Source organism: Amycolatopsis sp. FBCC-B4732 (genome assembly GCF_023008405.1).
Classification (GTDB): domain Bacteria; phylum Actinomycetota; class Actinomycetes; order Mycobacteriales; family Pseudonocardiaceae; genus Amycolatopsis; species Amycolatopsis pretoriensis_A.
Map to the genome: position 1 here is coordinate 2,342,615 of NZ_CP095376.1, position 56,686 is coordinate 2,399,300.

53 protein-coding genes (2 of these 53 cut by a window edge) are annotated in these 56,686 nt (G+C 71.0%); 24 read left to right on the forward strand and 29 right to left on the reverse strand.

Annotation, left to right across the window (positions count from 1 at the left end; translation table 11 throughout):
- A protein-coding gene (locus MUY14_RS10060) for an ABC transporter ATP-binding protein (RefSeq protein ID WP_247022684.1) crosses the window boundary here: on the reverse strand, window positions 1-146 show its 5' portion. Its footprint begins 538 nt before the window's first position; 146 of the gene's 684 nt are visible here — the first part of the coding sequence; the start codon lies at window positions 144-146; its stop codon lies beyond the left edge, outside the window.
- A complete protein-coding gene (locus MUY14_RS10065) occupies window positions 143-1,210 on the reverse strand; it encodes an FtsX-like permease family protein (RefSeq protein ID WP_247022685.1) in 1,068 nt (355 codons plus the stop codon). Before MUY14_RS10065 ends, MUY14_RS10060 begins: the two co-directional genes overlap by 4 nt.
- 191 nt (window positions 1,211-1,401) lie before the next feature.
- Between MUY14_RS10065 and MUY14_RS10070 the strand changes: the two genes are divergently transcribed.
- The 3 genes from MUY14_RS10070 (at window position 1,402) to MUY14_RS10075 (ending at window position 3,667) form a co-directional block, all read left to right on the forward strand.
- Window positions 1,402-2,604, forward strand: coding sequence for a sensor histidine kinase (locus MUY14_RS10070; protein WP_247022686.1), 1,203 nt, complete (start codon window positions 1,402-1,404; stop codon window positions 2,602-2,604).
- Window positions 2,605-2,799: 195 nt separating this feature from the next.
- Complete coding sequence (locus MUY14_RS46830) at window positions 2,800-2,922, forward strand: hypothetical protein (protein ID WP_281506276.1); 123 nt, start codon at window positions 2,800-2,802, stop codon at window positions 2,920-2,922.
- Window positions 2,923-3,031: 109 nt separating this feature from the next.
- Entirely contained in the window at window positions 3,032-3,667 is a 636-nt protein-coding gene (locus tag MUY14_RS10075) for a response regulator transcription factor (protein WP_247022687.1), read from the forward strand.
- Here the strand turns inward: MUY14_RS10075 and MUY14_RS10080 are convergent.
- A complete protein-coding gene (locus MUY14_RS10080; protein ID WP_247022688.1) occupies window positions 3,654-4,898 on the reverse strand; it encodes a PHB depolymerase family esterase in 1,245 nt (414 codons plus the stop codon). The genes MUY14_RS10075 and MUY14_RS10080 overlap by 14 nt on opposite strands.
- A 101-nt stretch (window positions 4,899-4,999) precedes the next feature.
- Between MUY14_RS10080 and MUY14_RS10085 the strand changes: the two genes are divergently transcribed.
- From MUY14_RS10085 to MUY14_RS10095, 3 genes are read left to right on the forward strand one after another with little or no spacing between them, the layout of a single operon-like run.
- Window positions 5,000-5,203 carry a heavy-metal-associated domain-containing protein gene (locus tag MUY14_RS10085; RefSeq protein WP_247022689.1) on the forward strand — a complete coding sequence of 68 codons (204 nt, stop codon included), beginning with the start codon at window positions 5,000-5,002 and terminating at the stop codon, window positions 5,201-5,203.
- A gap of 29 nt (window positions 5,204-5,232) precedes the next feature.
- Entirely contained in the window at window positions 5,233-6,096 is an 864-nt protein-coding gene (locus MUY14_RS10090; RefSeq protein ID WP_247022690.1) for a hypothetical protein, read from the forward strand.
- 11 nt (window positions 6,097-6,107) lie between these two features.
- The gene (locus tag MUY14_RS10095) at window positions 6,108-8,327 is read left to right on the forward strand and encodes a cation-translocating P-type ATPase (RefSeq protein WP_247022691.1); all 2,220 of its coding nucleotides are present in this window, start codon (window positions 6,108-6,110) and stop codon (window positions 8,325-8,327) included.
- Here the strand turns inward: MUY14_RS10095 and MUY14_RS10100 are convergent.
- Window positions 8,299-9,216 (reverse strand): LysR family transcriptional regulator, encoded by a 918-nt coding sequence (locus MUY14_RS10100; protein WP_247022692.1) that lies wholly within the window; start codon window positions 9,214-9,216, stop codon window positions 8,299-8,301. The two genes, MUY14_RS10095 and MUY14_RS10100, sit on opposite strands and share 29 nt — an antisense overlap.
- A gap of 88 nt (window positions 9,217-9,304) precedes the next feature.
- Here MUY14_RS10100 and MUY14_RS10105 point away from each other — a divergent pair, with 88 nt between their 5' ends.
- Window positions 9,305-10,426 (forward strand): tartrate dehydrogenase, encoded by a 1,122-nt coding sequence (locus MUY14_RS10105; protein WP_247022693.1) that lies wholly within the window; start codon window positions 9,305-9,307, stop codon window positions 10,424-10,426.
- A gap of 289 nt (window positions 10,427-10,715) precedes the next feature.
- Here the strand turns inward: MUY14_RS10105 and MUY14_RS10110 are convergent, their stop codons facing one another.
- Window positions 10,716-11,417 carry a GntR family transcriptional regulator gene (locus MUY14_RS10110; protein ID WP_247022694.1) on the reverse strand — a complete coding sequence of 234 codons (702 nt, stop codon included), beginning with the start codon at window positions 11,415-11,417 and terminating at the stop codon, window positions 10,716-10,718.
- Window positions 11,418-11,518: 101 nt separating this feature from the next.
- Here MUY14_RS10110 and MUY14_RS10115 point away from each other — a divergent pair, with 101 nt between their 5' ends.
- Genes MUY14_RS10115 through MUY14_RS10130 form a run of 4 tightly spaced genes read left to right on the forward strand, consistent with a single transcriptional unit; the run spans window position 11,519 to window position 15,402 of the window.
- Entirely contained in the window at window positions 11,519-12,787 is a 1,269-nt protein-coding gene (locus MUY14_RS10115; protein WP_247022695.1) for an MFS transporter, read from the forward strand.
- Complete coding sequence (locus tag MUY14_RS10120; protein WP_247022696.1) at window positions 12,784-13,722, forward strand: phosphoglycerate dehydrogenase; 939 nt, start codon at window positions 12,784-12,786, stop codon at window positions 13,720-13,722. The genes MUY14_RS10115 and MUY14_RS10120 overlap by 4 nt, the downstream gene beginning before the upstream one ends.
- A gap of 5 nt (window positions 13,723-13,727) precedes the next feature.
- On the forward strand, window positions 13,728-15,089 hold the full coding sequence (locus tag MUY14_RS10125) for an acyclic terpene utilization AtuA family protein (protein WP_247022697.1): 1,362 nt from the start codon (window positions 13,728-13,730) through the stop codon (window positions 15,087-15,089).
- Window positions 15,082-15,402 (forward strand): DUF4387 domain-containing protein, encoded by a 321-nt coding sequence (locus tag MUY14_RS10130; protein WP_281506277.1) that lies wholly within the window; start codon window positions 15,082-15,084, stop codon window positions 15,400-15,402. Before MUY14_RS10125 ends, MUY14_RS10130 begins: the two co-directional genes overlap by 8 nt.
- A gap of 152 nt (window positions 15,403-15,554) precedes the next feature.
- Here the strand turns inward: MUY14_RS10130 and MUY14_RS10135 are convergent, their stop codons facing one another.
- A complete protein-coding gene (locus MUY14_RS10135) occupies window positions 15,555-16,847 on the reverse strand; it encodes a S9 family peptidase (RefSeq protein WP_247022698.1) in 1,293 nt (430 codons plus the stop codon).
- A gap of 60 nt (window positions 16,848-16,907) precedes the next feature.
- Between MUY14_RS10135 and MUY14_RS10140 the strand changes: the two genes are divergently transcribed.
- Together MUY14_RS10140 and MUY14_RS10145 are read left to right on the forward strand one after the other, a co-directional pair.
- Complete coding sequence (locus tag MUY14_RS10140) at window positions 16,908-17,447, forward strand: helix-turn-helix domain-containing protein (protein WP_247022699.1); 540 nt, start codon at window positions 16,908-16,910, stop codon at window positions 17,445-17,447.
- A 47-nt stretch (window positions 17,448-17,494) separates the two neighbouring features.
- On the forward strand, window positions 17,495-18,715 hold the full coding sequence (locus tag MUY14_RS10145) for an FAD-dependent monooxygenase (RefSeq protein WP_247022700.1): 1,221 nt from the start codon (window positions 17,495-17,497) through the stop codon (window positions 18,713-18,715).
- A 30-nt stretch (window positions 18,716-18,745) separates the two neighbouring features.
- Here the strand turns inward: MUY14_RS10145 and MUY14_RS10150 are convergent, their stop codons facing one another.
- Window positions 18,746-19,024 (reverse strand): hypothetical protein, encoded by a 279-nt coding sequence (locus MUY14_RS10150; RefSeq protein ID WP_247022701.1) that lies wholly within the window; start codon window positions 19,022-19,024, stop codon window positions 18,746-18,748.
- A gap of 234 nt (window positions 19,025-19,258) precedes the next feature.
- Between MUY14_RS10150 and MUY14_RS10155 the strand changes: the two genes are divergently transcribed.
- On the forward strand, window positions 19,259-19,606 hold the full coding sequence (locus MUY14_RS10155; protein WP_247022702.1) for a hypothetical protein: 348 nt from the start codon (window positions 19,259-19,261) through the stop codon (window positions 19,604-19,606).
- 15 nt (window positions 19,607-19,621) lie between these two features.
- Window positions 19,622-19,786 (forward strand): hypothetical protein, encoded by a 165-nt coding sequence (locus tag MUY14_RS10160; RefSeq protein WP_247022703.1) that lies wholly within the window; start codon window positions 19,622-19,624, stop codon window positions 19,784-19,786.
- Between the two features lie 63 nt (window positions 19,787-19,849).
- Here the strand turns inward: MUY14_RS10160 and MUY14_RS10165 are convergent, their stop codons facing one another.
- Entirely contained in the window at window positions 19,850-20,890 is a 1,041-nt protein-coding gene (locus MUY14_RS10165; protein ID WP_247022704.1) for a ketoacyl-ACP synthase III family protein, read from the reverse strand.
- Complete coding sequence (locus MUY14_RS10170) at window positions 20,877-21,173, reverse strand: hypothetical protein (RefSeq protein WP_247022705.1); 297 nt, start codon at window positions 21,171-21,173, stop codon at window positions 20,877-20,879. The genes MUY14_RS10165 and MUY14_RS10170 overlap by 14 nt, the downstream gene beginning before the upstream one ends.
- A 510-nt stretch (window positions 21,174-21,683) precedes the next feature.
- Between MUY14_RS10170 and MUY14_RS10175 the strand changes: the two genes are divergently transcribed.
- Window positions 21,684-23,003 (forward strand): GH25 family lysozyme, encoded by a 1,320-nt coding sequence (locus tag MUY14_RS10175; protein ID WP_247022706.1) that lies wholly within the window; start codon window positions 21,684-21,686, stop codon window positions 23,001-23,003.
- Window positions 23,004-23,049: 46 nt separating this feature from the next.
- Complete coding sequence (locus MUY14_RS10180) at window positions 23,050-23,778, forward strand: D-Ala-D-Ala carboxypeptidase family metallohydrolase (protein WP_247022707.1); 729 nt, start codon at window positions 23,050-23,052, stop codon at window positions 23,776-23,778.
- Window positions 23,779-24,347: 569 nt separating this feature from the next.
- Here MUY14_RS10180 and MUY14_RS10185 read toward each other — a convergent pair.
- The 5 genes from MUY14_RS10185 to MUY14_RS10205 form a co-directional block, all read right to left on the reverse strand.
- Entirely contained in the window at window positions 24,348-25,418 is a 1,071-nt protein-coding gene (locus MUY14_RS10185) for a helix-turn-helix domain-containing protein (protein ID WP_247022708.1), read from the reverse strand.
- 141 nt (window positions 25,419-25,559) lie between these two features.
- Window positions 25,560-26,324 (reverse strand): DUF1206 domain-containing protein, encoded by a 765-nt coding sequence (locus MUY14_RS10190; RefSeq protein WP_247022709.1) that lies wholly within the window; start codon window positions 26,322-26,324, stop codon window positions 25,560-25,562.
- Between the two features lie 73 nt (window positions 26,325-26,397).
- Window positions 26,398-27,615 (reverse strand): RNA polymerase sigma factor, encoded by a 1,218-nt coding sequence (locus MUY14_RS10195; RefSeq protein WP_247022710.1) that lies wholly within the window; start codon window positions 27,613-27,615, stop codon window positions 26,398-26,400.
- Window positions 27,615-27,992 (reverse strand): YciI family protein, encoded by a 378-nt coding sequence (locus MUY14_RS10200; RefSeq protein WP_247022711.1) that lies wholly within the window; start codon window positions 27,990-27,992, stop codon window positions 27,615-27,617. The genes MUY14_RS10195 and MUY14_RS10200 overlap by 1 nt, the downstream gene beginning before the upstream one ends.
- Window positions 27,993-28,116: 124 nt before the next feature.
- Window positions 28,117-29,061, reverse strand: a complete 945-nt coding sequence (locus MUY14_RS10205) for an ABC transporter substrate-binding protein (RefSeq protein ID WP_247022712.1) — start codon at window positions 29,059-29,061, stop codon at window positions 28,117-28,119.
- Between the two features lie 927 nt (window positions 29,062-29,988).
- On the opposite strand from MUY14_RS10205, the gene MUY14_RS10210 reads away from it, so the two are divergent.
- Window positions 29,989-32,820, forward strand: coding sequence for a LuxR family transcriptional regulator (locus tag MUY14_RS10210; RefSeq protein WP_247022713.1), 2,832 nt, complete (start codon window positions 29,989-29,991; stop codon window positions 32,818-32,820).
- A gap of 106 nt (window positions 32,821-32,926) precedes the next feature.
- Here MUY14_RS10210 and MUY14_RS10215 read toward each other — a convergent pair whose 3' ends face one another.
- From MUY14_RS10215 to MUY14_RS10225, 3 genes are all read right to left on the reverse strand, one after another.
- The gene (locus MUY14_RS10215) at window positions 32,927-34,078 is read right to left on the reverse strand and encodes an MFS transporter (RefSeq protein ID WP_247022714.1); all 1,152 of its coding nucleotides are present in this window, start codon (window positions 34,076-34,078) and stop codon (window positions 32,927-32,929) included.
- Window positions 34,079-34,267: 189 nt separating this feature from the next.
- Window positions 34,268-34,552 (reverse strand): hypothetical protein, encoded by a 285-nt coding sequence (locus MUY14_RS10220; RefSeq protein WP_247022715.1) that lies wholly within the window; start codon window positions 34,550-34,552, stop codon window positions 34,268-34,270.
- Window positions 34,549-35,400, reverse strand: coding sequence for a 3-hydroxybutyryl-CoA dehydrogenase (locus MUY14_RS10225; protein WP_247022716.1), 852 nt, complete (start codon window positions 35,398-35,400; stop codon window positions 34,549-34,551). The genes MUY14_RS10220 and MUY14_RS10225 overlap by 4 nt, the downstream gene beginning before the upstream one ends.
- 178 nt (window positions 35,401-35,578) lie before the next feature.
- Between MUY14_RS10225 and MUY14_RS10230 the strand changes: the two genes are divergently transcribed.
- The gene (locus MUY14_RS10230; protein ID WP_247022717.1) at window positions 35,579-36,235 is read left to right on the forward strand and encodes a TetR/AcrR family transcriptional regulator; all 657 of its coding nucleotides are present in this window, start codon (window positions 35,579-35,581) and stop codon (window positions 36,233-36,235) included.
- A 1-nt stretch (window position 36,236) separates the two neighbouring features.
- On the opposite strand, the gene MUY14_RS10235 is transcribed toward MUY14_RS10230, so the two are convergent.
- Window positions 36,237-37,043 (reverse strand): adenylate/guanylate cyclase domain-containing protein, encoded by an 807-nt coding sequence (locus MUY14_RS10235; protein ID WP_315863265.1) that lies wholly within the window; start codon window positions 37,041-37,043, stop codon window positions 36,237-36,239.
- A 27-nt stretch (window positions 37,044-37,070) separates the two neighbouring features.
- Window positions 37,071-38,129, reverse strand: coding sequence for a YeiH family protein (locus MUY14_RS10240; protein WP_247022718.1), 1,059 nt, complete (start codon window positions 38,127-38,129; stop codon window positions 37,071-37,073).
- Between the two features lie 98 nt (window positions 38,130-38,227).
- Here MUY14_RS10240 and MUY14_RS10245 point away from each other — a divergent pair, with 98 nt between their 5' ends.
- On the forward strand, window positions 38,228-38,974 hold the full coding sequence (locus MUY14_RS10245) for a GntR family transcriptional regulator (RefSeq protein ID WP_247022719.1): 747 nt from the start codon (window positions 38,228-38,230) through the stop codon (window positions 38,972-38,974).
- On the opposite strand, the gene MUY14_RS10250 is transcribed toward MUY14_RS10245, so the two are convergent.
- Complete coding sequence (locus MUY14_RS10250) at window positions 38,959-40,509, reverse strand: long-chain-fatty-acid--CoA ligase (RefSeq protein WP_247022720.1); 1,551 nt, start codon at window positions 40,507-40,509, stop codon at window positions 38,959-38,961. The genes MUY14_RS10245 and MUY14_RS10250 overlap by 16 nt on opposite strands.
- Before the next feature lie 953 nt (window positions 40,510-41,462).
- Window positions 41,463-42,032, reverse strand: coding sequence for an ATP-binding protein (locus MUY14_RS10255; protein WP_247022721.1), 570 nt, complete (start codon window positions 42,030-42,032; stop codon window positions 41,463-41,465).
- A 251-nt stretch (window positions 42,033-42,283) separates the two neighbouring features.
- On the opposite strand from MUY14_RS10255, the gene MUY14_RS10260 reads away from it, so the two are divergent.
- A complete protein-coding gene (locus tag MUY14_RS10260) occupies window positions 42,284-46,375 on the forward strand; it encodes a trypsin-like peptidase domain-containing protein (RefSeq protein ID WP_281506278.1) in 4,092 nt (1,363 codons plus the stop codon).
- 1,244 nt (window positions 46,376-47,619) lie between these two features.
- The gene (locus MUY14_RS10265; RefSeq protein WP_247025099.1) at window positions 47,620-48,051 is read left to right on the forward strand and encodes a hypothetical protein; all 432 of its coding nucleotides are present in this window, start codon (window positions 47,620-47,622) and stop codon (window positions 48,049-48,051) included.
- Between the two features lie 366 nt (window positions 48,052-48,417).
- On the opposite strand, the gene MUY14_RS10270 is transcribed toward MUY14_RS10265, so the two are convergent.
- A complete protein-coding gene (locus MUY14_RS10270) occupies window positions 48,418-49,140 on the reverse strand; it encodes a GntR family transcriptional regulator (protein ID WP_281506328.1) in 723 nt (240 codons plus the stop codon).
- Here MUY14_RS10270 and MUY14_RS10275 point away from each other — a divergent pair.
- On the forward strand, window positions 49,023-49,751 hold the full coding sequence (locus tag MUY14_RS10275; RefSeq protein ID WP_281506329.1) for an alpha/beta fold hydrolase: 729 nt from the start codon (window positions 49,023-49,025) through the stop codon (window positions 49,749-49,751). The two genes, MUY14_RS10270 and MUY14_RS10275, sit on opposite strands and share 118 nt — an antisense overlap.
- A gap of 9 nt (window positions 49,752-49,760) precedes the next feature.
- On the opposite strand, the gene MUY14_RS10280 is transcribed toward MUY14_RS10275, so the two are convergent.
- The 5 genes from MUY14_RS10280 to MUY14_RS10295 form a co-directional block, all read right to left on the reverse strand.
- Window positions 49,761-50,237 (reverse strand): hypothetical protein, encoded by a 477-nt coding sequence (locus tag MUY14_RS10280; RefSeq protein ID WP_247022725.1) that lies wholly within the window; start codon window positions 50,235-50,237, stop codon window positions 49,761-49,763.
- Between the two features lie 121 nt (window positions 50,238-50,358).
- Entirely contained in the window at window positions 50,359-50,490 is a 132-nt protein-coding gene (locus MUY14_RS46835; RefSeq protein ID WP_281506279.1) for a hypothetical protein, read from the reverse strand.
- Window positions 50,491-50,592: 102 nt separating this feature from the next.
- Entirely contained in the window at window positions 50,593-52,680 is a 2,088-nt protein-coding gene (locus MUY14_RS10285; RefSeq protein WP_315863266.1) for an iron ABC transporter permease, read from the reverse strand.
- 2 nt (window positions 52,681-52,682) lie between these two features.
- Window positions 52,683-53,660: an iron-siderophore ABC transporter substrate-binding protein gene (locus tag MUY14_RS10290; RefSeq protein WP_247022726.1), complete on the reverse strand. Its 978-nt coding sequence runs from the start codon at window positions 53,658-53,660 to the stop codon at window positions 52,683-52,685.
- Between the two features lie 20 nt (window positions 53,661-53,680).
- A complete protein-coding gene (locus MUY14_RS10295) occupies window positions 53,681-54,520 on the reverse strand; it encodes an ABC transporter ATP-binding protein (RefSeq protein WP_396126779.1) in 840 nt (279 codons plus the stop codon).
- Between the two features lie 167 nt (window positions 54,521-54,687).
- Here MUY14_RS10295 and MUY14_RS10300 point away from each other — a divergent pair, with 167 nt between their 5' ends.
- On the forward strand, window positions 54,688-55,449 hold the full coding sequence (locus MUY14_RS10300) for a maleylpyruvate isomerase family mycothiol-dependent enzyme (protein WP_247022727.1): 762 nt from the start codon (window positions 54,688-54,690) through the stop codon (window positions 55,447-55,449).
- Between the two features lie 49 nt (window positions 55,450-55,498).
- Here MUY14_RS10300 and MUY14_RS10305 read toward each other — a convergent pair whose 3' ends face one another.
- Together MUY14_RS10305 and MUY14_RS10310 are read right to left on the reverse strand one after the other, a co-directional pair.
- Window positions 55,499-56,230 (reverse strand): dienelactone hydrolase family protein, encoded by a 732-nt coding sequence (locus MUY14_RS10305; protein ID WP_247022728.1) that lies wholly within the window; start codon window positions 56,228-56,230, stop codon window positions 55,499-55,501.
- Between the two features lie 198 nt (window positions 56,231-56,428).
- Window positions 56,429-56,686, reverse strand: partial view of a TetR/AcrR family transcriptional regulator gene (locus MUY14_RS10310; RefSeq protein WP_247022729.1) — the 3' end only. 354 nt of this gene lie beyond the right edge of the window; the window shows 258 of its 612 coding nt (coding positions 355-612); its start codon lies beyond the right edge, outside the window — the gene reads right to left on this strand; its stop codon occupies window positions 56,429-56,431.

Genomic DNA, 56,686 nt, shown 5'->3' on the forward strand with positions numbered 1-56,686 from the left:
AGCAGGCTCGACTTGCCGGAGCCGGACGGCCCGACCACCGCGGTCAGGCTGCCCCGCGGGACGGCCAGGCTGACGTCGTCGAGTGCGGTCAGGCGGGTGTCGCCGTCGGGATAGGTGAGGGTGACTCCGGTCAGGGTGAGGCTCATCGGGCACTTCCCAGGGCGGTCAGCGGGTCGACGGCGGTGACCCGGCGGATGGCGAGCGCGGCACCCAGCCCGCCGAGCAGGACCAGCACGGCGGCCGGGACGAGCACGGTGGCGGGGGTCAGGACGAAGGGGATCGCGGAACCGGCCAGCGCGGCACCGGCGGCGACGGCCAGGCCGGTGCCGGCGAGGGTGCCGCCGGCGAGCAGGACGACGGCTTGGCCGAGTGCGTCCTTGAGCAGCCCGGCCGTGGTGGCGCCCAGGGCTTTGAGGATGGCGACGTCGCCGCTGCGCTGGATGGTCCAGACGGTGAAGAAGGCACCGATGACCAAGGCGGAGATGACGAACAGGAAGCCGCGCATCAGTTGCAGGGAACCGTTTTCGGACCGGTAGGAGCCGATCGCGGACAGCGAGTCGTCCCGGGGGACCGTCCGGGTGCCGGCGGCGTGGTCGGTGGCCGCGAGGTCGGCGCCGGACGTGGTGGTCAGGGCGATCACCGTGGCGTCGCCGCCGGTCGGCGGGGCGATCGCCCGCCAGACGTCGAGGGTGGTCCAGACGACGGGGGTGTGGCTGAACGAGGCGTCGCCGGCCACCGCGGCCACCGTCAGCTGCCGTCCGGCCAGCGTGATCCGGGCACCGGGCCCGGTGCCCAGGTCGGCGGCGGCCGCGACGGACAGGACCACGGTGTGCCCGGTGAGCGCGCCGCCGTCCGGGGCGAGCCCGGAGCCGGGCCGGACGCCGAAGGCGGAGACCCCGCTGCTCCGGGCACCGGCGGTGGCCTTGGTGGTGGTGATGCCCAGCGGTTCGGCGCCGGTGATCCCCGGTGCGGCGGCCCACTGACGCCACTGCGCCTCGGTGACGGTGGAGTCGGCGTACGACGGGTCCTGGCCGCCGCCGAAGGCGATCCGGTCGGCGGGCAGGCCGGTGATGGCGGAGACGTTCTGCCTGCCGAGCCCGGCGGTCAGTCCGGACAGCAGGCCGACCAGCAGGGTGATCAGCACGATGACGGTGCCCATCAGGGCGAAGCGCCCCTTGGCGAACTTCAGGTCTCTCCAGGCGACGAACACGGCGTCGGTCTGTCCTTTCGGGAGGGGGGCGGGTACATCCCCACAGTCGTCGCCGGTGCCCCGGTGGGGCATCCGGCCGGGGACGGCACTTCCCGGGCCGGACGGTGGCGCGCCGGTTCCCCCTTTCGATAGAGGTGGTTCCCGCCGCGGCTCCGTAACCTGGACGCACTGTGAACGCCGCCGCTCCTGCCTTGACGCCGACCACCCGGGTGCTGACCTGGTGCCTGCACCTGCTGCTCGTCGCCCTGCTCGTCCTGGCGGCGGCGCGGGCCGTGGCCGGGGGCCAGCCGCGGGCCGGGGCGATCGTCGCGGTGGCGGTGGCCTGCGCCGTCGTGTACGCGGCCGGGCCGCTCCTCCCGCCCGTCCGCACGTCCCGGCGGGCCGCCGCGGCGTGGCTGGGCGTGGTCGGCGCCGGGTGGCTGGCCCTGGTGGTGCTGACCGCCGACGGCGTGTGGGTCGCCTTCCCGCTGTACTTCCTCCAGCTCCACCTGCTGTCCCGCCGGGCGGGCCTGCTCGCGGTGCTCGCCACGGCCCTGACCGCGATCATCGCTTTCGCCGCGCACCAGGGCACCTTCGGCCCGGCCGCCGCGATCGGCCCGGCGCTCGGCGCGGCGGTCGCGGTCGCCGTGGTGTGGGGGTACCAGGCGCTCTACCAGGAGAGCGAACGCCGCCGTCGCCTGATCGAGGAGCTCACCGCGGCCCGGGCGGACCTGGCCGAGGCTCAGCACACCGCCGGGGTGCTGGCCGAGCGGGAACGCCTGGCCCGCGAGATCCACGACACCCTCGCCCAGGGGCTGTCCAGCATCCAGCTGCTGCTGCGCGCCGCCGGTCGGTCCCTGCCCGGAGAACCGCAGGGGAACGCGGCCCGTTACGTGGAGCAGGCCCGGCAGGCCGCCGCGGACAACCTCGCCGAAGCACGCCGCTTCGTCGCCGCCCTCACCCCGCCGGCGCTGGACGGCACCACGCTCGCCGGCGCGCTGGAACGCCTGTGCGCCACCACCAGCGCCCGCCACCGGATCACCGCGCGCTTCCACCGCACCGGCGACCCGGCACCGCTGCCGGCGGCGCACGAGGTCGCGTTGCTGCGCATCGCCCAAGCGGCGCTCGCCAACACGGTCCGCCACGCCGGCGCCACCACCGCCGAGGTCACCCTGAGCTACCTCGGCGACGAGATCGCCCTCGACGTCGTCGACAACGGCGCCGGCTTCGAACCCGGCGAGCTCCCCGCCCCCGACCCCGGCGAGGGCGGCTTCGGGCTGGCGGCCATGCGCGCCCGCACCCACGCACTGGGCGGCTCGTTCACCATCGAGTCGGCCCCCGGCCAGGGCACGGCGCTGGCGGCCCGCCTGCCCCTGCCCCGGCCCGCCGAGGCCCAGCCGGAGGTGCACCGATGACCGGCAGCCTGATCGGGTCGGCGATCGAGCCCGGTGCGCGGTTCGCCGAGATGGAGCGGGAGGCCTGCCGATGACGGAGATGCCGATTCGGTGGTTGCTGGCTGACGACCTCCTGGTGCGGGCGGGGTGGGTGGCCGAGCCCGGTCTCGAGGCCGCGGTGGCCCGGTTCGCTGAGATGGAGCGGGAGGCCCGCCGATGACCGAGATGCCGATTCGGGTGTTGCCGGTCGACGACCTCCTGGTGGTGCGGGCGACCGAGCCCGGTCTCGAGGCCGCGGTGGCCCGGTTCGCTGAGATGGAGCGGGAGGCCCGCCGATGACCGAGATGCCGATCCGATTGTTGCCGGTCGACGACCTCCTGGTGGTGTGGGCGGGGTGGGCGTTCGAGGCCGTGGCCCGGGCCGCCGAAATCCAGCCGGAGGCCCGCCCATGACCGAGACCCCGATCCGCCTGTTGCTGGCCGACGATCACCCCGTCGTCCGGGCCGGGTTGCGGGCCGTGCTCGAGACCGAGCCCGGTCTCGTCGTGGTCGCCGAGGCCGCCACCGCCGAAGCCGCGGTGGCGCGGGCCGCCGGTGGGGACGTCGATGTCGTGCTGATGGATCTGCAGTTCGGTGCCGGGATGACCGGAGCCGAAGCCACCGCGGCGATCACCGCGCGGGCCGGGGCGCCCCGCGTCCTGATCGTCACCACCTACGACACCGACGCCGACACGCTGCCCGCCATCCAGGCCGGTGCCACCGGGTACCTGCTCAAGGACGCGCTGCCCGAGGACCTGGCCGCCGCGGTGCGCACCGCGGCGGCCGGGCGCACCACCCTGGCGCCCACCGTCGCCGACCGGCTGGTGGACCGGATGCGCCGGCCCGGTGCCGCGGTGACCCGGCGGGAGATCGAGGTGCTCGCCCTGGTCGCCGACGGCCTGTCCAACCGCGCCGTCGCCGAGCGCCTCCACCTCACCGAAGGCACGGTGAAATCGCACCTGGCCCGCTGCTACACCAAACTCGGCGTCGACTCGCGCACCGCCGCCGTCGCGGCCGCGACGGACCTCGGCCTCATCCGCCGTTGACCTTGCGCGCCATCCACTGCCACAGGTGGGTTCCGCGCGTGCTCGGGTCGTTGCGGGCCGCGTAGATCCACGACCAGTGCCCCGGGAACTGGTGCCCGTTCCGGATCACGTGGTCGTACAGCGTCAGTTCGGCACGCGGGATGAGGTCGTGCGCGTGGACGGAGTTGGCCAACGGGTCCACCGTGTCGTCGTCGCGCGAGGCGATCAGCCAGGTGGGCGTGGTGATCGCGGTCAGCTCGGGGGCGGGGATCAGCGGTGGGTCGCCCGCTTTCCGGCCGGCGACGACGCCGCAGACCGGCACCGACGAAGCGAACGTGCCGGGGTAGACCGTGGTCATCTTCAGGCTCATGTAGCCGCCGTTGCTGCAGCCGGCGACGTGCACGCGGGCGGGGTCGACGGGGTGCGCGCGGACGACGTCCCGGACGATCTCGCGGATGAGCGGGGCGAAGCGGGGGCCGTCGTCCATCCAGGCCGCGGTGCATTGCGGCGCCACGACGTAAGCGCTTTCAAAGATCGCCTGCGCTTCCCGGGTCGCGAAGCCGAGGGCACCGCGGTTGGCGCGCAGCGTGGTCTCGTTGTCGTAGTAGCCGTCGGGCAGGGAAGCGCCTTCCCCGCCGCCGTGGAGCCAGACGACCAGCGGTCTCCGGCCGTGCCGCTCCGAGGGTGAATACAGCCGGTACTTCATCCCCGAACCCGAGACGTGGTGGGTGAAGGCGTCGACTTCGGGGTTGACCAGCCGGCCCTGGGTGAAGCCGCCGAAGGTGACCGGACGGCCGTGCCGCCGGACGGGAGCGTTCTGCGTGATGGTGTAGACCAGGTCGAGCCGGACGTTGCGGCCCTTGCCGTTGATGTAGCCGAGGGTGCCACCGCCCGTCTGGCCTTCGCCGTGGCTCAGTTCGAGCACGATGTTCCCGCGGTGGTCGAGCCGCGCGGCCGTGACGGGCCGGTCGAGGTCGTAGCCGATGTCCTGGCCGCCGGTGTCGATGGGGCTGGTGGCCCTGACGTGCACGCCGAACGTCGTGGTGGTGAGGCTCGCCGGATCGAGCGGGCCGAGCCGGGCGGTGCCGAGGGTGAGCGAGGTGACCTGCTCGCCGCCGTCGAGGGTTTCGGCGTCGAGGGTGAACCCGACGCGGCCGGTCGAAGAGGCTCGGGCGACGCCGGGGAGCGCGAGCCCGGCGGTGATCCCGGTGCCGGTGAGCAGAACGGTGCGCCGGCTGAACGCTTTGACCATGCGGAACTCCTTTGTCCGATGCAAGCGCTTCCATCGTCACGCAGATCCGGGGTGATCGCCACCACTTGAAACCCATACCCCGTAGGGGTACCTTCGGGTTCATGGAGAGCACCTACACCGTGACCGGCATGACCTGTGCGCACTGCGTGGCTTCCGTCAGCGAGGAGGTCGGCGCGGTCGAGGGCGTCAGCGACGTCGCCGTCGACCTGCCCACCGGAACCGTCACCGTCACCAGCGAGCGGGCGCCCGAAGCCGCGCGGATCCGCGCCGCTGTCGAGGAAGCCGGCTACACCTTCGCCGGCTGAGCCGGACGAACGGATCGAGGGGAGTTGCCATGAACACCGCAGCACGGCTCGCCGCGTTCGGGGGAGCGCTCGCGCTGCTCGCCGCCGGGGGGTTCGCCGTCGGGACCGCGGCCGGGCCGGTCGCCGCCGCGCCGGGGGAAGGCACCGGACACGCGGGCATGGCCGGGGAAAGCGCCGGTCACGCCGAGCCGGCCGCGGCGGGCGAGCTGCCGGGCGGGCTCGCCGCGAGCCAGGACGGCTACACCTTCACCCTCGCCGGCCCGACGCCCGAACCCGGCCGGTTCTCGTTCGCGATCACCGGCCCGGACGGCAAGGCCGTCACCGCGTTCGACGTCGAGCACGAGAAGAAGCTGCACTTGATCGTGGTCCGCCGCGACACCGCGGGCTTCCGGCACGTCCACCCCGAACTGGCCCCGGACGGCACGTGGAGCGTTCCCTTGACGCTGCCCGCCGCGGGTTCCTACCGCGCGTTCGCCGACTTCGCGCCCACCGGCGGCAAGCCGATGACCCTCGGCGCCGACTTTTCGGTCGCGGGGGACTACCAGCCGGTGACCTTCGCGCCCAGCCGCGTCGCGAACGTCGACGGCTACCGCGTGGAGCTCACCGGGGATCTCGTCGCGGGGAAGACGTCGCCCCTGACGCTGACCGTCGGCCGCGGCGGCGGCCCGGTCATCGATCTGCAGCCGTACCTCGGGGCTTACGGGCACCTGGTCGCGTTGCGCGGAGGCGACCTCGCCTACCTGCACGTCCACCCCGAGGGCAACGCCGGTGCCGGGCCCGAGGTGAAGTTCGCCGCCGAGGTACCCAGCGCGGGGACCTACCGGCTGTTCCTCGACTTCCGCCACGGCGGTGTCGTGCGGACCGCCGAATTCACCCTCACGACCGGCCACTGACGGAGGCGACCATGACCGAGATCGAACTCGCGATCGGCGGCATGACCTGCGCGTCCTGCGCCAACCGCATCGAGCGCAAGCTCAACAGGCTCGACGGCGTAACCGCTTCGGTCAATTACGCGACGGAGAAGGCCCGCGTGCGGGCGCCCGGGGGCGTCGATCCGGCCACCCTCGTGGCCACGGTCGAAGCCGCCGGCTACCGCGCGACCCTGCCGGGGCCGGAGCCGGCCGAGCAGCCGGCAGGCGACGCGACCGATCCGCTGCGGCAGCGGCTGATCACCAGTGCCGTGCTCACGGTGCCGGTGATCCTCCTGGCCATGGTGCCCGCGCTGCAGTTCACGTACTGGCAGTGGATTTCGCTGACGCTGGCCGCGCCGGTCGTCACCTGGGGCGCGTGGCCGTTCCACCGGGCGGCGTGGACGAACCTGCGCCACGGCGCCGCGACCATGGACACGCTGGTGTCGATGGGCGTGCTGGCCGCGTTCGCGTGGTCGCTGTGGGCCTTGCTGTTCGGCACGGCCGGGACGCCGGGGATGACCCACCCGTTCGAGCTGACGATCGCGCCGTCCGACGGCGCCGGCGCGATCTACCTCGAGGTCGCCGCGGGCGTCACCACGTTCATCCTGGCCGGCCGGTACTTCGAGGCGCGGTCCAAGCGCCGCGCGGGCGCCGCGCTCCGGGCGCTGCTGGAACTCGGCGCGAAGGAGGTCGCGGTGCTGCGGAGCGGCGCCGAAGTCCGGATCCCGACGGCCGAGCTGGCGGCGGGGGACCGGTTCGTCGTGCGGCCGGGCGAGAAGATCGCGACCGACGGCGTCGTCGAGACCGGCAAGTCCGCCGTCGACGCCTCGATGCTCACCGGCGAATCGGTGCCCGTCGAGGTCGGCGAGGGTGACGTCGTCACCGGCGCGACGGTGAACGCCGGCGGCCGGCTGGTCGTGCGGGCCACCCGCGTCGGCGCGGACACGCAGCTCGCGCGGATGGCCAAGCTGGTCGAGGACGCCCAGAGCGGCAAGGCCGGCGTCCAGCGGCTGGCCGACCGGATCTCCGGGGTGTTTGTCCCGATCGTGATCGGGCTGGCCGTGGCCACGCTCGGCTTCTGGCTCGGCAGCGGCGCCGGGACCGCGGCGGCGTTCACCGCGGCGGTCGCGGTGCTGATCATCGCGTGCCCGTGCGCGCTCGGCCTGGCCACGCCGACGGCGCTGCTCGTCGGCACCGGCCGCGGCGCCCAGCTCGGCGTGCTGATCAAGGGCCCGGAGGTGCTGGAGTCGACCCGCCGCGTCGACACGGTCGTGCTGGACAAGACCGGCACGGTGACCGCGGGCCGCATGACGCTCACCGGCGTGCACGCGGCCGGGGGCGTCGACGAGGGCGAGCTGCTGCGGCTGGCTGGTGCGCTGGAGGACGCGTCGGAGCACCCGATCGCGGCGGCCATCGCCCGCGGTGCCCGTGAGCGCGGCGAGCTGCCCGCCGTCGAGGACTTCACGAACGTGGAAGGCCTTGGCGTGCAGGGGATCGTCGACGGGCACGCGGTCCTCGTCGGCCGCCCGGCGCTGCTCGAAGACTGGAGCCGGCCGTTGCCGGCGGACCTCACGGCGGCGAAGGCGGCGGCCGAGGCGCGCGGGCACACCGCGGTCGCGGTGGCCTGGGACGGCGCGGCCCGCGGCGTGCTGGTGGTCGCCGACACCGTCAAGCCGACATCGGCCGAAGCGATCGCCCGGCTGCGGGCGCTCGGGCTGACCCCGGTGCTGCTGACCGGGGACAACGCCGCGGTCGCGCGCACGGTGGCCGCGGAGGTCGGGATCGACGAGGTGATCGCCGAGGTGCTGCCGGCGGACAAGCTGGACGTCGTCAAGCGGCTGCAGGACGAGGGCAAGGTCGTGGCCATGGTCGGCGACGGCGTGAACGACGCGCCGGCGCTGGCGCAGGCCGATCTCGGGCTCGCTATGGGAACGGGCACGGACGTCGCGATCGAGGCGAGCGACATCACCCTGGTCCGCGGCGACCTGCGCGCGGTCGCCGACGCGATCCGGCTGTCCCGCCGGACGCTGCGGACGATCAAGGGCAACCTGTTCTGGGCGTTCGCCTACAATCTGGCGGCGCTGCCGCTGGCCGCGGCGGGGCTGCTGAACCCGATGATCGCGGGCGCGGCGATGGCGTTCAGCTCGGTGTTCGTGGTCGGCAACAGCCTGCGGCTGCGGGGTTTCACCGGCTCGGGCGCCGCGAAGCCGTGATCGCGTCCGGCAGCCGGGCGGCCAGGTGGGTGACCAGCTCGGCCGTCCGGCGCGGGACGTGGGCGTCGTCGGCCAGCAGGGCGTAGATGTCCGCGGGCGGCGTCGGCACGCCGGGCAGCACCCGCACCAGGGCGCCGCTGTCCAGGTGGGGCCGGACCTGCCATTCGGAGCGCATCACGATCCCGCGGCCTTGCAGCGCCCAGTCCGTGACGATGTCGCCGTCGTTGCTCGCCAGGCTCCCGCGCACCCGCACCTGCCGGGGCTGGGCGGCACCGCCGAAGCGCCACACGGCGAAGTCGCCCTCGTTCTCGCGCAGCACGATGCAGTCGTGCGCGGCGAGGTCCTCGATCCGTTCGGGGGTCCCGCGACGGTCCACATAGGACGGTGCCGCGCACGGCACCCGGCGGTTGCGCGCCAGCCGGCGCATCCGCAACGTCGAGTCCGGCGGCGTCCCGACGTGCACGGCGAGGTCGAACTCGCGCCGGTGCGGCCGCAGCGGCAGCGCCGAGGTGTGGAGCCGGACGCGCACCCGCGGGTGCCGCGCGGTGAACTCGCCGATGAGCGGCGCGACGTGCGCGCGGCCCAGCCCGAGGGTCGCCTGGACGACGATCGGGCCGCGCAGGTCGCCGGCGCGGTGGCCGACCAGGTCGTCGAGCTCGCGCACCTGGTCGAGGATCGCCTCGACGCGGGCCGCGTACAGCTCGCCCTCGGCGGTCAGCGCGAGCCGCCGGGCGCCGCGGTGCACCAGCCGGACGTCGAGCCGTTCTTCCAGTGCCTTCAGGCGCTTGCTGACCACCGGCAGCGAGACGTCCAGCTCGCGCGCGGCGGCGGTGAGCGTCTCGCTGACGGCGACCACGTGGAAGAAACCGAGGTCGTCGAGCCTTTCCATGGGGGAAAGGATAGGTTGCCGCGAGCGATCTTGCCGGGTGCCGGGCGGCCGTCCACAGTGGCGGGACCCCTACTTCGAGGAGCGGCTCGTGCACCACCGCATCGCGGTCATCCCCGGCGACGGCATCGGGCGGGAGGTCGTCCCGGAAGGTTTGCGCTGCCTGCGTGCCGCGGCCGACGTCCACGGCTTCGGGCTCGAGACGACGGAGTTCGATTTCGCCTCCGCGGACTATTGGCTCGAGCACGGCGAAATGCTGCCGCCGGACTGGCAGGAGATCCTTTCCGGCTTCGACGCGATCTTCTTCGGCGCGGTCGGGTGGCCGTCGGTCGTGCCCGACCACGTGTCGCTGTGGGGCAGCCTGCTGAAGTTCCGGCGCGGGTTCGACCAGTACGTCAACCTGCGGCCGGTCCGGCTGCTGCGCGGGGTGCGGGGCCCGCTGCGCGGCCACGAGCCGGGGGACATCGACTTCCTCGTCGTCCGCGAGAACACCGAGGGGGAGTATTCCAGTATCGGCGGCCGGATCTTCGAGGGCACCGACCGCGAGACGGTGCTGCAGGAGACGGTGATGACCCGGACGGGCGTGGACCGCGTGTTGCGCTACGCCTTCGACCTCGCCGCCGCCCGGCCGCGCAAGCACCTGACGTGGGCGACCAAGAGCAACGGGATCTCGATCTCGATGCCGTACTGGGACGAGCGCGCGGCGGCGATGGCCGCGCGGTACCCGGAGGTCACCGCGGACAAGGACCACATCGACATCCTCGCGGCCAAGTTCGTGCTGAACCCGCGGGCCTACGACGTGGTCGTGGCGAGCAACCTCTTCGGCGACATCCTGTCCGACCTCGGCCCGGCGTGCACCGGCACGATCGGGATCGCCCCGAGCGCCAACATCAACCCCGACCGCACACGGCCGAGCCTGTTCGAGCCGGTCCACGGCTCGGCCCCGGACATCGCGGGGCAGGGCATCGCGAACCCGGTCGCCCAGATCTGGAGCGGCGCGATGATGCTGGACCACCTCGGCGAGCCCCAGGCCGCCGCACACGTCGTGGCGGCGATCGAAGGGGTGCTGGCGGAGCGGCCGGAGGTGCTCACTCCTGACCTGGGTGGCTCGGGAACGACCGAGGGTTTGGGAGCGGCGATCGCGGAGCGGATCGGTCAGGAGTCGGCGAGCGGGTCGCGGCAGGCGTCTTCCGATACCCGTGCCTTCGCCTGAACCGCCGGTGCGTAATGCGCGGACCAGTGCGGGTGCTGGAGGTGCTCACTCCGGACCTCGGCGGTTCGGGAACGACCGAGGGTTTGGGAGCGGCGGTCGCGGAGCGGATCGGTCAGGAGTCGGCGAGCGGGTCGCGGCGGGCGTCTTCCGATACCCGTGCCTCCGCCTGAACCGCCGGCGCGCAGTGCGCGGACCTGTGCGGGCGCCGGAGGTGCTCACTCCCGACCTGGGTGGCGAGGGAACGACCGAGGTTCTCGGCGCGGCGATCGCGGAGCGGCTCGTCACCGCGTCATGAGCTCGCGAGCAGGTCGCCGAGGCCGCCCCTGGCGTCTTCCAGTACCAGCGCCTCCGCCTGAACCGAATCGCCCGCCCGCAGCGCGCGGACCAGTGCGCGGTGGGTCTCGTAGCGGTCGAGACCGAACGTCTCGTCCACGCTGACGCGCTCGAGCACCCGCGAGCGCCGCTCCGGGTAGGAGAACACCCGGGTCTGGTCGAGGAGGCGGACGAGCACCGGGTTGCCCGCGCACGACTCGACCAGGCCGTTGAAGCGCTGCAGGGCGTCGAACAGCCGGCCCACGTGCTTCTCGACGTCCTGGCCGGATTCGTGGCGCTGCTGGATGAGGATGAGCAGGTCGTCGGCCTCGTCGAGGACCGCGTCGAGGCCGTCCAGCTGCTCCGGAGTCGCGTGGCGGGCGGCGAAGCGGGCCACCATGCCGCGCAGGCCGACCTCGACCTCGGCGAGGTCCTGGACGGCGACGCCGCCGAACATCGCCACCTTCACCGTGCGCGGGCCGGAGCGTTCGATCAGGCCGTCCTGCTCGAGGCGCCGGATGGCTTCGCGCACCGGCGTCGGGCTGACCGACAGCCGCTCGGCGAAGCCGCGCTCGGTGACCTTCTGGCCCGGGCGCAGCTCGCCGGTGGTGATCGCGTCGCGCAGCGCCCGGTACACGCGGTCGGCGAGCGTGTCGGTCTGCAGTGCCTCACCCATCATGCACCCAGCCTACTGGCCATGGCAAAACTCGTTTGCAACTATTGACCATCTTGCTATAGCAAAAGTACGGTGGCGGCCATGCCCAAGGGAAGGTGCCGACGATGACGTTGACCACCCCGCGCGTCCGGCCGGGACGCATCACGTTCTTCGTGGCTCTGGCGGTCTTCGCGCAGGAGTCGACGTGGAACCTCTACGACTCCCAGGTCCCGCCCCTGCTGCGCGAGCACGTCGGCAGCGCCGCGCTGATCGGCGCCCTGATGGGCATGGACAACCTGCTCGGCATCTTCATCCAGCCGTGGATGGGCAACCGCTCGGACGGCACCCGGACGTCGTGGGGCCGCCGCATCCCGTACCTCGTCGCCGGCATGCCGGTCGCCGCCGTGCTGTTCGTGCTCATCCCGCACGCCGCGGTCTCGCTGCCGCTGCTCGTCCTGGTGATGTTCGGCTACGCCCTCGTCGCGAACTCGTTCAAGCCGATCGCCGAGTCGCTGCTCCCGGACTTCATCGCCCCCGAACGCCGCGGCCGGGCCAACGCGGCGGTCAAGATCGCCTCCAGCATCACCGTGATCGTCGCCGCGCTGATCAGCCTCTTCCTCATCGACGACTTCCCGAAGCTGTCCTTCGCGATCCCGGCGGTCCTGATGCTGGTGTCCATCGGCGTGCTCGCCTGGCGGGTGCGCGACAGCGACTCCCCGGCCTACCGGGCCGCGCTCGAAGAAGACCGCGCCGGCCACACGGAAAACTCCCCGCGGGTGCGGATGCGGGACGTCCTGCTCGACATCCTGCGGGACACCGACCGCAGCCGGCTGCTGGTCATCCTGGCCGTCTTCGCGTTCGGCGGCGCGTGGTTCGCGTCGCGCTCCCTCGTCACCAACTACGGCATCGAGACGCTCGGCGTGTCCCGCGGTGACGCCGGCGGCCTCACCCTGCCCAGCGGCCTGGCGTTCCTCGCGGCCGCCTACCCGGTGGCGCTGTTCGCCGAACGCTTCGGGCGGCTGCGGGTGATCCTGGTCGGGATGGCCGTGTTCGCCGCGGCCATGGTGCTCGGCACCGTCGTGCGGACACCCACCGGCACGATCGTCGCGATGTGCGTGGCGGCCGCGGGCGCGGCGGCGTTCATGGTCAACGCGGCGGTCGTCCTGTGGAACCTCGCGCCCTCGGCCCGCGTGCTCGGGACCTACACCGGGCTCTACACCGTCGGCTGGTCGAGCGGCGGGTTCCTCGGGCCGGCGCTGGTCGGCGGCATGGTCGACGTGACCGGCTGGCCGTTCCTGCTGCTCGACATCGCGCTCGTCACGGCGATCGCGGTGCTCTTGGTCGCCCGCGTCGCCGTGCTGCAGCGGCGCCGCACCGACGGGCGCGTCCTGTGAACCGCGTCCTGGTCACCACCGACTACCTGCGCCCCGGCGACGAGGTCGACGAATACCTGCGCGGCGCCGGGCTGGAAACCGTGCACGCGCCGATGACCGGCAAGCGCGATCCGGACCAGCTGGTCGAGGCGCTCGACGGGATCGACGCGGCGCTGGTCGCCAACGAGCCGCTCTCGGCCGGCGTGCTGGCCCGCGCGCCGAAGCTGCGCGTCATCGTCCGGACCGGCGTCGGCTACGACTCCATCGACGTCGAAGCCGCCGCCCGCCGGGGGATCAGCGTCAGCACCCTGCCCGGTGTCAATGCGAACGCCGTCGCCGAATACACCATGGGGCTGCTGCTCGCCGGTGCACGGCGGCTCGTGCAGTCGGCTTCCGGGGTGGCGGCGGGGAAGTGGCCGCGCGAGGACGGGCGCGAACTGCGCGGGTCGACGCTCGGGCTCATCGGGTACGGCGCTTCCGCACGGGCGGTCGTGCCGCTGGCGCGCGCGTTCGGGATGACCGTCGTCTGCACGTCCGGACTGCGCGGCCCCGACGTCCGGTTCACCGGGCTGCCCGAGCTGCTGTCCACTTCGGACTACGTCTCGGTGCACACGTCGCTGAACGACCGGACGCGGGGACTGCTGGACGCCTCGGCGTTCGAGCTGATGAAGCCGACGGCGGTGCTCGTCAACACCGCCCGCGGCGCGATCGTCGACGAGGCGGCGCTGGTTTCGGCGGTGGTGTCCGGCGAGATCGCCGGCGCGGTGCTCGACGTCGTGTGCGAAGAGCCGTTGCCGCTCGACAGCGCGTTGCGCGGGGTGGCCGGGATCGTCGTCTGTTCGCACCTGGCGGGGCAGACCGCCGAAGCACGCCGGGCCGCGGGTTTGCGTGGTGCCGAAGAACTGGTCGCGGCCCTGGACGGCCGGGCCCGGTACGTGGTGAACGGAGAGGGATGAGGGACATGGACAAGGTGCGCGTACTGGCGCCGAGCGGGATGCTCGGTGCGGGCTGGGACCACGCCACGGTCGAACGCGGCATCGCCCTGGGGGCCGACGTCATCAGCATCGACGGCGGGTCGACGGACTCCGGCCCGTACTACCTGGGTGCCGCGACGGCCAAGACGACCGCCAAGGCCGTGGCGCGCGACCTGCGCAGCCTGTTCACGGCCGCCGCGGGCGCCGGGATCCCGGTGATCGTCGGGTCGTGCGGGACGAGCGGGACCGACGCCGGCGTCGACTGGGTCGCCGGGATCGCCGCCGAGGTGCTCGCGGAGGAGGGCCTGGACCTGAAGGTCGCGAAGATCTACAGCGAGCAGGACGCGGCCGAGCTGAAGGAGCACCTGGACGCGGGCCGCGTGCACCCGTTGCCCCCGTTGGGGGAACTGATCGCCGAGACCCTGGAAAGCTGCACGCACATCGTCGGCGCGATGGGGCACGAGCCGATCGCCGAGGCACTGCGCGCGGGCGCGCAGGTCGTCCTGGCTGGCCGGGCGACCGACACGGCGGTGGCGGCGGCGTTCCCGCTCATGAAGGGCATGCCGGCCGGCCCGACGTGGCACGCGGCCAAGATCGTCGAGTGCGGCGGCCAGTGCACGGACAACCCGCGCGCGGGCGGCGTCCTGGCGACCATCGACGCCGGCGGCTTCACGATCGAGCCGCTCGACCCGGGCGCGGCGTGCACGCCGATCCTGGTGGCGGCGCACATGCTGTACGAGACGGCGAACCCGTTCGAGATGCGCGAACCCGACGGCACGCTCGACGTCCGCGAGGCGGTGTACACCGCCGTCGACGACCGGACCGTTCGCGTCACCGGGTCGCGGTTCCACGTCGCGGACCAGCACACGATCAAGCTGGAGGGTGCGCGGATCACCGGGTACGAGACGATGTCGTTCTCGGCGATCCGCGATCCCCTGGTGCTGGCCGACATCGACGAGTGGGCCACCCTGATGCGTGCGCTGATCACGCAGCGGGTGGGTCAGACGCTGGGCCTCGCCGACGAATACGCGTTCGACCTGCGGCTGTACGGCCACAACGCGGTGCTGGGCTCGTTGGAGCCCGAGGCCGGTCCGCCCCGCGAGGTAGGCGTGATGCTGCTGGTCAACGCGCCGGACCAGGCCACGGCGACCGCGGTGGCGAAGGTGGCCAACCCGCTGATGCTGCACCTGCCGACGCCGTCGATGGACTACCTGCCGAGCTTCGCGTTCCCGTCGTCCCCGGCGGAGGTCGAACGCGGGGCGGCGTACGAATTCGTGCTCAACCACGTCGTCGACTGCGCGCCATCGGACCTGTTCCGGATCGAGTTCGAGGGGAAGACCCATGCCTGAAACCACTTTGGCGGACCTGGCCCACGAGGTCCGCTCCAAGAACGCGGGCCCGTTCTGGGTGACGATGGAGTTGTTCATGCGCGACGCCGACGGCTATCGCGTGGCGGCGGACGAGGAATTCCTGAACGAACGCGTGGTGGCTTCGCTTTACCGAGTCGACGAGGAAACGGTGCAGATCTTCCGCATTCCGTCGTTGAACGTCGTGAAGATTTCGTTCCCCCGGCCGGTGAGCCAGGGTTCGCTGCGGGACCGGGACATGCACGCGGGCCAGCACCACGTACCGCTGGCGGGAATGGTCGTGCGTCACGGTTGACGGCGTTCCGGCCAGACGCCGTGCGGGGAACTCCAGCGCGTCGGATCACCACCGCGCTTCGGTTCGATGAGGTTGAACGCTTCGAGCCCGGTCGGCCGCGGCCCCGTTTTCCGCGTGCCCGGCGCGCGGGGAACCGCCACTCGTCCGGGTGCCTAGCGGTTGCGCCCGAACCAGCGGCGTGAGCCCGGCCGCGCCTGGGCGGCCAGCCACCCGGCGATGTCGGCGACCACCGCCGGGTCGACGTGCTGCGGTACCTCGTACCCCGCGGGCGTCGACGGCCCCTCGCCGCGGAAGAACAGGTGGTCGTCGGCGTCGTGGACGCGGATCGTGACGTCCGGCCGGTGCGCCAGGCCCGCCCGCCAGCGGGCCAGGTCGCCGGCCGCCGTCACCTGGTAGTCGCGGCCGCCCTGCAGGATGAGCATCGGCTTGGCGAGTTCGGCCGCGGTCGCCACCGGGTCGTAGGTGCGGAGGTCCAGCCAGTACGACGCCGGCCAGCCGAAGAGCAGGTCCGCCGCCGGGGTCGAAGGCGTCAAACCGGGGCTTTCGACGAGCGCGGCCTGCCGGGTGACCGCCTCGACGGCCGCCGTCATGGCCGGGCCGGGGTCCAGCTCGGCGAGGTAGCGGACGACCCGGACCGCGGCCCGGGGCAGCGGCAGCGTGTCCCCGGCGAGGCTCACCAGGCCGGCGATCGAGGCGTCGGCGGCCGCGACCCGCGGGGCCGCCTTGCCGCCGCCGCTGTGGCCGAGGACGAACACCCGCTCGGCGGCCACCGTCCGCTGCTCCCGCAGCAGGCGGACGGCGGCGAGCGCGTGCGGCACGTACTCCTCGGCCATCGTGAACCCGGGTTCGGTGCCTACGTGGGGGTGCGTGCCGGTCACCTTGTCGAACCGGGCCACCGCGACGCCCCGGCTCGCCAGCCCCCACGCCAGGTCCTTGAACGGCTTGTTCGGACCGGTCGTCAGGTCGCGGTCGAACGGTCCCGAGCTGAGCAGCACCAGCCCCGGCCACGGGCCGCGCCCGGCCGGGACGGTCAGCGTGCCGGGCACCGCCGGCGGGCCGGAACCGACGGTGACTTCCTGCTCGGTGAACCGTTTCGGGGTGGCGTAGTCCGGTGGCTCCCAGGCGGCGCCGGCGGGCGGCCCCAGCCGCAGGCCGTGCAGCAGGCCGGCGTCGTCGACCGACATGACCACCGTGAGCCCGCCGCGCTCGCAGGTCACCGGGACGCGTACCCGGACCAGCCCCGCCTCGCCCGGCTCGCTCACTGCGCCGCCGACCGCCGAGACCGGCCCGATCTTGGCGATTTCGCCCTCCCAGCCGACCCGCAGCGTCTCGGCCGAGGCCACCGCCCGCAGCCTCGGTGCGAACAACGCCTCGACGTCGGCGAACCGCCGTTCGGTGGCCAGCCCGACCACTGCCGCGGCGACCGCCGCCGGTCCCTCGTCCACGTTCTCCCCCCATCATTCTCGCTTTTTGCGAACGGTAGCACCGTGTGAGATCGTTCGGTAGTGGACACCTTGGAACTGCTGGCGCACCCGGTCCGGCTGCGGATCGTGCACGCCATGCGCGGCGGCCGGACGCATACCACTGCCCAGCTCTGTGCGGTGCTGCCGGACGTCTCGAAGGCCATGGTCTACCGGCACGTCGAGCTGCTCGCCACGGGCGGGATCCTGCGCGTGGCCGATGAACGGCGCGTGCGCGGCGCGGTCGAGCGCCACTACGAGCTGCGCCCGGAACGCGCGTCGATCGATCCCGAGACGGCCGCGGCACTGTCCACCGAGGACCACCGGCGCGGGTTCGCCGTCGCGGTCGCCGCCCTCGTCGCCGAGTTCAACGCCTACCTCGACCGCGAAAACACCGACCCCGCCACGGATCCGGTCGGCTACCGGCAGCACGCGGTCTGGCTCAGCCGCGACGAACTGATCGCGATGAACGACGAACTGCGCGCCGCCATCCTGCCCCGGCTGGCCCACCCGCCTGCCCCCGGCCGCACCCGGTACCTGCTCAGCCCCATCCTCTTCCCCAGCGAGGAGCCCGCTGCAGACTGACGTGCCGCTGTACTATCCCGGCACTGATCCGAACGGCAGGGGGAACGATGAGCGGTATCAGGGTTTTGGTGTCCGGCGCCAGCATCGCGGGACCCGCGCTGGCCCACTGGCTGCGCCGCCGCGGGGCCGAGGTGACCGTGGTGGAGCGGGCGCCCGGGCTGCGTCCCGGCGGGCAGGCGGTCGACGCGCGCGGGGTGACCAAGGAGGTCATCCGGCTGATGGGGCTGGACGAGGCGGTGCGCGCGGCCCGCACGCGGACCGCCGGCGCGCACACCGTGGACGCGGACGGGAACGTGCTGGAGACCTTCAGCGCGGAGGACGACGGCGGCGACGGCTACATCACCGAGATCGAGATCCTGCGCGGCGACCTGTCCCAGGTCCTCTACGACGACACGCGCGACGGCGTCGAGTACGTCTTCGGTGACCGGATCGCCGAGCTCACCCAGGACGGCAGCGGCGTCGACGTGACGTTCGCGAGCGGTGGCTCGCGGCGCTTCGACCTGGTGATCGGGGCCGACGGGCTGCACTCGTCGGTGCGGGGAATGGTCTTCGGGCCGCGCGAGCGGTTCGTCCGCCACCTCGGGCACGTGCTGGCGTTCTACAGCGTGCCCAACGAATTCGGGCTGGACCGCTGGCTGCTGGACTACCAGGAGCCCGGCCGGTCGGCCTGCCTGCGGCCGATCGGGGACGCCACCCGCGCGATGGCCATGTTCTCCTTCACCGCGGCCGACTTCGACGTCGACTACCGCGACATCGAGGCCCAGAAGCAGTTGCTGCGCGAGCGGATGGCGGACTTCGCCTGGCTGACCCCGCGCATCCTCGCGCACGTCGACGACACCCCGGACTTCTACCTCGACCAGGTCGCCCAGGTGGTGATGGACCGCTGGTCGAACGGGCGGGTCGGGCTGCTCGGGGACGCGGCGTTCAGCTCGTCGCCGCTGTCCGGGCAGGGCACCGGGCTGGCCCTGATCGGCGCCTACCTGCTGGCCGGGGAGCTGGCCGCCGCCGGCTGGGACCCGGCGGCCGGGTTCGCCCGGTACGAGGAGCTGATGCGGCCGTTCGTCGAGGCCAACCAGGAGATCGGCCGGTTGCACGCGAAGATGCGCGGCATCCCCGACCCGGACGCCGAGCCGGCCGCGGAGCCGGCCGTGGAGCCGGACACCGAGTGGCTCACCGACCTGGTCCAGCGTGCGGTCAACGGCGTCGAGCTGCCCGATTACGCGGGGGTGCCGGACTCCGGGCCGTCAGTCACCTCGGTGTCGCGGTAGGGCTCCGCCGCGGTCGTCCGATGTGGACCATCAGCGGTCCACATCGGACTTACGCGGCGGGCCGAGTTCCTCGGCGAGCACGGCGTCGACCTTCGCGGCGGCCCGGCGCAAGGCGAGCACGGCCCAGACGACCACCGCGACCGCGATGATCGCGATGGCGGTCGTCCAGGCGTAGCCCTCGTCGGCGGGCACCACCGCGATCGTGGCCGCGGCCAGGAACGGCCAGCGGCCCGCCGGGGTCGTGCGGAGGTGCCATCGGGGGGAGGCGGAATCGTGGGTGGTCAGGAAGACGGGGCCATGAGCGCTCACCGGGCGTCGACCTTTCCTTCGGGGGTGTGGCAACGCACGGATAGTCGACCGGGAGAGCCTTCGGGTTACTGAATGCGACCGCATTGGCCGCGAACGGGTGGAAAATACACTCGAACGAGTGATCCTCGGTTCCAAAGTAGCGGAGGCAGCCTCCGTAACCCGAAGAGGTTACTTCCCGCGCTCGGCCGGCCCGGCCGCTCTACGGTGATTTCAAGATCGACCAGGGGAGCCACCGTGCGTCTTCGTTCCATCACCGCAGTCGTCCTGCTGGCCTGCACCTCCGCCGTCGTGCCCGCCGTGACGAGCGTGGGTGCGCAGGCCCTCGCGCTGTACCCGTGCCCCGAGGTGCGGGACCCGCCCGACTACACGTTCTCCAACCCGTCGCGGTCGTGGCTGCCGACGAACCTGCGCAGCGACTACCTCCGCGGCCCGGGCACGATCACCTACAACAAGACGGCGACGTCGACGGTGAACGCGTCGATCACGGGCACGACCAGCGCGGAAGCGGGCGTGATCTTCGCGAAGGCCAGCGTCTCCCTCGCGGTGAGCGTCGGCGCGAGCTACGCGAAGTCCGACTCGTAGTCGTACGCGGCGACGGTGCCCGCCGGCAAGCTCCTGCGGCTGCAGCAGTACAAGGAGGCGCGGACGTTCACCGTGCGCAAGTACCACATCGTCCCGCCGTGCACGACGAAGTACCTGTGGACGAAGAAGGTCTCGGCGCCGGTCAAGAACGCGAGCTACCTCTGGCAGCTCGTCGGCTGAGCCGGCCCGCTGCCGCGGGCTGACGGCGCCTGCCCGGCGAGGTGGCCTCGCCGGGCAGGCCGGTCAGTGCGCGGTTGCCGGGCCGAGCTGCAGGACCACGGCCGTCCACGTCATGCCGACGCCGATGCCCAGCAGCAGCACGTGGTCGCCCGGGCCGGCTTCGCCCGTGCGGAGCAGGTGGTCGAGCGCCACGATCTGGTCGCTGGCGCCCAGGTGGCCGACCCGCAGTCCCAGCTCGGTCATCGTGCGGTGCTCCGGGATGCCGAGCGGGCGCAGGATCTGCGTGTGGACCAGGCGGCGGCCGTAGTGCGGGGCACAGATCCGGGCGATGTCGGGCAGGTCGACACCCGCGTCGGCCAGTGCGGTCTTCACGACGTTCGTGACGCCGTCGGCGTTGCGGCTGTCGACGTGCGCCGGACCGCCGTGGCGGCCGAGCCACTGGCGCTTGCGGGCGCGGATGTCGAGCGACTGGTGCGCGGTGATGCTGGCTGGGCGGAACGGCTCGTTGCCGCGCTGCAGGCCTTCCAGCGACGGATCGGTGTAGGAGGCGATCGCGCGGATCCGCGCCAGGCCGGGCCGCCGCGACAGCACGACCGCGCTGCCCGCGTCGCCGTAGACGATGCCCGTGTCGGTGGACCAGTGCGGGAAGCCGGGTGCGCCGAACCGGTCGCCCGCGGTGATGAGCGCGGCGTCGTGGTCCGGGCGGCCGCGCAGCACGCTCGCCGCGACGTCCAGGCCGGCCACCAGGCTGTTGCTCATCGCGCCGAGCTCGAGCGTCAGGCCGGGACCGGCACCGACGCCGAGCTGGTCGCGCACGTAGGACGCGGCGTGCCAGAAGTCGATGCCGGAGTGGTAGATCCCGGCGTGCAGGCACAACGTCGGGAACACCGGCCCGCCGCCGGTGCTTTCCGCCTGGCGCAAGGCCTCGCGCCCCGCGCGCACCGCGAGTTCGGGGCCGGGCAGCCCGGCGACGGCGGTGGAGAGCTGGCCGGTCCGGCCGGCGTCGGCGACGGTGAACTCACCGGCCGCCAGCGGGGCGGCGACCGGGGTCAGTGCCCCGACGTCGGTGCCGATCCCGTTGAGGTGCAGGTCATCCACGCGCATCCGTGGTCACCTCCGGCAGTACGGCTTCGATCTCCGACAGGGTGTCGTCGAGGTGGAGCGGGGGAGCGGACACGCAGCCGGCGACGGCGAGCTCGGCGGCGACGGCTGCGGCGCTTCCTCCGGCGAACCGGTGGAAACCCGCGAAGCAGGCCGGTCCGGTGCCCGGAACGGCGATGGCCAGGTGCGCCCAGCCGGTTTCGCGGTCCCAGCGCACGATCAGCCGGGTGGGCCCGGTGATGGTGTGGGTCTCGCGCAGCACCTGTGTCAACGTCGTGGCGGTCAAGCAACTTCCTTTCGGCACGGCGAACAGCACGCACCGAGGGGCGCGCGCTGGCGAAGGATGGACGGGGACGCGTCGTCGGGCCCCTGGGAACACCGGGAAACCTACCGCGATGATCATGCGCGGTCTGCCACACCCCGATACACAGAGTGATCGGGCGAACTGCTACTGGAGCGGATTTTCCCCAAACAGCCCGGAATCCCGTGGAGACGATCATGAGATTCCTTCGGGTGTTGATTACACTCGGTAGTGTTCGAGTGGTCGGCCGACGAAGTCGATGCGCAGCCCGGTGCAGAGGGCGAACATCCTCGACTGCCGGCTGACCGAACTCGGCGTCGGCCGGCGCGGAAGGCGTGTGGACGCAGGACTTCGGCACCCCCACGGGCACAGCCGTCCCAACGCTGTCCCACCGCGCCGGCGTTGTCGCTGGTCCGGTGGGGTGGGACTGTCCCGGCGTCCCGAGCCGGGCGCGGAACCGCCACCGGCGGGCCGGGTGCTGCCAGCCTGCTCGCCATGCAAAGACTCGCTCTGGCCGTCGCGGTGGTGCTGGTGCTGCCCGCCGCGGCCGCCACCACCGCCGCGGCCGCACCCGTCGCGGTGTGCGGGCACACCAGCGCCCAGCCCACCCTCAAGCAAGGGGCGACCGGCACCGAGGTCGCCGAAGCCCAGTGCCAGCTGAACCTCGCCACCAAGGCGAGCCGGTACACGCCCATCGGCGCGGACGGCTCCTTCGGCCCGGCGACCGACGCCCGGGTGCGCGTGTTCCAGGCGTGCGCCGCGCTGAGCGTGGACGGCCAGCTCGGGCCCAACACGTGGGCCGCGCTGAACACCTGGTCCGCGCACCCCCGCAAGTGCGCCACCCAGGGCACTTCGGGCACCGCGCAGAGCGTCGTGTGCGGTCACTCCACCGCCCGGCCGACCCTGCAGAGCGGCTCCACCGGCGTGGCGGTCAAGGAGCTCCAGTGCCGGCTGAACCTCGCCATGGAGCCGGGCCACTACCCGCCGCTGACGATCGACGGCAACTTCGGGGACGGCACCCGCAACCGGGTGATCCAGTTCCAGCACTGCGTCAACGCCAGTGCCGACGGCGTCGCCGGGCCCACCACCTGGGCGAAGGTCGCCGACTGGTCGAGCCGCAACGCCTACTGCGTGCCGCCGAAGCCCGCCGGGCACCCGATCGACGGCGTCGACACGGCGAAGTACCAGCACCCCGGCGGCGCGCCGATCAACTGGGGTGCGGTGAAGGCGTCCGGTGTGGAGTTCGCGACGGTCAAGGCGACCCGCGGCCTCAACGTCACCGACGAGTACCTGGCCACGGACCTGCCCGCGGCCCGCAACGCCGGCCTGGCCGCGGGGCCGTACCACTTCTACACGGGCACCGCGGCCAATACCGGTGGGGCGCAGGCGGACCGGTTCATCGCCGCGGTGAAGGCCACCGGGTACACCGGCAAGCGCGCCGGTGACCTGCCGCCCGTGTTCGACCTGGAGTGGAAGGACGACGGCTCGGGCGGCTGCCCGCCGTATGTGACCGTCGCCGACGCCAAGGCGTGGCTGGACAAGGTGCAGGCGGCGTTCGGCCGGACCCCGATCATCTACACCCAGAAGTCGTTCCTGGACGCGTGCCTCGGCGGCACCACGGCGTTGTCGGGCTACCCGATGCAGCTCGCCGACTACCGCCAGTCCGTCACGCAGCCGGCGCTGCCCGCCGGGTCGAAGACGTGGCTGATGTGGCAGTACACCGACGCGGCCATCCCCGACGGCATCCCCGCGCCGGCGACCGGCGACGTCTTCAACGGCACCCAGGCCGACCTCGACCAGCTCGCCAACCGCTGAACCCCGCCCGAAATCCCGCTAGGAAAGGACGAGAATGAGTCTCCCCATGAGCCGCCGCACGGTGCTGCGCGGCGCGGCGGTCATCGGCACCGCCGCCGTGGTCAGCCCGCTGCTGCTGGCGGGCACGGCCCAGGCGTACCCGTGGTCCCGCACCCTGGTGCAGGGCACCACGGGCGCCGACGTCACCGAGCTCCAGATCCGCGTCGCGGGCTGGGCGGCCGACTCGCCCAGCCACAGCCGCGTCTCGATCGACGGCGAGTTCGGCCCCGGCACGGCAGCGGCGGTCCGCCGCTTCCAGGCGGCGTACGGCCTGGGCGCGGACGGCCAGGCCGGCCCGGCCACGCAGGCGGCGCTCAACGCGCTGGAGCAGAGCGACGGGTCGACGGCGCACTTCAACTTCAGCGAGTTCACCGACCGGATCAGCGGAACGTTCAACGGCGGCAAGGTCAGCGCGGCCACTGCCAAGGAGAACGCCCGCCGCTGCATGTACAAACTGGAGGCGCTGCGCAAGAAGCTGGGGAACAAGCCGATCACGGTGAACTCCGGGTTCCGCAGCATCGCGCACAACGCGGACATCGGCGGCGCGACCGACAGCATGCACCTGTACGGCACGGCGGCCGACCTGAACGTGCCGGGCGTGGCGAACAAGACGGTGTACCAGAAGGCGGAGACCAGCGGGTTTTCCGGGCTGGAGACGTACAACACCGACCACCAGCACGTGGACAGCCGAGCCGACCTCGGCCGCGCGTGGTGGTGGGAGAACGGCACAGTCTGACCGGCCGGCCGGGGGCTGCCGCCGGAACCCGCCGGGACCCTCGGCGTCCCGGCGGGTTCCGGCGGCAGCGAGCGCCGGCCGCGGGCTGGGCTTTGGGGGAGCGGGTCTCGGCGCGGGGCTGGTGTTGCCGGAAGCCGGTTCTGGCCGGTGCCGCGGGCCCGAGCGAGCCGGAAGCTGGCGCTGCCGGGGCCGCGGGGTCGTGTTTTCGGAAGCGATTCCCGGTGCGGGGCTTGTGTTCACCGGAAGGCAGTCCCGGTCCATGCCTCGCGGGCTGAGCTGGCCGGAAGCCGGCGCCGTCGGCGCCGCCGGGGCCGCGCGGCCTGCGGCGTCGGGAAAAGCGGCGGCGGTCCGTGCGGCGGAGCCCGCGCGTTCCGGCGCGCGCCGCGGCGGCTTGTGGTCGCCGGAAGCGAGCCTCGATCCGGCCGCGGGGGGCTGGGCTTTGGGGAGCAAGTCCCGGCGCGGGGCCTGCTCCCGTCGGAAGCCGGCCCGGTCCGTGCCGCGGAGTCCGTGCCCTCCGGGTCCGTTCGCGGGCCGCCCCTCGGGGAGGGCTCGGGCTCCGCCCCGCTCGCTCAGTGCGGCGGGGTGTTCTGGAGCGCCGCCGAGCAGGCGGGCCAGTCGTGGAAGTCGTGGTGGGCGGCCCACAGGCGGTGGGCCGCGCCGATGTTCCACGCCGGGTCGAACGCCTGGCGTGGGGTGCCGCCCAGTTCGAGGAGGCGGGCGTCGGAGATCTGGAAGACGCCCCAGTTGCGGCTGCCGTTCGTGTTCGGCAGCACCCACAGCGGGTCGAGGAACGAGGCGCAGCGGGCGATCGCCACCGCCGTGTCCGGCGCCTCGGTGAACACGGCACGGACCCGCTGCTCCACCATCGCCGTCGACCAGCCCGCCATGCTGGTCCGGTGGTCGTACAGCGCGTTCTTGGTGGCTTCGTCGACGACGCCGCGGGCGGGCAGGCCGGCCAGCACCTGGAACGCCGTGACCCGGCGCAGTGTCTCCGGGCCGAACGAGCCGTCCACCGAAAGCCGGGCCTGGGCCGCGGTCAGCAGGTTCTGCACCTCGGTGACGCACTCGTCGTGCTGACCCATGCTCACCGGCGGCTGGCAGCCGGGGGAGAACAGCACCCGGTCGGCGTACCGGCCCGGTGCGGGCCCGCCCGGCGTCCCGCCGACGGCGGCCCAGGCCAGGCCGCCCGCCAGCAGGGCCACGATCGCGATGGCCACCGCGACGTACCCGCGTCTGCGCGGCGACCGGAACGACGACCGCGCCGGCAGCGACCCGGCTTGCCCGTCAGGCACTTCGCCGGCCTGCGCGGCCGCTGCCTCGCCGGCCTGCGCGGCCGGCACCACATCTGCCTGCTCGGCCGGCGCCCCGGCGACCTGCTCCGACGGCACCTCCTCGACCCGCCCCGCGTCGGCCAGCGCCCACAGCTGGTGCAGCTCGCGCAGCTCCTCCGTGGACGCGCCGCAGACCTTGGCGAACGAGTGGACCACCCGGTAATCGGCGGGCACGCTCTTGCCCGAGCAGTACCGGTGCAAACTGGAACCGCTGACCCCGGCGCGCCGGCCGAGGCGTTCGTAGCCCTGCCCGCTGCGGTCCTTCAGCATGCGCAGGTAGGCGGCGAACTTGTCCATGTGCGGAGTCACGGTGACAGAACCACCTCGCTCGGGCCGCGGATGACCGACGGAAGTTAACACCGTCCCACCGGTTGCCGGGCGAAAACCGACGGATTGGTCCACACGGCCGGTTACGCGCCGCCCAAGTGGTGGCACACCAACGGTTCCGCGTCAGATCTTGCGGTAGCGGCTCTCGAACAGGGCGAACACCCCGAAGACCGCGATGCCGGCGGCCAGCGCCAGCAGCATCGCCTGCCCGTAGGGCTGGACCGCCAACGTCTTCAGCGCCGGGTCCAGGCCGCCGGCTTTGGCGGGGTCGTACTCGACGGCGGCGATGACGAACATCGCGCCGACCGTGCCGTACGCCAGTGCCATCGCGCACCAGCCGACCTGGCCGAGGCGGACCGTCGAACGCTTCACGGCCGGGGATGCCCCGGCGAAATCGAGGTCGTGGACGAACTTCTTGCGGATGCCGCGGTAGGCCAGGAACGCGGCGACCGCGAGCACCGCGCCGCCCGCCGTGATCACCGCCGCGGCTCCCCAGGGCTCGGCCAGGGCCGTGGCCACGATCGAGCCCGCCTTGCCCGAGCCGCCGGTCGCGGTCTTGCCCGCGCTGTAGGCGACCAAGGCGTACAGGACGACCTCGACGCCGCTGGTCACGCGCCGCACCCGGCGTCGGCGCGCGGGTGCGTTGCGGTGGCCCGTGATCGCCTCGGTGAGCTGCCACAGCGCCAGCAGCCCGGTGCCGCCGGCGATCAGCCAGAGCAGCCACGCGCCGCCGCCCGCCGCCACGATCTGCAGCGCGCCGGCCTTGTCGGCCTTTTCGTTGTCGCCGAGCGCCACCTGCGCCGCCAGCCACGCCACGACCAGGTGCACGATGGCGTAGCAGACGAGGCCGATTCGGGCGAACAGGCTGAATCCTCGGATGTCAGGCACCCGCGCATCCTGGTCCATCCCGGCCCGCTTGACCAGGGTTCCGCCGGACAGATGCCGCGAAGCACGTGAGACGTCAGTCCAGCGCGGCCGCCTTCCGCAGCAGCACCGAGCGTTCGCGCTGGTTGGTGCACAGCCGGGCGGCCAGCTCCAGTTCGGCGCGGGCTTCCGGCCGCCGCCCGAGCCGGGCCAGCAGCTCGCCGCGGACGGTCGGGACCAGGTGCGATCCGGGCAACCGGTCCGTGGCGACCAGTTCGTCGACGATGGCCAGTGCGGGCTCCGGACCGGTGGCCATGGCCACCGCGACGGCCCGGTTGAGCTCCACCACCGGCGAGGGCGCGACCCGGCCGAGTGCCTCGTACAGCACCACGATCCGCTCCCAGTCCGTCCCCTCGACCGAGGGCGCCGTCGCGTGGGTCGCGGCGATCGCGGCCTGCAGGCCGTACGGGCCGAGGCCGTGGGGCGCCGCCTTGGCCAGCGCGGCCAGCCCGCGGTGGATCCCCGCGTGGTCCCACGTGCGCCGGTCCTGGTCCTCGAGCAGCACCGGCTCGCCGTCCGGGCCGGTCCGGGCCGGGAAGCGCGCGGCCGTCAGCTCGCACAACGCGAGCAGCCCGTGCACTTCGGGCTCGGCCGGCAGCAGCGCGGCGAGCGTGCGGGCCAGCCGGATCGCCTCGTACGCGACGTCGGGGCGCACCAGCCGGTCTCCCGACGTGGCCGTCGACCCCTCGGTGAAGATCACGTAGAGGACGCTGAGCACGCCGCCCAGCCGCGCCTTGCGCTCCTCGGCCGGCGGCACCTCGAACGGCACCCCGGCCGCGGCGATCGTCTTCTTGCCGCGGGTGATGCGGGCCTGCACGGTCGGCACCGGCACGAGGAACGCGCGGGCGATCTCCTCGCTGGTCAGGCCGCCGACCACGCGCAGGGTCAGCGCCACCCGGGCTTCGGGGGACAGCACCGGGTGGCAGCTGGTGAACACCAGCGCGAGGACGTCGTCGTCGATCCGGTCCGGGTCGGCGTTTTCGACGGCGGGTTCGTCGTCGGCCGCCAGCAGGGCGTAGCGGTCCTGGAGGGCGGCGCGGCGGCGGATCGCGTCGATGGCCCGCCGCCGGGCCGTGGCCCGCAGCCAGCCGGCCGGGTTGGCCGGCGGGCTGAGCGGCCACGACACCAGCGCCTCGGCCACCGCTTCCTGCGCGGCGTCTTCGGCGAGCCCGAAGTCGCCGGTGAACCGGGTCAGCGCGGCGACGATCCGCGCCGACTCGATCCGCCAGACGGCTTCGACGGCGGCGGCGTCCATCAGGACTCGCCGCCGGTCTCGGGGGTCTCGTCGCTACCGGCCACGCGGCGGACCTCGATCTTGGACCCGCGGGCCGCCGGGACCCGCGTGGCCCACTCGACCGCCTCCTGCTTCGTGGCGACTTCGAGCAGGAAGTAGCCGCCGAACAGTTCCTTCGTCTCGCCGTACGGCCCGTCGGTGACCACCGGGGTCTCGCCGCCGAAATCGACCACGACACCGTTGCCCGGCAGGTCGAGACCTTCGGCCGCGAGCAGGACACCGGCCTTGAGCAGCTCCTCGATGAACTTCCGGCTCGCGGCCATCATCTCGTCGATGTCGGCCATCATGGCCGCGTTCGACTCGTCGGTGCCCCGCATGATCAGCATGTACTTCGGCATCGTGCGCTCCTCGTCCGGCGCGGGGCCGCCGCTCGGCCCTCGCCCCCTTTGTCGAACGGGCGGCGCGCGGATCAACACGACCCCGGAAAAACTTCTCGCCCGGCCGAGGATGGCACACCGGGCGTCATCTGCCGGCTTGCGGTCCGATCATCGAGTTCACGTCGATCGGGGACGGAATGGCGCCGAGCTGCAGCAACAGGTCCGGCACCCGCTGCAGCCGCCGCGAGTCCAGCACCGAGCCGTAACCCGGCAAGGTGAGCAGCTTGGCGGTGTCCTCGTCGATCTTGGCGAACCGCACCAGCAGCGGCTCGACCTTGCCGCGGTCGATCAGGGTCTCGTGGGTGGCCTTCTGCAGCGCGCGCTGGAACGCGGCCAGCGACTTCGGGTTCTCCCGCACCCACTTGCGCGTCGCGCCGTAGCCGGTCAGCGGGAAGTCCTGGGTCGCGCCGGTGTTGATGTCGATCACGGGGATCGCGCCGACCGTCTTGGCGGCCTGCGTGATGTAGGGCTCCGGCAGGTAAGCGGCGTCGGCCTGGCCCTGCTGGAGCGCGGCGGCGATGTTCGGCAGGGCGACCAGCGTCCATTTCACCTTGCCGAAATCGACGTTGTGGTCCTGCATCACCGACCGGGTGAGCAGATCGGACGCGGTGTTCTTGGCCGTGATCGCGATCTTCTTGCCCGCCAGGTCGAAGATTGTCTTCACCGGGGAATTCGGGACCGTGACGATCGCATTGGACTTCGGGTTGACCGACGTCGCGTCGGCGACCAGCTGCATGTCGGCGGAGCCGGAGCTGCGCGCGATGAAGAACGGCGGGTAGGTGGAGAACGCGATGTCGGCTTCGCCGGAGATCGCTTTCGACAGCGACGCCTGACCGCTCGAGGCGATCACGGACTCGACGGTGAGGCCCTCGGCCTGGAAGTAGCCGCCCTCCTGGGCCAGCCAGAACGGCCCGAGGTCCGTGGTGGGCAGGATGGAGACCTTCAGCGTGTGCTTTTCCAGGCCGCTGCCGCTCGAGGCGGAGTTCGAGACCTCCGCACCGAGCGCGCCGCAGCCGCCGGCGGCGGCCATGACGGCCGCGACGGCGAGCGCGACGTGACGAGTGCGAACCCGGCTTCTGCTCCTGGATATTCCGAACAAGGCCTTGCTCCTCGACAGGAGATCATGGGTGAGGTACCGAGTCCAAGGGGTGTGTGTGAATCATTCCCCGGAGTCAGGCAGGTCACTGTAGGCACCCGTTCGGCACTTGACAACGCGGCCGTACATCGAAAACGGGAATTCACCACAATGGCCGCACGAATGCTTGATCGAAGATCTTGTTCATGGCCGCGGGGTGTCGTTGTCGGCTACGAATTGTTTCGCCGGAAAGGGGGTGGGCCCGCTGATTCCGGAGAGGTGCGTCCCGCGTTCGGTGATTCGGGACGGTCCGGTTCCGCCGTCCGGCATTTGCCGGGTGAACACGTTCCGTGAACACCTCGGCAGGCGTTCGGCGGTGTCCGGTGGGCCGGCGACCCCGCGGCGGGCGGCCGGGGAGCGGGTGCGGAAAACGTGGTCCGATGCCGTCCGGCGAGGCGGAAAACAACGAATGGACCCCGCCCGGCAACGTCGAGTTCAAACGCTCGCCGGGTGCCGCGGGTACGGATCTTTGGGGGCACCGCGGCCTCGTCGAAATCTTCGAATCGCCGGGCGGGCGGATGCAGGACGACCGGCGGCGCGTCGCGGTCCCTCGGTCGAAGTTCTTGTCGGTGAACGGATCCGTCGGCGGTAACGTCGTTTTCCCGCGTTCCGTCCGGGCGGCCGTCTCGGTGATCTCCGTCGCCGCGCACGGCGGGACAAGCCATTCTTCCGCGCAGCGGAATCACGCTCGGATCACGAAACGGGATTATTATCGAAATGGATGTTTGCCCGGAAGGGAAGCCTTGGTTAACGGCCGGGCGATCCGGGTTCGCCCCACCATACCTCTTGTTGGGCAACAAGTTTTCCTCTTATTATCTCCGTGTGCGACCGCTCACCGACGGTACCGAGCTGCTGGTCGGTCGGGACAGTGAGCTGTCCTGGCTGGTCGCCTGGATCCGTGACGTGGGCACCGGGCGCGGCCACGCCGTGCTGGTGGACGGCGAGCCCGGCATCGGCAAGTCCGCGTTGGTGCGCACGGCTTGCGTGACCGCGACCGACGCGGGCTGCCAGGTGTACTGGGGCGCGGGCGACGAGCTCGGGCAGGCACTGCCGCTGCTGCCGCTGCTGGACGCGTTGCGGATCACCCCGGCCGCGCGGGATCCCCGCCGGGTCGCCATTTCCAAGCTGCTGCGGGGCGGCGCCGTCGCGGGCAAGGGCGCCGACCTCGCCGCCCGGGCCGCCGAGCAGCTGATCGCGCTGGTGGACGAGCTGTGCCAGGACGGCCCGGCGGTGCTGGTCGTCGACGAGCTGCAGTGGGCCGACCGCACGACGGTGGCGGTGTGGAGCAGGCTGGCCCGGTCGGTCCGGCAGCTCCCGCTGCTCCTGGTCGGCGTGCTGCGCCCGATCCCGCGCCGCGACGACCTGCGCACGCTCTTCCGGATCGTCGGGCCCGGCGAGCGGTTGCGGCTGGGCCGGTTGCCGGAACCGGCGGTGCTGGAACTGGTGGCCGAGCTGGCCGGCGGCAAACCGGGCGAAGACCTGGCGCGGCTGGCCGCCGGCGCCGCCGGGAACCCGTTGTACCTCACCGAACTCCTCGACGCGCTGACCAGGAGCTCGTGCCTGGAGGTCGACACCGCGGGCATCGCGGAGCTGACCGGCGCGGCGACACCGGACTCGCTGCCGGAGGCGATCGCGGACCGGCTGGGCTTCCTCCCGGAGCCCGCGCGGGGCGTGCTGCGCGCGGCGGCGCTGCTCGGCGTCGGCTTCTCGGTCGCGGACCTGGTGACGGTGACGAACACCCCGCTCGCCGACCTGCTGCCCGCCCTCGACGACGCCCGCGCCGCCGGGGTGCTGGTGGCCGCGGGAGACGACCTGGAGTTCCGGCACCCGCTGATCCGCACAGCGTTGTACGACGACATGCCGACGGCGGTCCGGGTCGCCTGGCACCAGGGTGCCGCGTGGGCACTGGCCGAGGCGAACGCGCCGGTCGAGCGGGTCGCGCGGCAGCTGCTGCCGATGGTGTCCACAACGGACAGCCGGGTGCCGGTGCCCGCGTGGGCCGTGCGGTGGCTGCTCGACGTCGCCACGCCGCTGATCGGCCAGGCGCCGGTGGTCGCCGTCGCGCTGCTGCGTCGAGCGGTGCGGGACGCGCCGCTCGACGACGCCGTGACCGGCGCGCTGGCCTGCCGGCTGGCCGACGCGTACTTCGGGGTCGGCAACGTCGCGCAGGCCGAGCGGATCGCCGGCCGCGCACTGGATCGCGTGCGCGACCCCGACGTGCGCGTCGACCTGTACACCACGGTCGTCCAGTGCCGCGCGATGACCGGCCGGTCCGCCGAGTTCCTCGTCGAGCTGAACGAAGCCCTGACCCAGCCCGGCTTGCTGGCCCGGCACCGGGCCCGGTTGCTGGTGCTCATCGCGCGCACGCACCGCTACATCGGCGAGGTCGACACCGCGGGCCGGGTCGCGACCGAGGCACTGGCCGAGCTCGGCCCGGTCGAGGACCGCTGGGCGACCGGGTGGGCGCTGCACGTGCTGAGCCTGGTCGCCATGGTGCGCGGCGAATGGACCGAGGCGCTGCCGCTGTTCGAGCGCGCGATGGCCATCGTGCGGGGCGATCCGGCGCTGATCGACCTGACCCTGCAGCTGCGCATCAACCAGTCGGTCACCTTCGGCGCGCTCGACCGCTACACCGAGGCGCACGCCGCCGCCGCGCAGGCGCGGGAACTGGCCGACCGCACCGGCAGCGTCGTGCGGCTGAGCGAGGCCCAGAGCGCGCTCGGGCAGCTGCTGCTCGGGGCCGGCCGGTGGGACGACGCGCTCGCCGAGGTCGACGTCGTCCCGGACGAGCGCAAGGACCCGAGCGTGGTGTGCTGCGACCACGGCGTCGCGGCGATCATCCACTTCCACCGCGGCGAGGCGGCCGCCGCCCGCCAGCACCTCGACGTCGCGGCGGCGTACTGGGAACGCATCGGCGACCGGGTGGTGGAATCCCTGGTGCGGGCCCGCAGTCTCGCCTTCGAGTACGCCGGCGCGCCGGAGCGGGCGCTCGCCGTGCTGACGGCCGTGCTGGCCGGCGTGGACGCGGGGGAGGACCTGCTGGGCGACGCCGCCCGGCTGGCCACGACGATCGGCGACGTCCGCACCGCGACGGAGATCGAGGCCAAGGTGAGCGCGCTCGCCGCCGGATCCGCCGTGCCGCACCTCGGCGCGCTCGCGTTGTACTGCCGCGGGTTGCTCGACGGAGACGCGACGACGTTGCTGCGCGCGGCCGACGGCTACCGCGACGCGGGCCGGCCGCTGTCCCGGGCGAAGGCGCTGGAGGCCGCCGCCATCGCGTTCGCCAGGGCCCGCGAGGAAGACCGCGGTTCGGCACGGGCGGCGTTCACCCACGCGGTCGACCTGTACGCGGAGCTGGACGCGCAGTGGGACGTGGCCCGCCTGCGCGCCCTGTTCCGGGCGTTCGGCATCCGCCGCGGCCCGACGGTGAAGCACCGCCAGACCACCCACGGCTGGGACAGCCTCACCCCGACCGAGGGGAGAATCGCGGCGCTGGTGGTCGAAGGCCTGTCGAACCCGCAGATCGCCGCCCGGTTGTACCTGTCCCCGCGGACGGTGGGCACGCACGTGTCGCACATCCTGAACAAGCTGGGGGTGCATTCGCGCATCGACATCGCGAGGGAAGCGGCCCGGCACCAGTCCGCCTCGGGCTGAGGCGAACCCGGTCAACCCCCGACCTCCGGCGCGCCGCCCTGGTGGCAGGCGCGCCGGAGGTGCCGGAAGTGGCTTCGCGAACGTCCGAACCACCCTCCTCGATCGTTCAGACCCCGACCTCCGGCGCGTCCCCCTGACGGCGCGCGAAGAGCGGACGCGGAACCAGCGAAGCCAAAGTCCGCCGCGTGACGGCGGCGTGCCCGCTCGCGACCTGGCCGGCCAGCACGGCCAGCACCAGCAGCAACGGGGTCCGCCACGTGCCGGTGAAGGTGTGCAGCCAGCCGCAGGCCAGGACGCCGAAGCCGGCGATCACGTACCCCACGCCCTGGACCACCGCGGACAGCGAGAGCGAACGGTCCTTGCTGCGCAACGAGATGGTCGTCAGCGCGAACGCGAGCGACCCCATGCCCGCGCCGGTCGCGGCGGCCCACAGCCAGGGTGCGGCCGCGGGGGCGAGGAGCAGCCCGGTCACCCCGATGACGTTGGGCGTGGCCAGCGCGACGACGAGCAGCGTCTGGTTGCGCCACCGGCGGGTCCAGCCCGGGACCAGCAGCATCATGGGCAGCCCCATGGCCATCGACAGCGCCAGGCAGCCGCCCGCGGTCGTCGCCGGGACCCCGGCGTCGCGCAGGATGCCGGGTAGCCAGCCCATGACCAGGAACGTCACCGTCGAGATCAGTCCGAAGTGGATGGTGAGGGCGAACGCGGGCATCGTCCCGGAGGCCGGTTGCGGTGCCGCGAACTCGCCGGGGACGCGCTGCCACACGTACAGGGCCACCAGCGCCACGCCCGCCCACAGGCCGAGGGCGACCTGCCACGACGACGAGAGCACCACCGCGGGCGTGACCAGCGCGCCGGCCGTGCTGCCGAGCCCGAGCCCGAAGGTGAAGGCGGCGGAACCCCGGGCCAGCAGGGGCAGGATGGTCCCGAGGACGGCGATCGACAGGCAGGTCAGCGCCGTCCCGATCAGCAGCTGCGCCGAGCCCCCGAGTACCCGCCCGCCGAGCGAAAGCACCAGCGCGCCGAGCGCCGCGGCGACCGTCCGGTACGTCCCGACCCGGTTGGCCAGCCACGGCGTCGCCCAGCCGCCGAGACCGATGGCCCACAACGGCAACGCGACGAGCACCGCGGCGACGATGTTCCCGGCGGCCGAGATGTCCGGCAGGGCCGCACCCAGGCTCGTCACGGCCGGCCGCAGGTTGATGGCCAGCAGGAAGATCACCACGGTGGAGACGGTGGTAGTGGTAGCACGCAACATCGCTCCTCCTCGGGTCTCGAGGTCGGAGCGTCGGGGCCCCGTAAAGCAATGCTTCGCGGTACCGGTGGATCAGACATCCGTCACCTGACGGATGTACGAGTTTTCCGGTCCCTCAACGGTTTCGGTGTGCGAATGGCCGTGCATCGGCACGGCCGGACGGCTCACCCGTCGGCTCTTGCACCGATGCCGTCAGCCCGTGGTGGCCGCCTTCGGCCACCGGGCGGACCGCTCACCCGGCCGGGCGAGCGCGGCGGCGTCCCAGTCACGGGCGTCGAGGCGTCGTGGCTGCTCACCGGGCCGCCGGAGCGGGTGGTGACCCCGGTGGGGGTGCGTGGCGCGGTGGCACGGCGGGCACGCGGGGACGAACGTGCCCGGGCTTCCCGGCAGCGGAACCGAGTGCCCGGGTTCGGCGGTGCCGGTGCAGATGTGGTGCTCGTGGCCGGCCGGGGCGCACAGGCAGCAGCACTCGCTCATGGCCGCTCGTAGGTGTAGAAGCCGCGACCGGTCTTGCGGCCGAGCAGGCCCGCGTCGACCATCCGGGCGAGCAGCGGCGGGGGCGCGTAGAGCGGTTCCTTGAACTCCTCGTAGAGGGATTCGGCGACGGCCTTGGTGGTGTCGAGGCCGATCAGGTCGGCCAGCGCCAGCGGTCCCTGCGGGTGCGCGGCGCCGCGGACGAGGCCTTCGTCGATGGCCTCGCGGGTCGCGAAGCCGGACTCGAACATGCGGATCGCGGCGAGGATGAACGGGATCAGCAGCGCGTTGACCACGAACCCCGCGCGGTCCTGGCAGAGGATCGCCTGCTTGCCGAGCGCGTCCTGGGCGAAGGTCCGGGCCCGCTCGACCGTGGCTTCGGCGGTGAGCAGGCTGGGCACGAGCTCGACCAGCGCGAGCACCGGCACGGGGTTGAAGAAGTGCACGCCCACGACCTGGGCGGGCCGCTCGGTGGCGGTGCCCAGCTTCATGATCGGGATGGAGGAGGTGTTGGACGCCAGGACCGCGTCCGGCGCGGTCACGATCTTGTCGAGCCGGCCGAACAGCTCCGTCTTGACGGCTTCGTCTTCGACGATCGCTTCCACGACGAAGGTGCGATCGGCGAGGTCGTCCAGGGATTCGGTGACCCGGATCCGCTGCAGCACCCCGGCGGCGTCGGGGATCTTGCCCTTCTTCTCCGCCCGTGCGAGCGACGTTTCGAGCCGGTGCCGCCCGGCCGCCGCCGCGTCCGGACTCGATTCGACGACCACGACGTCGAGACCGGCCCGGGCGCACACCTCGGCGATCCCGGCACCCATCTGCCCGCACCCGACCACGCCCGCGCGTTCCATCGCCGCCACCTCTCTGGGACTCGGTACCATGCGAACGGTACTGAGTACCGACGAGTAGCTGAAGGCCCTCGGCTATGACGACCGCCACCGAACGCGCCACATCGGGGTGCTCGGCCCGACCGTCGGACGACCCGCGGCGCGCGGCACTAGGCTGGGCCGCGAGCGGGAGGAGCGGCGGATGGCGGCGAAGGAACGCCTGGTCGAGGCGGCGTTCGCGTTGTTCGCCGAGCGCGGCTACGACCACACGACGATCGACGACATCACCGAGCGCGCCGGCGTCGGCCGCACGACGTTCTTCCGCACCTTCCGGGCGAAGGAAGACGTCATCTTCCCCGACCACGAAGTGCTGCTCCAGGCCATCGAGGCCCGCTTGGCCGGTTCGACCGGGCCGACCGCGCTGCTCGCGGTCACCGAAGGCACCCGGCTGGTCCTGCGGCACTACCTCGCCGAGGGGGAGCTGGCGCGCACGCGCTACCGGCTGACGCGCAGCGTGCCGGCGCTGCGGGACCGCGAAATCTCGGGACTGCAGCAGTACCAGCGGCTCTTCCGGGGGTTCCTGCACCACTGGATGGGCGGCGGCGAGGACACGGCGTTGCGCGCGGAGCTGATGGCCGGCGCGGTGGTGACCACGCACAACCACGTGCTGCGCCGGTGGCTGCGCGGGCAGTCGGACGACGCGGAAGCGGAGTTCGACGCGGCGATGGCGGAGACCGTCGACCTGTTCACCCGCCCGGAGGACGACGGCGAAACGTCCATTGTGGTCTTCCGGACGACGAAGGACCTGGCCGCCGTGCTGCCCGAGCTCGACCGGGTGCTGGGCCCGCGCCGCTCCTGAGTCAGGCCTCGTCGTACCGCGGGACGACGGCGAACACCTCGAGGTCGCTGGGTGCGCCCTTCGCGCGGAACCGGCGCCGACGGCGGACGGTGAACCGCTCGGTGCCGAGGCGCGCCAGCACGTCCCCGGTGATGAGGACCTCGCCGCCGGCGGCCGCTTCGGCGATCCGGGCCGCGATGTTGACGTCGACCCCGAAGTAGTCGCGGCCGACCTTGCGCGGCCGTCCGGTGTGCAGGCCGGCCCGCAGCTGCGGGCGGTAGCCGCCGAGGTCGATGGCGCTGACCGCGCCGCACGTCTCGTACGCCGCCTCGACCGCGGCCGCCGGCTCGCCGAAGACGGCCATCAAGCCGTCGCCGAGGCCCTTGACGACCCGGCCGCGGTGGCGCGAGATCGTCGCCTCGCTCGCGGTCGAAACGGCGCGCAGCAGCTCGAGCGCCCGCGCGTCGCCGACGTCGAGGGCCCAGCTGGAGAAGCCGACCAGATCGGTGAACACGATCGTCGCCTCGCCGGTCTCGCCGTGCCGTCCCTGGGCGACGGCCTGCCAGAGCTGGACGGCCGCGAGCCCGAGTTCCCGCACCGCACTGGGTTGCTCGGCCTTCGCCTCGGCGAGCAGCCGGGCGACCCGGTCGGAGGGGTGACCCGCCGTCGTCGACAGCGCGTCCCCGAGTTCGCGGTCGCCGGGCACCAGGCGGCGCACCGCGCGGGCGGACCGGATCAGGCCCGGGCGCCGGTCCGCCTCCCGCAGCAGGTCGGCGAAGCGGGACACCTTCCGGGGCCGGTCCGGCCGGTCGCCGTCGCTGTCGATCACCCGCCGAATGCTACCGGGGGCGGCGGCTCAGAGCGTGCCGGTGAGGGACTGCAGGCCGAGGCTCGTCGCGGCGACGGCGATCCAGAGCAGCCCGCCGAGCAGCAGCGGCCGGGCGCCCGCCCGCCGCATGTCCGCCAGGCGCAGGGAAAGCCCGATCCCGGCCAGCGCCGTCGTGATGAGGAACGTGCCCAGCGCCGAGAGGGCGGGGTGCCACGAGCCGGGGATGACGCCGAGGCTGTTCAGCGCGGCCGCGGCGAGGAAACCGAGCAGGAACAGGGGCACGATCCGGCGCCAGGGCAACGCGGCGACGGTGTCGCCCGGGCCGGCCTGCCGGGCTTCGCGGCGGGCCTTGAGGACGGCCAGCACGATGACGATCGGGATCAGGGTGAGCGTGCGGGTGAGCTTGACGACCAGGCCGTAGGACCCGGCGTCGTCGCCGTAGGCGAAGGAGGCCGCGACGACCGAAGACGTGTCGTTGATCGCGGTGCCCGCCCAGAGGCCGAAGGCGTGCGGGCTCAGGCCGAGCAGGTGCCCGAGCGGCGGGAACAGCAGGACGGCGGCGATGTTGAAGGTGAAGATCGTGCCGAGGGCGTAGGCGACGTCGGCCTGCTTCGGCTTGAGGACCGCGGTGGTCGCGGCGATCGCGGACGCGCCGCAGATCCCGGTGCCGACGCCGATCAGCGTCTGCGTGTCGCCGCGGACGCCGAGCCACCGGCCGAGCAGCCACGCGCCGCCGAGGGCGACCGCCAGCGTGCCGAGCATGACCGGCAGCGAGCCGCCGCCGACCGCCAGCACCTGCCGCAGCGACAAGCCGGTACCCAGCACCACGATCGAAGCCTGCAGCACGGTCTTGGACGCGACTCCGTAGCCCGGCGTCCAGCGCTCGCCGCGCAGCCGCGGCACGACGGCGGCGGCGAGCGCACCGAGCAGGATGCCGAAGACCGGGCCGCCGACGACCGGCACCAGCGTACCCAGCGCCGTCGCGACCGCGGCGACCGCGACGGCCACCAGCAGGCCGGGTGCCACGCCCGGCCGGGGGCGGACGGGCGCCGGCGGTGCGGCGGGGGCGTTCCGGATCGTGGTCACCGTTTTCCTCCGTGCTGAAATGTACGTACATTCAACTTAGATGATGTACGGACATTTGGCCACGGGTAGGGTCGGCCGCGACCAGCCGGGAGGAAGTCATGCCACCGCGGACGCTCAGCCGCGCCGGCTCCGAGCCGCTCTGGCGCCAGCTCCAGCGCGAGCTGCTGACCAGGCTGGATGCCGGCGAATTCACCGATCAGTTCCCGGGCGAGCTGGCGCTCGTCGAGGAGTACGAAGTGAGCCGCAGCACGGTGCGGCAGGCGCTGCGGCAGCTGCGCGCGGACGGGGTCATCGTCGCCGAGCGGGGCCGCCAGCCCCGGGTGGCGCCGCCGGCCGAGATCGCCCAGCCGCTGGGGGCGCTCTACAGCCTGTTCGCCTCGGTGGAGGCGGCCGGGCTTTCGCAGCACAGCGTCGTGCGCACCTTCGACGTCCGGGCGGACGCGCTCGTGGCCGAGCGGCTGGAGCTCGAAGCGTCGACGCCGCTGGTCTACCTCGAGCGGCTGCGCCTGGCCGGGGACGAGCCGCTGGCCCTCGACCGCGTCTGGCTGCCGGCCGCGCTCGCGAAACCGTTGCTGCCGGCCGATTTCACGCACACCGGCCTGTACGCCGAACTCGCGCGGCGCACCGGGGTGCGGCTCGACCACGGCCGTGAAGAGGTGCGCGCGGTGATCCCGACCGCGGCCGAGCGCGTCCAGCTCGCGTGCGCGCACGACGTGGCGGCGTTCGCGATCAACCGGCTCAGCCACGCCCGCGGCCGCCCGGTGGAGTGGCGCCACACGCTGGTGCGCGGCGACCGCTATGCGTTGACCGCGGAGTTTTCGGCCGCGGGCTACCGGCTGGTGTAGTCGAGTCCTGCGCGTTCCCACACGTCGGCGCAGTTCGTGCCTTCCGCGGAGAGCTGCCGCTTGACGACCTTGAACGTCGACGTCCGCGGCAGTTCCCGGACCGTGCGCACGTAGTCGGGTACCTGCTTGGGCCCGAGGTCGGGCTGGCCGGCGAGGAAGCGCCCGAACCCGGCGGGGTCCAGCGGCGTGCCGTCGGTGACGATGGCGGCCATCACCCGGTCGCCGGTCACCGGATCGGGTACCGCGTAGACGGCGGCGTCGGTGATCGCGGGGTGCCGCAGGAGGATCCGCTCGATCGGCGCGGTGCCGAGGTTCTCGCCGTCGACGCGGAGCCAGTCCCCGAGCCGTCCGGCGAAGTAGCAGAACCCACCGGCGTCGGCGTAGGCGAGGTCACCGGTGTGGAACATGCCGTCGCGCAGCCGTTCCGCGTCGGCGCCGGGATCGCGGTAGTACCCGGCGAACCAGCCCGCACCGGTGGTGTTGACCAGCTCTCCGACGGCCTCGCCGGCGTTGACCAGCCGGCCTCGGCCGTCGAACTCGGCCGGCGGACACGGGCGGCCGGTGTCGGGGTGCAGGATGGCGACGTCACCGGCCGGCCTGCCGAGCGAACCGGCCGGGGTGTCGTCGGTGCGGGCGAACCCCACCCCGCCTTCGGTGGACCCGAACGCGTCGACGACCTTGCAGCCGAACCGTTTCTCGAAGGCGGCGAGGTCGGCGCTCGCCCCTTCGTTCCCGTAGACGAGGCGCAGGGGGTTGTCCGCGTCGTCCGGACGCGGGGGAGTGGCGACCACATAGGACAGTGGCTTGCCGACGTAGTTGGCGTAGGTGGCGCCGAACTTCCGGACGTCGGGGAGGAAACCGGAAGCGGAGAACCGGCGGCGCAGGGCGATCCGGGCGCCTGCCGCGAGCCCGACCGCCCAGCCCGCCATGATCGCGTTGGAGTGGAACATGGGCATCGTGACGTAGACGGTGTCCGATGTGGACAGCCGGAAGCGGTCGGCGAGCATGGCGCCGGGGAACGCGATCTTGCCGTGCGTGCAGCGGACGGCTTTCGGGTCGCCGCTGGTGCCGGAGGTGAAGATCAGCATGAGCAGGTCGTCGGCGGTGGCGGCGACGGGCTCGGCCGGTGTGTTCGCCGACGGCAGCCCCGATTCCAGGTCCAGTACGCGGATGTCCCCGAGGTCCAGTCCGTCGAGGAGGGTCCGGTACTTCGGTTCGGCGAGCACGAACTGGCAGTCGGCGAGCTTGACGTCCCGGGCGAGTGCGTCTCCCCGGCGGGTGGGGTTGAGGCCGACGAGCACCGCCCCGGCGAAGGCGCAGGCGCCGAGGAGGATCGAGAACGCGGGCACGTTGTCGGCGAGAATCCCTACGTGGGGCGGTTTGTCCCGATCCAGTGCCGTCCGGAGGTCACTTGCGCGGCGTGCGGAGGCTTGGACGTGCTCGGCCCAGGACCAGGTCCGGTCTTCGAAGAGCAGGCCCGGGCGTTCGTCGCCGGCGCGGGCCAGGAGGAGCTCGGTCACCGTCGGGACGCTCATCCACGGACCTCCCCGGCGCCGGTGAAAACTGGAACAGGTTCTATTTCTAGCATGGAGCCTGCCGGGGGTCCAGCGCGTTCTCTGCCGCGGTGTCACGGAAGCTCGACCGGGCTCGACGTGGGATCGCGCTGTGCGGGGTGGTGAGTCGACCGAGACACAGATGTCGAAGATGACCGCCGGTAGGACGAGGACGGTAGTCACGTCAACGCCCGGATCGGGCGCCCGGCCAATGCTCGTCGAGTTCCCTTTGAGCCTTGCGGAACTTTCGCTCCAAGCCGTACTGGAGCCATCCGTACCGGCGCGCCGAAGCTGCCGGTTCAACAGACCCTGACGATGGCGATTGACCACCACTGGTCGAGCTTCTCCGGGGCGGTCAACTCGCAGGCTTGCACGGTGCCGAGGAGCCGGCGCGGGCCCGAACTCGCGGGAGATAGCTGCGCGCCAAGTCCAGGGCGCGAAACGGCTGCTGGTCTCGAACGGGCAACACGATCCGGCACGCCGATACGATTTAGGTCGGTGTGGGACGGCGGTTCGGGTAGACTCGGCGTCGGGTTACCAAGCAAAGGAGGCCGGGTGCACGACGGCGATCTGGAGCGGTGGCCCGGGCCGAGTGCCCACCTGGTTCTCGCGAAGTGGTTGACTCGAAACCGCCGGACGCACAGGCTCGTTGAACGTTTGGCAATGGTGAAACGGTCGCCCAAGTCGCTCTCGAGCTTGATTTTTTCGCCGGAACGGACCCCGCGACTACGGATTGTGTGCGTCATCGAAACTGCCGCTCGGGACGCCCGGCTGGGTGCAGCAGTACTCGTTCCAAATGTTTGCGAAGAGATGGGCGAGTCGTTGCGACTCGACGAAACGCACAACCGCAGCAGATTTGGTCGGTATGGCGAGCTTGGCCCATGCGATCTTCAGTTGCCCGCACGGACCGCGTCGATGTTGCGAGACTGTGTCGACTAAGCAATTATCGAAAGATCTTTCAACTCGGAATCCACGATACTCATTCTTTTCTCGACAGAGCCTATCAAGAGTCGGTATGAAATGTTGTGGCGGCGAAGGTAAGACAAATACTCGCGATGGAGCATAGCTCGCGTCTCGGCATTCTCTCGACGCTCGGTGGTTTGCTTGAACTGAATTCCGGCCGGGTCGAGCAGATATATCCGAAGATACTTGTGCATCCAGGGTTGAGCTCGCCTCATGAGTTCCAGAGAACCGTTGGCGTCTCCCATTGCGCTGACGTAAATCGGGTAGTCGATTACGCATCGATCGGTGAATACAAGCTGGCCGCGCTGGTAAGCCTCTTGCTCGGCGCTCATGGCCATCGCCTGGATTTCGCCTTGCGCGGGCGCCATAAAACGGTCTTCGTCAGGGATTTCGTGAGTTGAAAAGTACTGCTTAGCTGCTTCGGCTGCAAAGCTGACGCGGTCGTCGCCTGCGAATCTCGTTCGGTACGCTTCGAACAGAGTCGTCTTGCCCACGCAGCCCGCGCCGATGAAAGCGATAATCTTGGGCTCATTGTCGGTCACTGCGGATTGCCCCTCTTTGAAGTCCGATAAAGCGATTGCACTTGCGGTAGTCTAGCATAAAGTAATCTCAACGTTTCCGTCGGCCGGGGCTGACTCGGTGCTCGAACTGAGACAGCTTGGGTTGCCGTGTGGCGCCGAGAAAAAGATGGTAGTACAATTAGCCGGGATGGCCGAGGAGGGCTCTATGAGGCGCGTGCCGGTGGTCGTGTTGCCGATTAACCTATTGCTTCAAATAGTGGATAGAGTTTGTCGTGAGCGCTAGTACCTCACCGCGTCCGGGGCCAGAAACTGACACTTGGGTCGCGGCGATTCACTCGTCGGCAACAGACTTTCAGCCGCTTGGCGCGGGAGTGGTCATCGACGAACGTCGGGTGCTCACGTGTGCACATGTGGTCATCAACAGCCATGTCTCAGAGTCGTCGTCGGATTTGTGGGTCGCTTTTCCCCGCCTCGACAGCTCCGAGAGCTCTTCGCGTCTGCGAGTTTTGAGCGTCGAAACTGGCCGTGACAGCATGCAAGATGTCGCGTTGCTCGAGCTCGAAACAAAAGTTCCTGTTGGCGTCGATGCGGCTCGTTTGCGTTGCGCTCGGTCATCGGATCTTGTTGATACGAACTGGTGGGCCTTTGGTTTCCCTGAGGGTGACCCGTTTGGGGATAGCGCGTTTGGAAAAGTCGGCTCGGCGCTGGGGTATGGTTGGATCAGAATTGATACGGCTTCCCGATATCTGGTTCGGCCGGGTTTCAGCGGTGGTGGGTTGTGGTCGCCGGACTATGACGCGGTTGTCGGGCTGGTCGGCCAGGCGCACGGGAACGGTGACGGTCGCGCTCTTACTCTCCTGCAGGTGGACAAGATATTTCCGGGGCGAGGTATCGCGGAACTTTCCGCTTGGACGGCGGGCGTAGCCGGCGACATAGCCATGGCGGCGTGGGGCTGGAGTTTGTCTGCTGACCCGGAGGGCGTGCGGCACTGGCGGCCGCGAGCTCGAGGTGTCAGTATTGACAGTGAAAAAGGCTACAGATTCCGTGGTCGAACGGCTGCTCTCGAAACAATCTCACGGTGGCTTGACCGACCTGCGCCAGACCGACGTGTGCTCGTCGTGACCGGTTCGCCCGGGGTGGGAAAGTCCGCAGTTCTCGGCAGGGTCGTCACAACTTCAGATCAAGCAATTCGTGCCAGTTTGCCAGTTTCTGATGATGCACTTCGTGCCCCTCTTGGATCGGTCGCTTGTGCTGTCCATGCAAAGGGAAAGTCGGCGCTCGAGGTCGCGACGGAAATTGCTCGAGCTGCTGCGGCGGCATTGCCAAGTATGGCGACGGATCTTGCGCCTTCTTTGAGTGATGTCCTCGATTCCCGACATCGGCCGCGGTTCAATGTGATAATCGATGCTCTTGACGAGGCTGAAAGTTCGGGACAGGCGAGATCGATCCTTCGAGATGTGGTACTGCCGCTTTCGCAGACGTGTGCAGCCCGCGGTGTCCAAGTAGTTGTTGGAACTCGCGGAAGTGATGAGGATGGTTCTCTGATCGACGCACTCGGTAATGCGGCAGCTATTATCAATCTAGATAGTGAAGAATATTTTGAGAGACAAGATTTGGTGTCGTATTCTTTGGCTTGTCTTCAGCTGGATGGTGACGAGCGAATTGATGGGCCCTACTTTTTGGAAGGTATTGCTGTCCCGGTTGCTGAACGCATCGCAGAGCTCGCCGGAACCAACTTCCTCATTGCGGGACTGATTGCGCGCAGTCGTGGACTGTACGATCAAGAAGCAGTTGATCCAAAAGAAATTTCTGTGAACCAAACCGTCGAGTCGGCGCTCGTTGAGTACCTTGATCGAATGGCGGATGTCGACGGCGTCAGCGCGTCGAATGTTCTCGCTGGACTGGCCTTTGCGGAGGCTCCCGGATTGACGACTACCAGCTGGAGTGCAGTCGTCGAAGCTCTGTATGCGGAGGTTGTGAGCGAGCGCTCGCTCAGGAAGTTCGTGAGGTCTTCCGCGGCAAATTTCCTGGTGGAGTCGAGCATAGGTGAGGAAGATCCGTCGTTTCGACTGTTTCATGAAGCCCTCAATGAAACTCTGCTGATGATTCGAGGGCGAACGACTTCGAAAAATGTCGACGACCGTGCGATCGCGGAGAAAATGGCTTTTCTTGGGCGGCGGATAGGATGGTCGAACGCCCCGAAGTACTTGCTGCGATCACTTCCGCAGCACGCGGCATCGGGTGGAGTCATCGATGACCTTCTCGCGGACGACGCCTATCTTCTTCATGCGGATATATGGCGGCTGATCCAAGCAGGCGGAAGCGCGCAGACGGTAAAGGCGAGGCGTCGGGCTCAACTACTCGGGCTGACTCAGGAGGCTTCCTCGGCGCCGAGTCGTGAGCGAGCCGCGCTATATAGTGTCACGGATGTGGTAGAACATCTGCGTACGGGATTCCGGGCCGGCGAACCGAATGCGCCCTACGTAGCTCGCTGGGCGCAGGCGCGGGAAGAATCTGTCGACATCGGTGTTGGTTCCTCCGGGCATCAAGGTGCGGTAAATGGCGTTTGTGCCGTCGAAGTTCAGGCTGGCCGAGAGCTCATCGCCAGTGCTGGTGCCGACCAGGTGGTGTGCATATGGGATCCTGGCACCGGACGACAGGTGGCGGCTCTTTATGGCCATGAAGGCTGGGTTCGAGGAGTGTGCTCGATAGCCATCGGTGGCGAACATTTGGTGGCAAGCGGTGGCGATGATCGAACTGTTCGCATCTGGAATCCGTTGACCGGACAGCCGGTGCTCATCCTGCAGGGTCACGAGGGTCGGGTGAGTAGCCTGTGTTCAGTCGTATTGGGCGACGGGGAGGTCCTTCTCGCCAGTGCCAGTTCTGATCAGACGGTTCGAATTTGGGACCCGGTCGGCGCCGGGTTGCGGACGGTGCTGACCGGGCACGTGGGTTGGGTGCGGGCCGTGTGTTCAGCTATGGATCAGGGGGACCCAATCGTCGCTACCGGTGGCGACGATCAGACGGTACGCATTTGGGATGCGGTAAGCGGTGAACAGCGAATGGTGCTGGAAGGCCACCAAGGCTGGGTTCGAGCTGTTTGCTTCGCGTCGGTGAGCGACCGTCCTGTTGTTGTAAGCGCAAGTTCGGATGGCACCGTACGGCTTTGGGATTTGCGGAACGGTGAACAGATCATGGTCATGGAGGGACATCGGGGCTGGGTGAGATCCGTCTGCTCGTTTTCGGTTTTTGGGCGGGAGTTCGTGGCAAGCGCTGGAGACGACCAAACTGTGCGTGTGTGGGATTGCGCCAGCGGGGAACAGCTTTGGTTGCTGGCCGGCCATCAAGGATGGGCTCGAGGTGTGTGCTCGGTCTCATTGCCGTCCGGTGAGACGCTGCTGGCTAGTGGTAGCGACGACCAGACGGTTCGTGTGTGGGACCCGGTCGACGGCTTGCAGCGCGTAGTTTTCGAAGGTTTCCAGGGGTGGGTGCGAAGTGTGTGCCGGGTGCGGGGGCCGGGTGGTGAAGAATCTGTCATCGCTGCCAGTGGTAGTGGCACGATTTCTGTGAGGGACTCTGCTTCGGGTGAGCAGGGGATGCTTCTTGTGGGGCATGAGGCTGCTGTGAATAGTGTTTGTGTGTATGAGTCGGCGGGTGGCAGTTTCGTTGTCAGTGGTGGTGCTGATGAGACTGTTAGGTTGTGGGATCTTGCTTCGGGTGAGCAGCGGATGCTTCTTGTGGGGCATGAGGCTGCTGTGAATAGTGTTTGTGTGTATGAGTCGGCGGGTGGCAGTTTCGTTGTCAGTGGTGGTGCTGATGAGACTGTTAGGTTGTGGGATCTTGCTTCGGGTGAGCAGCGGATGCTTCTTGTGGGGCATGAGGCTGCTGTGAATAGTGTTTGTGTGTATGAGTCGGCGGGTGGCAGTTTCGTTGTCAGTGGTGGTGCTGATGAGACTGTTAGGTTGTGGGATCTTGCTTCGGGTGAGCAGCGGATGCTTCTTGTGGGGCATGAGGCTGCTGTGAATAGTGTTTGTGTGTATGAGTCGGCGGGTGGCAGTTTCGTTGTCAGTGGTGGTGCTGATGAGACTGTTAGGTTGTGGGATCTTGCTTCGGGTGAGCAGCGGATGCTTCTCGCGGGGCACGGGGCAGCAGTGAACTTTGTGGGCGCTTTTTCGTATCGCGGGCGCCTCCTGCTTGCAAGCGCCGGTGACGATCAGATGGTGCGCATCTGGAATCCTGCGACAGGCTCGTGCATCCTTGCTATCCCGATGCATCACAGGGTACTCGCGGTCGATGTCGACGACCGGGCACTTTGCCTCGGACTCTCTATTGGTGTAGCCGTTCTGGATCTGGGTGAGCTGTGACTATTAAGCCATTGCCGGTACCGGTGACCGGGACAGCGCGGTGATTAGCGTGGCTTAGCTCTGCTCGCGGATCATGGTTGCGACGGCGGGTTGGTGGAACGATGCGCGGTGGGCCCTTTGCTGGCTGACGCAGCAGCCCACTTCCTGCGTAGGTAGCTGCGGGCTTGCCGAAGCCTGCTCCCTGCTCCTGCCTCCTGGACATGCTGCGCTAACTGGTCCAAGGGCACGTTTCGTTCCGCGGTGGTAGGGAACCCGTCACTTTAACGCGCTGAGTCTCTGCCGACGGGTCGCGAGAGGTCAACCCCGGCCACTCTCCCGGATGGCGAGGACTCGAGTGTTCGCACTTCGCGGGGCTTGGGCCACCCGGGATGGCGGATCTTGCAGCTGCCTCGGTCTTGGCATTCGAGCGAGGTCATCTCGGTTCACACGACCGAGTTCGTGATCACGCTCGGATCTCCCAAGGTTGGACGTCAGTAGTAGCATACTACGCGCGGGGATGCCCGAATGGTATACGTGGACAGGTGGAGATATGGGCAGGTTGATCGTCGCCGCGGTCATTCAGTGGAGTAGCACTTACGGCTCCGCAGAATTTCGTCAAGTGATTCTGATCGCAGTCTCCGTTACTGATCAGAGCGGGTTTGGTGTTAGTGGGTTGCCGTCATCCGCCTTTCGGGTCAGAGTGCAGACGGATGAGCGTACTAGCTTTCTGGCGTCGCTCGACAACTTCGTGGAACACGGATCCGGATATGAAGGGTCGGGTAAGTACTCGTTTGCTGTATCGTCTGGCCCTCGGGGCGAATTGTTCGATCGCAATGAAATTATAGTTTATATTACGGTCCGGGGTTCGGGTGGGCAAGGTCAGACCGTCGCCATTGCGCGCCATACCTTAGAGGGAGGGTCGGGCGAATCATCGAATGCTTGATGGTGAACGAGAAGTTGACCATCGACCCGGGTTTCGTGGAGTGATGACGCGTCTCCGATTAACCTGGAGCGGCTCGTAGCCGCCTCGCGGAGAGTACTCCTGTTGACCTTGACTCCGTTGCGCGGTGGAGTGATACAAGGAGTCTTGTCGCTTTTTGTGGGGAACAATGCGAAGAATCCCGTCTGTGCTACCCCCCTTTTTTTTTGCTGGTCACCGCCGTCTCTGCGGCGGTCGATACGTCTCCCGATCCGGTTTCCAGGTGAAAGATCTCCGCTGAGGATCTGAGATACCCCACTGCGTCTAGCAGGACGGCGTGGGTGCCGTGAAAGCCGCTGCGGATCAGCTGGTCACCTCCGGGCTGCGTGCTGCTGGGTACGAGTACGTCATACGCGGCGACTGTCGGCAGGCAGACCGGCGCGACGCCGATGGCAATCTCCCCGCTCGAGCGTCGTGCCCGTCCGGCCTTCCGGGTCGGGTGGACTATGTGCACTCACGTGGGCTCAAGATCGGCTTCTACGGCGGCATTGGTGCGAAGCCTGCGGTGGGCTCGCTCGACCATGAGGACGTCGAACCCGGACATTTGACCCCGTCGGCGAATGACAATTCGACAGCTCCGCGGAGTGCGACGACATCGACAGTCGAAACCCGGTACCACGTGACAAACCTCGGTGACGCTGCACCTGGGTTTCGCCCCCGGGCCGTTCAAGATGCTGGCTGTGGTACGCACGACCACGCAGGGTGCGCGGACCGCTAGTGCGTCCGAGCGCCACAGCGGCCACCTGCTCACGATCACGGCAGGATCGGTGCGTGCGGCGGACCGGGCGCGCACGCGCCGTCGGTCGTGCGCTCTTCCTCGGCGGCAAGTGGGCGGAACGCTGGGGTTGCGCGTGATCGGTAGCGGCGCGGAGCTGGAAGGGGCGGGGAACATGCGCTATGGCGCCGCTGCGCAGCACTTCGTTGTACCGGTGCGGGTGTACAGGTCCTGGCATAAGGAGTCGACGACGCGAGTAATGGGTCTGCCGGAGACTGAAGAGATTGGTTGTCGCCGTACATCAGCTGTTAAGTCATCGGCAACCCGGATCGGCGCTGCTATCCGGCTTTCGACCGCCCGCCAGCGCGTTCACCGGCCGAGGCGGTGTGCGCTTTCCTCCGCCCGGCGCAGCGCCGTCAGCAAGGCGGCTCGGCCCGTCTGGTCGATGTCCTCCGTCAAGGCGTCCGTCGCGGCCTCGCCGCCGATGCTGAGCTTGACCGCCAGGCGGCGGTGGATCGCCGCCATCGTCGCCGCGTCGAAGTCGGGGCGGACGAAGGCCAGCAGGAGGCGGACCTCGTCTTCGCAGCGGTGGTAGCTGTCGAGCACCTGGTCGTTGCCCGCCGCCGTGACGATCGCGCGGTGGAACGCGCCGTGGACCTCCGTCAGCTTACGCCACGACGGCCGTGGGGTCCGCTCGGCCAGTGCTTCGAGGCGTTCCACCTCCGTGACGACCGGGGTCAGGTCCGCGCCCCGGTCCAGGGCCATGCGCAGCGCGCCGAGCTCGAGGACCTTGCGGTAGTCGAAGATCTCGTCGATGCGCGCCCGGCTCAGCGGCGCGACGACCGCCCCGCGGTGGCGTTCGTGGCGCAGCAGGCCGCGGTCGGCCAGCAGCCGCAGCGCCGAACGGACGGTGTGGCGGCCCACGTCGAAGCGGGCCGCCAGGTGTTCCTCGCTGAAGCGGGCGTGGCATGGAGATCGACGGAGTCCAGGTTCGCGGCGAGTCCGGCCAGCCCGTGCTGCTGCTCCCCGGCGGCGCCGAAGGCTGCGACGGCTTCTTCCCCGGCCTGCCCGAGGGGCTGGTGGCCGATCCAGGCGCCCGCGTGATCCTGCACGACCGGCCGGGCACCGGGACGTCCACTGTGGATGGCTCACTGGCCGGAGCCGCGGCGTACCTCGGCTCGCTCGTCGAACGGCTCGGCCTCGGTCCGGTCGTGGTGGTCGGCCAGAGCCTCGGCGGCGCCGTCGGCGTCCTGCTCGACCCGACCCCGATCAACGACGCCAAGGTCTGTGCGGGCCTGGAACGCACGATGAGGGTTCTCGGCCGGCTGTCGGCGGTGCCGGGTTTGCGTCAGGTGCTCGCCAAAGCCCTCCGCACGACGGCCCTGCGCACCGGCCGCGACCTGCGCCCGGACTGCCAAGCCGCCCTCGAGCGCACGGCGGACCTCGACATCCCGACGCTGGTCCGCGCGGTCCGCGGCGTCACCGACCTGGCCCGCGACCTGCGCGAGTCCGACCTCCCGCGCCTCCCGTCGGTGGTGGTGACGGCGGACCGCAAACCGGACCACGCGGTCCACCGCGCGCACGAACGCCTGGCGACGGCGTTCGGCGCGCAGCTGGTGAGCTGGCCGGGCGCGACGCACAGCGTCCACCTCGACCACCCGGACGAAGTCTTGGCGACGGTCCGGGAAGTCGTCGCCGGTTGAACCCCGCCGTCAGACGCAGGGCATCACCGTCGACACGCTGATCGCCGGGCTCCAGCCGGCGCTGTCGTACTGGATCTTGAGCCACTCGCGGGTCCTGGAGCCGCACGGGGTCTGGTACGTGAGACGGGCGAAGATTGTCCGCTGCTCGCCCGCCGCCAGGGTGATGCTGCCGCTGTCGTCGTAGATGGGCTCTGTGCCGTCGAAGTAGAGGGACGTCTCCAGCTCCCAGTGGACCGTGCGAGCGCTGGTGGCCCGGTTCACCAGGCCGAGGTAGCCGCGGTCCAGGCAGCTGTCGTGGTCGCAGTTGTACCGGACGCAAACCTGGTACGCGATCTTGCCCCACCCCCCGGTGCCGGAGCACACCGGTGAGACGGCGGCCGACGCCGGTGCGACGCCACTGACCGGGGCAGCGGAAGCCGGCGTGGCCACGGACAGCGCCACGGTGAGCGCGAGCCCTGCGGCCGCCGCGATTCTGCGGAACGACATCGGTGTGCTCCTCTTGCCGAGCCCCGGCTGGTCCGGGGTGTCGGTGTCGCACACGCCTTCCGCCGCCCCGCGGTTTAGTGCGGCCGGCCGGGGACGTTCCCGGACGCTGGACAGCCCGAAATCACCGCTTTCCGCTCGAAGGGGTGCCCGACGTGAGGTACGACGTCTTGCCGTCCGGCCCGCCGAACGCCGCGTTCACCGGGTACCGGTAGATCTTCCCGGTCGCGTTTTCGTCAGCAGGAGGGTCTGGCAAGGAACCGCCACCGCGAGGCGGCGTCCGAAGTGGACGGTCATGCCGGGACCGCCCGGCGCCGGTTCTGGCCGCGTAGCCGCGGTTGCCGGTTTCTGCTGCCGGTCACCGGGAAAGGGCTGAACCACGGCGGTGCCGGTAGAGGAGCCACACGAAGTACGGCGCGCCGATGATCGCGGTCATCAACCCGGCCGGGAGCTGGCCGGGAGCGATGACCGTGCGGCCCACGGTGTCCGCCACGCAGACCAGGATCGCCCCCAGCAGCGCCGCGGCCGGCAGCAGCCGGGAATGCCGGCTGCCCACGATCGCGCGTGCCGCGTGCGGGGCGACCAGCCCGACGAACGTGAGCACCCCGATCCCGGCGACGGCCGCGCCGGTCAGCAGCACGGCGCACGTGAGCAGCAGCAAGCGTGACCGGACGACCGGCACGCCCAGCACCCGCGGTGTCTCGTCGTCCAGCGCCAGCAGGTCGAGCTCGCGCCGCATGCGGACCAGCACGGGCGCCGTGAGCACCAGCACCAGCGCCATCGGCACGAGGTGGGTCAGGGTCCGGCCGTAGGTCGAGCCGCCCAGCCAGGTCAGCGCCTTGGTCTCGTTCCACGGGTCGGACAGCGTGATCAGCAGCGTCACCACTGCCTGCGTCGCCGCGTGCACGCCGAAGCCGATCAGCACCAGGCGTTCGCTCGTGAAACCGCCCCGGGCCGCCACCGCGAAGACCACGGCCATCGCGAGGGCGGCACCCAGGCCCGCGGCGCCGGTCAGGGTCCAGAACCCGACCCCGGACACGAGCGTGATCACGGTGACCGCGCCGAGGCCCGCGCCGCCGACGACCCCGATCATCCCCGGTTCGGCCAGCGGGTTGCGGGCGACGGCCTGGGTGAGCGCGCCGCCCAGCGCCAGCGCCGCGCCCGCGAGGAGCGCGGCGACCACACGCGGTACGCGGGTGTCCAGCACGCCGGTGACGAGCGGGCCCGCCTGGCCGCTCAGCCAGTTGACGACGTCGCCCAGCAGCAGTTTCGCGTCCCCGAGCAGGACCGCGCCCACGGCGACGCCGACCGTCGCGAGCGCGAGCACGACCAGCACCACCCGGTACCGGATCGCGCTGACGCCGCTTCGCGCGCCCGCCGCCGGGGGTTCGGCGGTCGCCGAGGTGATCCGGGCGGTGCGGGCCAGCACGATGAGGAAGATCGCGCCGAGGATCGTCGTCACGACGCCGGTCGGCACTTCCAGGGCGCGCTGCGGGCTGATGATCGCGCGCAGCAGCACGTCGGCACCGAGCAGGAGCACCGCGCCCAGCGCCGCGGAGAACGGGATCAGCGCCGCGTGCCGGTGCAGGCCCGGCACGACCGGCGCGAGCAGCCGGGCCAGCGCGGGTGCGGCCAGGCCGACGAAACCGATGGGACCGGCCAGGGTCACCGCCGCCGCGGCCAGCAGCACGGCCAGCCCGATCGCGGCGAAGCGGACCCGTCCGACGTGGACACCCAGCGTCCGGGCGTGGTCGTCGCCGACGTGGACCAGGTCGAGCCGCCGGGCCAGGCCGAGCAGCGCGGCCAGCGCCAGGCCGACGAGCGGGCCGAGCGTGCGGACCCCGGCGAGCCCGTTCTGCTCCAGCGAGCCCTCGCCCCAGGCGAACAGGCCGCGGGTTTCCTGGGCGTACAGCAGCAGGAGGACCTGGGTCACCGAGATCAGCGCCAGCGCGATCGCGGTGCCCGCGAGCACCAGCCGCACGATCCCGGTCCCGCCGGTGCCGGACAGCGCGAGCACGAACACCGCCGCGGCCAGCCCGCCCGCGAACGCGACGCCGGCCGCGCCCAGCAGGGGCAGCGAGACGCCGAACGCCGCGACGGCGACGACCGAGAGGTGCGCCCCGGCGTTGACGGCCAGGGTGTCCGGCGACGCCAAGATGTTGCGCGACACCGACTGCAGCACCGAGCCGGCCACGCCGAGCGCGGCGCCGACCAGCAACGCCGAGAGCAGCCGCGGCAGCCGCGACTCGACGACGACCGCGGTGGTGTCGCCGGACGCGCCGCGGAACAGCAGCCGCAGCACGTCGAGCGCGTCGACGCTCGCGGTGCCCTGCGTCAGGTGCACCGCCGAACCGAGCAGGAGCAGGGCGGCGAGCCCGGTGCCGAGCAGCGCCGCCCGCCCGCGGCGGCGGACCGCGGGCGGGCCGGGCTTGGTCAGGGTGAGCACCGCTAGTTCTTCAGCGCGCCGACGGCCGCGTCGACGAACTGCTCCATGGACTTCGGGCCGCCGAACATCCAGAGGGAGTCCGGGAAGCGGTGCACCTTGCCGCTCTTGACGAACGGGAGGTTCTTCCAGATCGCGTTGTTCGCCAGCTCCTGCTGGTACGGGTCGCCGTCGGCGTTGTTGGCGATGTACCAGAACCGGACGTCGGGCAGCTGGGTCAGGCCCTCGACGTCGGCCTGCGCGAGGCCGTAGGCGGGGTCGCCCGCCATCGGCCACGCGGTTTCGAGGCCGAGCTTGCCGAACACGGCGGACACCAGCGCGCCCTTGGTGTAGGGCCGGATGCTGACCGAGCCGGACGTGACGTAGGCGTCGGAGAACGCGACCTTCTGGCCGAGCGCGCCCAGCTTCCCGACCTCGGCGCGGCCGGTCGTGAGCTTCTGGTCGAACTCGGACTTCAGCTGCGCGGCCTTGGTTTCGGTGCCGGTGGCCTTCGCGATCACGTCCAAGCCGGCGTACATCCCGGCGATCGGGTCCTGGGCGTTGCCGCCCTTGATGACGATCACGGGCACCTTCGCCTCGATCTGCTCCAGCGCGCCCTCGGTCACGCTGTCGGTGACGATCACGAGGTCCAGCCCCAGCGAGCCGAGCGTGTCGAGGCTCGGTTCGCCGCGGGTGCCGATGTCCTTCGGGGTGCCGTCGAGCTTGCCGGCGCTCACCCACTGGCCGTAACCCTTGATGTCGGACACGCCGACCGGCATGACCCCGAGCGAGACGAGGTGCTCGACGCCGTTCCACTCGGTTGCCGCGACGCGCTTGGCCGGGTGGGGCAGCTTGACCTCCTTGCCGCGCGAGTCGACGACCGTGACGGGGCCGGCTTCGCCCGTGGCGGCCGCGTTGCTCGTGGGCTCCTCGGTGGTGCCGCAGGCGGCCACGAAGAACGTGGCGGCCGCGGTCAGGCCGAGGATCATCCGGGTGATGCGCATGGTTCTCCTGTTTCGATGGGTCAGACCGACGCGGTCCGCGCAGCGGTGTCGTTGAAGCGGCCCACGGCGCGGGCGTGGATCCGCCCGTCGGCCGGGTCGAGCGCGACGTCCACGCGGATGCCGTAGGCACGGCTGAGGTGCGCCGGGGTCAGCACGTCGGCGGGGGAGCCTTCGGCGGTGACCCGGCCGCCCTCGAGCAGCAGCACCCGGTCGGCGACCGCCGCGGCCTGGTCGAGGTCGTGCAGCACCACGCCGACCCCGACGCCGTGCCGGTCGGCGAGGTCGCGGACGACGTCGAGGATTTCGACCTGGTAGCGCAGGTCGAGGAAGGTCGTGGGTTCGTCGAGCAGCAGCAGCGCGGTGTCCTGGGCCAGGCAGCTCGCGAGCCACACCCGCTGCGCCTGCCCGCCGGAGAGGGCCTGCACCGGCCGCTCGGCGAGGCCGGCCAGCCCGGTCAGCTCCAGCGCCCGCTCGACGGCGGCGGGTCCCTCGGGGTCGCGCCCGCCCCAGCGCGACCGGTGCGGGTGCCTGCCGAACTCGACGAGCTCCCGCACGCACACGCCACCCGGCGCGGTCCGCTGCTGCGACAGCAGGGTGATCCGCTTGGCGATGTCCTTTCCGGACAGTGCACGCAGGTCCGCGCCATCGGCGAAGGTGACGGACCCGGCGACCGGCGGGTGCAGCCGCGCCAGCGCGCGCAGCAGCGTCGACTTCCCGCTGCCGTTCGGGCCGATCAGCGCGGTGACGGTACCGGCGCGCAGGGAGAGGGAGGCGGCGCGGACGACGACGTCGCTGCCGTAGGCGACATCGATCTCGCGGGCGTCGACACCGGTGTCGGCGGGGTGGGGGACGTGGGGCACGCGAGAACAATAAGGTCAGGCTTACCTAACTGCAAAGGTGTCGATCGGCACATAACGGGCGGTGATCGGGGAGATACGAAAGCCGGGCTGCCCGGCCTCGCATCGCTGGCGGTGATCGGTGGAACACCCGGGCCGGTCCGGGAGTTGAGCTGGGCATGGATCAACTCGTGGATCGCACGATCGCCGCTCTCCGGGCCGAGCACGACGTGCTGGCCGAACTCACTCGTACGCTCACCGACGAGCAGCTGGCCGGTACCAGCGGTGCCGCGGAATGGACCGTCGCGCAGGCGCTTTCGCACCTCGGCAGCGGGGCCGAGATCGGCCTCGCGCCGATTCGCCGGGCCGCCGGGGAGACCGTCGACGCCGAAGACAACCAGACGATCTGGGCCCGCTGGGACTCGTCCACGCCGCGCGCGCAGGCCGAGGGCTTCCTGGAGCACAACGGGCGCTGGGTCGAAACGGTCGAGGCGCTCACGCCCGAGCAGCGTTCGTCGCTGACCGTCGACCTGGGGTTCCTGCCGGAGCCGGTGCCGCTGGTGACCGCGCTCGGGATGCGGCTCAGCGAGGTGGCCAACCACTCCTGGGACGTGCGCGTGGGCGTGGACCCGGACGCGCGGGTGGAAGCCGGCTCGGCCGAGGTGCTCCTCGACCTCCTCGCCGGGCCCGTCGGCTTCATGCTGAGCTTTCTCGCGAAGCCGGCCGAGCTGGCGAACCCGGTCTCCGTCGGGGTGCCGGGCGGCGGTCTCGTGATCGATGACGCCGTCACCGTCGTACCGCACCTCGAGGCGCCGTCCGCGACGTTCGACGGGCCGGCGGAAGCCTTCGTCCGGCTGCTGAGCGGCCGGCTGAAGGCGCCGTACGACCAGGGTGTCACCGTCGAAGGTGCCGTCACGCTCGACGATCTGCGCCGCGTGTTTCCCGGTTTCTGATGGGCTGACCCAGGGGACGCCAGGCCGGGGAGCCTGGCGTCCCGCCGGCTCACTTCAGGTGCCGGGCGAAGAAGCGGCTCCCGTCGTCGCCCTCGAAGGCCGGGACGCCGGTGTGGCCGCCCGTGTTGGCGTGCAACGTCTTCTCCTTGGCGCCGAAGGCGTCGAAGAGGTCGAGCGCCAGCTGCCGGTCGTTGCCTTCGTCGTCCCACTGCAGCAGGACCAGCAACGGGGTGGTGAGCTGCCGGGCCTCCTCGATCATGCGGCGCGGCACGAAACTCCCGGCGAACAGGACGGCGGCCGCGATGCGCGGCTCGACCAGCGCCAGCCGGACGGCGATGGCGAGCACGCCGCCGGCGAAGCCGACCGGGCCGTCGATCCCGGGCTGTGCGAGGAGGGCGTCGAGCGTGGCCCGCCATTCCGGCACGGCCTGGTCGACCAGCGGGAAGATGAGCCGCTCGACGATCTCGTCGCCGACCGGCTCGCCGGCCGCCAGCGCCTGACGCAGCTCGACGCGGGCTTCGTCGACGGCGGGGAGCCGGGGCCGGTCGCCGCTGCCGGGCAGCTCGATGGTGGCCGCGGCGTACCCGTCGGCGACGGAGTGCCGGGCCCGGGCCGCCAGCCGCGGGTACATCTTCCCCAGGCCGCCGGGGTGGCCGAGCAGGATCAGCGGAACCGGTCCGGCCGGGGACTCGGGCGTCCACAGGATGCCGGGGACGTCGCCGAGGGTGAATCCGCGCTCGAGGACGCCGTCGCCGAGGTGTTTTTCCGAGGTGAAGTGCATGGTCGTGCCTTCCGGGAGAGCTGCTGAACGGCGCTCCCGGGCGACCTATCGCCCGACCGTGACCCCGGAGGAGAGCACCCACGTCGTCTGGTTCACGGGTACCACCTCCTCGGTCTCTCGCACGGTCCCCGGGAAGGTAGCAGCGGCCATCGCGCGCCGCCACCGGTTTACGACCGCGCCGTCGGTCACGTTCGCCGGTCAGGGGTGGCGGCGCAGCCCGTCGAACGCCACCGCGACGACCGCGTCCGCGATCGCCGGTGGCGAAGTGCCGCCGCGCGGGCGGTACCACTCCGCGATCGAGTTGACCATGCCGAACAGCAGCCGCGCCGAGACGTCCGGGTCGATGTCGGGGCGCAGGTCACCGTCCGCGGCCGCCCGGGTCACCAGGTCCGCGACGATCCCGTCGAACTCCTTGCGGCGGGCCAGCGCCGCGCGTTCCACCTTGGTGTTGCCGCG

Coding starts and splice junctions, on each gene's coding strand:
- MUY14_RS10280 (WP_247022725.1), bottom strand. CDS start 50,237: ATGTCGTTCCGCAGAATCGCGGCGGCCGCAGGGCTCGCGCTCACCGTG.
- MUY14_RS10195 (WP_247022710.1), bottom strand. CDS start 27,615: ATGGACGCCGCCGCCGTCGAAGCCGTCTGGCGGATCGAGTCGGCGCGG.
- MUY14_RS10080 (WP_247022688.1), bottom strand. CDS start 4,898: ATGGTCAAAGCGTTCAGCCGGCGCACCGTTCTGCTCACCGGCACCGGG.
- MUY14_RS10130 (WP_281506277.1), top strand. CDS start 15,082: ATGCCTGAAACCACTTTGGCGGACCTGGCCCACGAGGTCCGCTCCAAG.
- MUY14_RS10250 (WP_247022720.1), bottom strand. CDS start 40,509: ATGAGCGTCCCGACGGTGACCGAGCTCCTCCTGGCCCGCGCCGGCGAC.
- MUY14_RS10225 (WP_247022716.1), bottom strand. CDS start 35,400: ATGGAACGCGCGGGCGTGGTCGGGTGCGGGCAGATGGGTGCCGGGATC.
- MUY14_RS10145 (WP_247022700.1), top strand. CDS start 17,495: ATGAGCGGTATCAGGGTTTTGGTGTCCGGCGCCAGCATCGCGGGACCC.
- MUY14_RS10100 (WP_247022692.1), bottom strand. CDS start 9,216: ATGGAAAGGCTCGACGACCTCGGTTTCTTCCACGTGGTCGCCGTCAGC.
- MUY14_RS46830 (WP_281506276.1), top strand. CDS start 2,800: ATGACCGAGATGCCGATTCGGGTGTTGCCGGTCGACGACCTCCTGGTG.
- MUY14_RS10110 (WP_247022694.1), bottom strand. CDS start 11,417: ATGATGGGTGAGGCACTGCAGACCGACACGCTCGCCGACCGCGTGTAC.
- MUY14_RS10205 (WP_247022712.1), bottom strand. CDS start 29,061: ATGGCCGCCGCCGGCGGCTGCGGCGCGCTCGGTGCGGAGGTCTCGAAC.
- MUY14_RS10245 (WP_247022719.1), top strand. CDS start 38,228: ATGCCACCGCGGACGCTCAGCCGCGCCGGCTCCGAGCCGCTCTGGCGC.
- MUY14_RS10175 (WP_247022706.1), top strand. CDS start 21,684: ATGCAAAGACTCGCTCTGGCCGTCGCGGTGGTGCTGGTGCTGCCCGCC.
- MUY14_RS10085 (WP_247022689.1), top strand. CDS start 5,000: ATGGAGAGCACCTACACCGTGACCGGCATGACCTGTGCGCACTGCGTG.
- MUY14_RS10095 (WP_247022691.1), top strand. CDS start 6,108: ATGACCGAGATCGAACTCGCGATCGGCGGCATGACCTGCGCGTCCTGC.
- MUY14_RS10180 (WP_247022707.1), top strand. CDS start 23,050: ATGAGCCGCCGCACGGTGCTGCGCGGCGCGGCGGTCATCGGCACCGCC.
- MUY14_RS10305 (WP_247022728.1), bottom strand. CDS start 56,230: ATGCACTTCACCTCGGAAAAACACCTCGGCGACGGCGTCCTCGAGCGC.
- MUY14_RS10290 (WP_247022726.1), bottom strand. CDS start 53,660: ATGCGCATCACCCGGATGATCCTCGGCCTGACCGCGGCCGCCACGTTC.
- MUY14_RS10090 (WP_247022690.1), top strand. CDS start 5,233: ATGAACACCGCAGCACGGCTCGCCGCGTTCGGGGGAGCGCTCGCGCTG.
- MUY14_RS10220 (WP_247022715.1), bottom strand. CDS start 34,552: ATGAGCGAGTGCTGCTGCCTGTGCGCCCCGGCCGGCCACGAGCACCAC.
- MUY14_RS10230 (WP_247022717.1), top strand. CDS start 35,579: ATGGCGGCGAAGGAACGCCTGGTCGAGGCGGCGTTCGCGTTGTTCGCC.
- MUY14_RS10200 (WP_247022711.1), bottom strand. CDS start 27,992: ATGCCGAAGTACATGCTGATCATGCGGGGCACCGACGAGTCGAACGCG.
- MUY14_RS10115 (WP_247022695.1), top strand. CDS start 11,519: ATGACGTTGACCACCCCGCGCGTCCGGCCGGGACGCATCACGTTCTTC.
- MUY14_RS10075 (WP_247022687.1), top strand. CDS start 3,032: ATGACCGAGACCCCGATCCGCCTGTTGCTGGCCGACGATCACCCCGTC.
- MUY14_RS10125 (WP_247022697.1), top strand. CDS start 13,728: ATGGACAAGGTGCGCGTACTGGCGCCGAGCGGGATGCTCGGTGCGGGC.
- MUY14_RS10215 (WP_247022714.1), bottom strand. CDS start 34,078: ATGTTGCGTGCTACCACTACCACCGTCTCCACCGTGGTGATCTTCCTG.
- MUY14_RS10165 (WP_247022704.1), bottom strand. CDS start 20,890: ATGCGCGTGGATGACCTGCACCTCAACGGGATCGGCACCGACGTCGGG.